This window comes from Nocardiopsis sp. JB363 (assembly GCF_900143625.1).
Classification (GTDB): Bacteria; Actinomycetota; Actinomycetes; order Streptosporangiales; family Streptosporangiaceae; genus Nocardiopsis.
Window position 1 is genome coordinate 1 of the sequence record NZ_FRFF01000150.1, and the last position, 57,671, is coordinate 57,671.

Sequence of the window (57,671 nt, forward strand, 5' to 3'; positions counted from 1 at the left end):
GGGGCGGGGGTGGCGGAGGTACTGCCGGGCGCGACCCAGCCGCCCGGACCGCTCTCCGGGGTCTCCGGCCGCGCGTGGGCTTCGTGGGGTTCGTGTCGTGGGTCCATCAGGTCGCGTCGTCCCGGAGAGACCCGGCGCGCACGGCCAGTTCCTCGCTGAGCCGGCGCGCTTCCTCGGCGTCCAGGCCCTCGATGGTCGAGGACCCGGCGTAGGAGGCGGTCCGTACCTGGAGCGTGGCCACGTCGAAGATCCGTTCCAGCCACCCCTGGGTGTGGTCGACCGTCTGTAGCCGGTTGACCGGAACCAACTGCCAGGCCCGGCTGATCCACCCGGACCGGGTGTAGATGACGTCCTCGTCGACCTCCCACCTGTGCACCCGGTACCGCCATGAGGGCACGATGGCGATCTTGAGCAGGGCGTACACAACGTAGGCGGAGGGGAAGGCCCAGGCATTCTCGTGGGCCCACGTCGGCACCCAACCCCAGGCGAAGTTCCCCAGGGCCCAGGCCGCCGCGCTGAGCAGGGCCAGGTTGAACAGCGCGCCGAAGGCCATCCGCAACGTCCACACCCCGATCGAACGGCTGCTCACCCTCCGCATCGGCGGGCGTAGCCGAGCCACACCCGTCCCTGGGTCCGCGGAATGGGGCGTTTCCCTCGGCTGGGGCACGGCGTCGTGGGGCGGGATGTTCGTCACCCGCCCGAGTCTAGGCCCTTCATACGTTCCTCGATCGTGGGCGGGGGCGATGAATCCGGGGCCGGGGGAAGGGCTCACTCCGGCTGGGTGTTCCTTCCACAGCGGTACGCGGACTTCCCTGACACCCGGAGTCGACATTTCAGGGCGAGAGCACCGAGAACACGTATCAGCGTTCTGTCAGTACCGGTCGGCACACTGGGGACAGACATCGAATCGGAGGAAACTGATGACCGACGCCATCCGCGCGGAAGGTCTGGTCAAGGAGTTCAAAGGCGAACGCGCCTTGGACGGAGTCGACCTGACCGCCAGGACGGGGGCCGTGCTGGGCGTCCTGGGGCCCAACGGGTCCGGGAAGACCACGACCGTGCGCATCCTGTCGACGCTGCTGCGCCCCGACGGCGGGCACGCCACCGTCGGTGGGTTCGACGTGGTGCGCCAGCCCCACGAGGTACGCCGCCAGATCGGCCTGACCGGCCAATACGCCGCCGTGGACGCCGAGCTGACCGGTACCCAGAACCTGGTGCTGATCGCCCGTCTGTTGGGCTTCGATCGTGCGCAGGCCCGAGCCCGGGCCACCGAACTCCTGGAACGCTTCGAACTCTCCGACGCCGGCGGTCGCCCGGCCAAGACCTACTCCGGGGGCATGCGCCGCCGGCTGGACCTGGCCGCGAGCCTGGTCGGTCGGCCCGCGCTGCTGTACCTGGACGAACCGACCACGGGGCTGGACCCGCACAGCCGCAACGGCATGTGGGCGGTGGTCCGCGACCTGGTGAGCGACGGGGTGACCGTGCTGCTCACCACCCAGTACCTGGAGGAGGCCGACCAGTTGGCCGACGACATCATGGTGCTGGACCACGGCAGGGTGATCAGCCAGGGCACCCCCGAGGAGCTCAAGAACCAGGCCGGCGACCAGGTACTGGAGCTGCGCACGGTGGACAGCGGCCAGCTGCCACTGGCCACCAAGATCATCGAGGCGGTCACGAGCGCACCCGTGCACAGCGACGGTCTGGTGGCCAACGTTCCGGTCAACGACGTCGCCGTCCTGCCCGAGGTGGTCCGCCGACTGGACGAACAGGGTGTGGCCGTGGGCGAGCTGTCCCTGCGCAAACCCAGCCTGGACGAGGTGTTCCTGGCCCTGACCGGGCACTCCGCCGAGGCCCCGGACACCGACGACGCCCCCGAAGGAGCTCGCCCGTGAGTACCGTGACCACCCGGCCGTCGGCCGCCTCCTCCGGACCCGTACCGCAGATCCCGCAGCGGATCAGTCCGCTGCTGACGGTGCAGAACGGGCTCCAGCTCACCTGGCGCAGCGTGCTGAAGATCAAGGCCAACCCCGAAGAGGTCTTCGGGCTGATGCTGCAACCGGTCATGTTCGTGACCCTGTTCGTCTTCGTCTTCGGTCAGGCGATGATGGGTGACTGGCAGACCTACCGGGACTTCCTGATGCCCGGCATCATCGCGCAGTCGGTCATCTTCGCGACCATGGGCACCGGTTTCAGCTTGAGCCAGGACGTGGAGAAGGGCATCTTCGACCGCTTCCGCTCGCTGCCCATCGCCCGTTCGGCCCCACTGATCGGCGCGATCCTGGGCGACCTGGTCCGTTACGCCATCACGGTCGTGATGGTGCTGGTGGTCGGACTGGCCATCGGCTTCCGACCAGAGGGCGGGGTGGTCGGAGTGCTGGTCGCCGCGGCCCTGATCCTGCTGTTCGCCTTCGCGCTGTGCTGGATGTCGGCCTTCGTGGGGATGCTCGCCCGCACCCCCATGGCCGTGCAGTCCTTCGCGATGATCCTGCTGTTCCCGTTGACCTTCGGCAGTTCCGCGTTCGTCTCACCCGACGACATGCCGGGCTGGCTCGCGCCCATCGCCGCGAACAACCCGGTCACCCACGTGGTGGACGCCATGCGCGCGCTGATGCTCGGTGGCGACGTCGCCGGACCGGTGATCTGGACCCTGGTGTGGTCGGTCATCATCACGGCGGTCTTCTCCCCGCTGGCGGTGTGGGCCTACCGGCGCCGCACCTGAGGATCCACGGTGCACCCTGAACGTCCCGGGCGGTTCCGCGCCACCGGGACGTTCGCAGGGGTCAGGATCAGCAGGGGCCGAGATCAAGGGCGGGTTCGGGTCGGTGTCACCATTCTCCGACGTCGACGTCGTCGGGCACGATCGGTCCCAGCCACCGCTCCACGTTCTCCAGGATCCGTGTTCTGGGCGTCTGGCGGCCCCGGATGATCAGCCGTTCCGCCTCGGTCCCGCCCAGCGCGCGGTCCAGGCGCGAGCGCAGGGCACCGATCTTGGCGGATGCGCTGTTGAGGACCCCGCGCAGCCCGGCGCTGTACCCCAACAGCTCCGCGGCCCATCCGGGGTCGCTCTCCGCCGCCAACCGGGAGAGGGTCTCCAGTGCGGCCGGCCCGGCCATGTCGGGCCCGCTGCGGGAGAGCCACCACGCCCGTCCCGCCTCGTTCCAGGCCCGTTCGACGTCCCCCTCGGCCCACGCGAGTTCGGCGGCGAGGGTGCGCCAGGTGGGTTCGATGTAGACCGGCGCGAACCCGCCCAGCCCGCGCACCAGGGGTTCGGTACGGTCCAGCAACCGACGGGCCCCCTCCAGGTCCCCGGTGGCCTGTAACCAATGGATCCTGGTCATGCGGTGGGTCACCAGATGTTCGTCCTCGACCGTTTCCTCCCTGACCCGTTCGAATACGAGGGCGGCACCCTCCACGTCACCGAGTTCGACCAGGACCTGGGCCATCAGGGTGCGAAAGAGACCGCCGAGCCGCTCCAACCCGGAGCCTTCGGCCAGGTCGATGCCCTCCTGCAGCAGCTCCCGAGAACGTTGCAGGTCGGTGGCCGCGGTCGTGTCCACGAGCTGGGCCAGTGCGTTGCACTGCCCCCATACGTCGCCGCACTCGCGCATCGTCGACAAGGCGATCTCCGCCCGTTCTCGGGAGCGGGGAGCGTCACCGAAGACCGCGTCGAGTATCGACACCGACAGATACATCATCGCCCGGACCCAGGGATCCTCGTGCCGCCGAAGAGCGGCCTCCACCCGTACCCGCGCGGGGCCGTCGGGGTCGCCCTCGGCCATCGCCCGGTAGACCAGGCAGGAAATGAGCACCGGGTGATCCTCGACCCTCGTCCCACCGGCCTCGCACACCTCCTCCACCCGGGCCAACCGTTCCAGTAGGACCGCGCGCCCCGCGGCCATCTCCCCCGCCTTGTGGAACAGGCAACCCGCGTAGGCGGTCTCCCTGCCCGGTGGCACCTTCTCCCCCACCAGGTCCAGTACCTGTGCGGACCAACGGTGGACCTGCCGCCAGGCACCGTCCAGCGTCCAGTACCACTGGGTGCGCTCCACCAGGTCCAGGGCCAGGTCGGCGTCGTGGCTCTCCAGAGCCCAGTGGAAGGCGGTCGTGCAATTGTCGACCTCGGTCCTGAGCCGGTTCAGCCAGAGGATCTGCCCGGGTCCGCGCAGCCCGGGGTCGGCCCGCCGCCACAGCTCCAACACGTAGAGGGCGTGGGCATCACGGACACGGCCCTCCTCCCCCGACTCGACCAGGCGTTCCCACCCGTAGGCCCGCACCGTCTCCAACTGCCGGTAGGCGGGCGGCGCGTCCTCGTGTGCGGGCCTCTCGGCGATCACGAGGGACTTGTCCACCAGGGCGAACAGGACCGTCCACACGTCCCGGCCGGCGACCCGGCCCGGTTCACTCGCGGGGTCGGCCGCCACCCGCTCGATCGCCTCCAGCGTGGCACCGCCGGGGAAGACGGCGAGCCTGCGCAACAGCCGACGTTCGGCCTCGTCCAGCAGTTCCCAACTCCAGTCGACCACCGCCCGCAGGGTGCGGTGGCGGGGCAACCCCGCCCTGCTGCCGTTGGTGAGCAGACGGAACCGGTCGGTGAGACGTTCGGCGAGCTGGCCGGCGCTCATCACCCGAAGGCGGGCGGCGGCCAGTTCCAAGGCCAGTGGCATGCCGTCCAGCTCACGGGTGATGCGCACGACGTGGTCGACGTTGTCCGGGGTGAGACGGAACCCCGGGCGAGCCGACTCCGCGCGGGCCGCGAACAACTCCACGGCCGAGCAGGCCAGGGCCAGGTCGACATCGGCACCCTCCGGCGGCAGGTCGAGCGAGGGAACCGGCAGGAGCGCCTCGCCCGACAAACCGAGCGGCTCCCGGGACGTGGCCAGCACCCTCAGACCGGGACAGCGGGCCAGAAGGGTCTGGACGAACCGGGCGGCGTCCTCGATCAAGTGCTCGCAGTTGTCCAGCACCACCAGACAGGGTCGCGCGCCCAGATGGGCGGCGATCCGGTCCGTCGGCGACGCCTGAGCGGCCCCGGTGCGGGCCTTGATGACGTTGAGCTCGCGCAGTTCGAGGGCGGCGGCGACGGCCTCGGGCAGGTCCTCCCCCTGCCGTACCGGTGCGAGTTCGACCCACCACACGCCACCGCTCACCAAGGAGCGGTCCCGTTCGACCAAGGTGGCGGCGGACTCCGTGGCCAAGCGGGTCTTGCCCGCGCCCCCGGGGCCGGTGAGGGTGACCATGCGGGTGACGCCGAGCCGATCGACGGTCGCCTCGACCTGGGCCTCGCGTGCCACGAACTCGGTCAGGTGGTGTGGCAGCCGGAGCGGGGGCGCCGGAGCGGCGCCCCGGTCGTCGCTTCCGGGGCCGGAATCGCTCGCCCGCGTCCTCGGGGTCGAGCGTGGCGGGGTGAGTTCACCGCGCAACAGGTCGAGGTGGACCTGCCGCAGACGGGGTGAGGGATCCAGCCCCAGTTCCTCGGCCAGGCGACCACGAAAGGTCTCGTAGCCCGCGAGGGCGTCGGCGGTACGTCCACTCCCGGCCAGGGCGCGCATGAGCAGTTCGACGGGGCGTTCACGGTGCGGATCCCCCGACGCCAAGGCCTCCGCCCGGGGCAGGGCGTCGGTCGCCCGACCGAGGGCGACCTGGGCCTCCAGATGATCCTCGGTGGCCGTGCGGCGGGCCTCCGCCAGGCGCAGGGCGACCTCCTCCGCCCACCCGCGGGAGGTGAGGTCGGGCAGAGCGGGACCACGCCACAGCGCCAGCGCCGCGCCCAAGGAGTGTTCGGCCCGCTCGAATCGGCCGGCCGTCAGATCGGCCCGTCCACGCTCGGCCAGATCCTCGAAGACGTGCAGGTCCACCTGTTCGGGGGCGACTTCCAACCGGTATCCGCCGCCGTCACCGAGCAGGACGGCCTCCTCGCCCAGCGCGCGGCGCAGACGTGATGCCAGCGCCTGTAGGGCGTTGCCCGCGGCGTTGGGGACGGACTCTCCCCAGATGGCGTCGGTGAGCTCCTCCACGGCCGACGGACGCCCTGGCCGGAGCAAGAGCAGCACCAGCAGGGCGCGCAGACGGGCACCGCCCACGGCGACGGGTTCACCCGAGGAATCGAGTACTTGGAGGGGACCGAGAATGGAGAACCACACGATTTCATGATGACCGATTCCCGGCGCCGACGCCTTCGGTTGTCCACAGCCCCCATCGGGTGTGGGACTCCCGAGAGTCACAGGGGCTCGTCGGACCACAGTAGGGTTCGCTCAGGACCGTGTGACGGCGCCGGAGACGGCCCCGCGCGTACGGTTCCACCGCGACGGGCACCGGAGCTTGCCTCCCGTGTGCCGGGTCCGGTGCACAGCGAGTCTCGCCTTATGGCCCGAAAGTCCAGCAGGAGCCCCATTTTGTTCCCGGTCTTGCCTTTCACCCGGACCGTCGCCGACACCGGCACGGTCCGCACCCGTCCCGGTGTCCGAGCGGGTGCCGTCGTGGCGGGGGCCGCCCTGCTCGCGTCGACCGGCTGTGGTGTGCTCGATTCGGAGTTGAGCGGCGAGATGCCGACCGACATCAACGTGATCAGCACGATGATGCAGGAAGGGCAGCCGCTGCCCGCCACCTACACCTGCGACGCCGAGGGGGAGCCGGTCTCCCCACCGTTGACCTGGTCGGGGTTGCCCGACGACGTGGGCTCGATCGCGCTCGTGGTGGACGATCCGCAGGCCGCTCTCGTGTTCTGGGTCGTCCATGACCTGGACCCCCAGCTGGTGGAACTGCGACAGAACACCGTCCCGGCCGACGCCAAGCTCGGCCAGAACAGTTCGGGCGACGCCGCTTACGGGGCCCCCTGCCCCGAGGAGGACGACACGCACTCCTACCGATTCACGGTGTACGCGCTCAACGAACCCCTCGATCTGCCCGAGGGCGCGTCACTGGACCTGACCCTCGAAAGCATCGCCGCCCAAGCCGTGGCCAGGGGCTCCCTCGTCACCAGCAGCGAGTGAAATAGATCACCATGGGCGTTTTCTGACCGGCTCCACCCTTCCCACCAGGGACCCGGGAATGAACCGAGACAGCTCCCGTTGCCCTCTGCACACAGCGCACGACAGCACATACAGTAGGGCTGTGTCCCTCGCCCCTTTTCAGATGACCGATTCCCGTCCACCCGCCGCGCGACGCCCCGGCCCGAGACCGCATCGGGGCTTCGGCGCCCACTTCGCCAAGGCCGAGTGGGTCAGGCACCCCGCGGTCACCCGGAACCAGTGCGCCGCCCTCCCCCGGCCGGTCCTCACAGGACCGGTTCCCGGTGCGTCCCGGGCGCGGCAGACCTCCCCAAGGTAGTGCGTACACCATGAGCGTCACCCTCATCATCATCATCGCCGTCATCGTCGTGCTCGCCGTGCTGGTACTCCTCCTACTGGGGATGCGGGCGCTCAGTCTCGGCTCGAACGACGACTACGACGACGATTACGACGACGACGTCGAGGACGATCGCGATGATCGGCCTGTCCGGGGTCGGGGGCGATCGTCCGACCTCGACGGCGATGACGAGGGGGCACGGGAGCGTGGCCGCCGGCCGAGCCGGACGGAGCGACGACCCAAGGGGCGGCGACAGCGCGAAGTCGACTGGGACGACGATTCCGGCGGCCTCTCCGACAACGACTTCTGGTCGAGTCTGAACGACGAGGGTCCCGCGCAGACGAGCCCTCGGGACCGGGACGACGCCTATGGCGCGGGGGACGTCGGCGGCTATCAGTATGACGAGGACTTCGACGACGAGCCCGTGCGCGGTGGCCATCGGGACCAGGGGCCTCCCACCATCGTCGACACCCCGGAGGAGAATCGGGTCCCGCGCGGAACCACCTCGGACCTGGCGATGCTGGCCGGCCTGGGGCACAGTGACACCCCGAACGAGGCACCGCCGCAGCGCCCGGAACCACGGCATCAGGAGCCACAGCGCCGGCCGGAGCCGCCTCGACGTCCCGCCGCTTTGGACTCGGGTCCCTCACTGTCGGCGCTCCCGCCCACGCAGGGGCTACCGCCCACGCAAGGGCTGCCCCCCGCGCAGCCGCCCATGCCGGCCGCCCCCGGGATCCGCGACGAAGATCCGTTGGGCACGGGTTGGACCCCACCACCGCCTTCCACCGGTGACCCCTTCGAGGGACGCGAGCCCCTCAGCCCGTCCGAGCGACTCGGGGCGGAGGACGACACCCCCGGCTCCTATGGTTCGGACCGCACGCCCTTGGGATCGGGCCCCGGTTCCTCCGACCCGCTCGACCCGGGTTTCCGCCCCAGCTCGAACAACGACTTCACTTCACCGATCTGGTCCAGCCTGGACACCGGCGCCCATCAGCGCCCCGACCTGAGCGGCTACGGCATGCCCGGTACGCCGGGCGCACCGGGTGGTTCCGGACCCGGCGGCCACTCGGGGGCGATGCCCGCGCCCGGGCAGCCCATGGGCGGCCCGAACGTGCCCGGGCACCCGGCCCCCGGCCCGGGTTCGGATCCGTTGACCGGTGGTTATCCCTCAGGCTCGTTCCAAGGCGGGCCGTTCCAGGGCGGGCCCGCCTACGACCCCAACGTCACCTCCACCGATTCCTTCAATCGGCCGGAGTTCGACACCGGAACCCACCAGCGCAACCCCTACGACAGCGGCACCCACACCCGGCCCGGCCACCCAGGCGGACTCACACCACCCCGCCCCGAATACGACACCGGCCAACACAACCGCCCCGCCTACGACACCGGATCCTTCACCCGACCCGAGTACGACACCGGAACCCACCAGCGCAACCCCTACGACAGCGGCACCCACACCCGGCCCGGCCACCCAGGCGGACCGATCGGCCAGGGCGATCCCGGCCGTTTCGACGCTCCGAGCGCCCCAGGCACGCCGGGCGCCCTGGGCATGCCGGGTGCTTCCGGCGTTCCCGGTGGTCCGATGGCTCCGGGCGGACCCGCGATGCCCGGGGCACCCGGTGCGGGCCACGGCGGCAACGCCCCCTTGTGGGAATCCCCGGAGGAGGCCGGCTACGGAGGGCCGAGTCAGCCCACGCGGATGCCGGGCGGACTCGGCGCGCCGGGCGGCCCCGGTCAGCCCGCCCCACATCCGACCGGCGGTTACCCCACCGACCCGGGGTACGGGACCGGCGCCTACCAGAGCGGTCAGTTCAGCGGTATGCCCTACGGGGAGCAGCGACCCCAGCAGACCGACCAGTTCGGGCGGCCGTTGGGTCAGGGCGGCCCTCCCCAGGGGCCCGGTGGTCAGAGCGGTCAGAGCGGTCAGGGCGGTTACTCGGACATGCTGGGCGGGAACTTCCCGTCCCCCGACTACGGGTACCCGCCGGTGGAGGATTGGCGCCCCGAAGGCGACCGGCCCGGCCAAGGCCCGCGGTACGGCGGCCCCGCCCCGCACCCGGGACAGGGACCCTACGACGAGGAGCCCCGCCCCGGTTACCGCCCGGACTACTACGAGGGCGGTTACGAGGACGGGCGCTTCCGGTGACCGCGCACCTCTGACCGGCATCGTCCACAGCCTTGGCTTCACACCACCGAGGTGGCGGGAAACCCCGCCACCTCGGTTTTCGTTGTGCCCCGTGCGTTTCCCCCACCGATCAAAGTCGGGAAACGGTTACCAGAACCACAACGGTTCGTCACTCGGTGTCATGAATATTGACTACAATGAGTGACTAGACATGCACCCGTCGAGGTGCGGTCGTTGTCGCGCGCACCCCCGCTCACGTGCGTTCCACGCGTACCCGCCCGGTCCGACCCACGGAGCAACCATGCGTAACCCCGCTCAGGAGACACCACCCGGGCGGCGGGGAGACACCTCCCCGCCGCCGACCCACACGGCTCGCCAGCGCCTCGCCGCCGACGTCGGCGCCTCCCTCGTGGTCTTCCTGGTCGCCGTCCCCCTATCCCTGGGGATCGCGGTCGCCTCCGGCGCACCCCTCGTCGCCGGCATCATCGCCGCCGTCGTGGGCGGTATCGTCGCCGGACTGGCCGGCGGTTCGGTGGTCCAGGTCAGCGGCCCCGCCGCAGGCCTCACCATCATCGTCGCCGATCTGATCCTGACCTACGGCTGGCGCGTGACCTGCCTGATCACGCTGCTGGCAGGCCTCGTCCAACTGGCCCTGGGCGCCTTCCGCGTCGCCCGGGCCGCCCTGGCCGTCTCCCCCGCCGTCGTCCACGGCATGCTCGCCGGGGTGGGCGCGACCATCGCCCTGGCCCAGCTCCACGTGGTCCTGGGCGGCGCACCCCAGAGCTCGGCACTGGCCAACATCACCGATCTGCCCCAACAGATCGCGCACAACCACACCGCGGCGGTCGCCGTCGGGGTCATCACCATCGCCATCATGTTCGGTTGGGACCGTCTCCCCACCATCGCCGGGTTGCGGCCGGGGATGATCCCGGCGGCGCTGGTCGCGGTCGGCACCGCCACGGTCATCGCCGCCCTGGGCCGCTGGGATGTGGAGACCGTCACGCTGCCCGCCTCCCTGGCCGAGGCGTGGAACGGGCCGGCCCTGCCCGATTCCGGCCAGTGGCACGGGATCGCCCTCGCGGTGGCCACCGTGGCCATGGTCGCCAGTGTCGAGTCGCTCCTGGCCGCGATCGCCGTGGACCGCCTGCACGGCGGCCGGCGCGTGCGACTCGACCGAGAACTGTGCGGCCAGGGCGCCGCCAACACCGTCAGCGGCGCTCTCGGTGGGCTGCCCATCGCCGGGGTGATCGTGCGCAGCACCGCCAACGTGCGCGCCGGGGCCCGAAGCCCGCTCTCCACGATCCTGCACGGCGTGTGGATCCTGCTGTTCGTGGCGTTCTTCGCGCACGTGGTCGAACTGATCCCGATGCCGGCGCTGGCCGCGCTGCTGGTGTTCATCGGCGCGCGGATGGTCTCCCTGGCCCATCTGCGCGACCTGCACCGCCACCACGAGGCCGGTGTCTACCTGGTCACCCTGTCCGGTGTGGTGTTCCTGGGACTGTTGGAAGGGGTGTGCATCGGGTTCGCGCTCGCCATGGTCATGGCCCTGCGCCGACTGACCCGGATCACCGTGACCACCGAGGAGCGCCACGGTCGCGTACACGTCATCGTGGACGGCTCGCTCACGTTCCTGGGCGTGCCCCGACTCGCGCACGTGCTGCGCACCATCCCGGCGGGCGCCCACGTGGACCTGGACCTGCACGTGGACTTCATGGACCACGCCGCCTTCGAGACCATCCACGCCTGGCGGGTGGACCACGAACGCACCGGCGGCGGCGTCGACATCGACGAGGTGCACGAGCAGTGGTACGCGCGCAGCTCCGACCGTTCGGCACCGGCCGCCAAGACCATCCCCAGGGGCCGCTGGTGGGCGCCCTGGGACATGCGCGACCGGTCCTGCACCGAGGAGGAGGCACACCCGATCGGGCTGCTCACCGCCGGTGCCCGGGAGTACCACGCGGGCTCCGCCGACCGGATGCGTTCGGTGATGGGCTGGCTGGAACACGGCCACCGGCCGACCGCGCTGTTCATCACCTGCGCCGACTCCCGGGTGGTCCCCGACCTGATCACCGCCGGCGGCCCCGGCGACCTGTACACGGTGCGCAACGTGGGCAACCTGGTGCCCGCCTTCGAGGACCCGGACGGTTCCGTGGGCGCAGCGATCGAATACGCGATCAACGTCCTGCGAGTGCCCTCCATCGTGGTGTGCGGCCACTCGCACTGCGGGGCCATGCGGGCCCTACTGGACAGGACCCATCAGGGGCCCGAAGAGGTGGAGAGCACGCACATCCGCCGCTGGTTGGCCAAGGGCGACGCGAGCCTGCGCCGGGCACGCGACGACCACGAAGAACTGACCGGGCTGCCCACCACCGAGGCGCTACGCCGCCTGGCACAGGCCAACGTGGTCGAGCAGCTCGACAACCTCAGGAGCCACCCCGCGGTCCGCGCGAGGGTGGAGTCGGGTGAACTGACCCTGTCGGGCATGTACTACGACCTGGGGACGACAAGGGTGCACCTGTGGGACCCCGAGACCGGAGACTTCGGCCCGATCCGGAGTGTCCAGGAGATGACCGAACCGGCGCCGCCGTCGCGTCAGCCGGAGTTCGAGTCGTCGTCCGGGGCGTCGTCGCGCCCGTCCTGCTGAACACCTGATGCCTGGTACATGGCGAGCAGGATGATCGCTACGATCGCCAGGATCGGTAGGCCGAAGAGGACCACCCAGACGGCGGTGGAGTCCAACGAGAGTCACCCATTCCCTTGAACGCGGATGCCCGTCGGTTCGACCCGATCGATCCCACGGGCGTTCGCGCCCCGGGGACCGGAGCGCATGGGCCAATGTACCGGTGACACCGGGGTTGGGACCATCACCACCGAGCGGTATCCCCGTATCCCCGGCATATCCGGCCCCACCCCGAAGATCGAAGAGTCGAAAGAGGAAGGAGTCGGCCGATAAGCCGGATTCTGTCGGGTCCTTACGGACCGGACGGTCATCCATCTGGGGCCGTCGTTGCCGACGACCTCGGTGCGGTCTACCCGCGGACTCGGGCGGGCCACCCTCGAACATCCGCGCGAGAACCCGAGGGTTCTCTTTTTGACCTTGCTCCGGGTGGGGTTTACCTAGCCGTCCGGATCGCTCCGGCCGCTGGTGGTCTCTTACACCACCGTTTCACCCTTACCACCGCAAGCGATGGCGGTCTGCTTTCTGTGGCACTGTCCCGCGGGTCGCCCCGGGTCGGTGTTACCGACCACCCTGCCCTGTGGAGTCCGGACTTTCCTCGAACCCGCGCCGGGCGCGGGTCCGCGACCGTCTGGCCGACTCCCCCTCTACGGTTCAGTCTAGCCCCAACAGATGAGCGGTGTCGTTGAGGGAACGCACCACCTGGGGACCGTCCGCGTAGTAGTCCACCTCGGTCAGGCACGCGGTGTCCAAGTGCATGCGGTACAGCGCCTCGATGGGGGCGAGCAACGCCTGCTGAACGGTGACCTTGATCGGGGTGACGTGGCTGACCAGCAGTACCCGACGGCCCCGGTGGCGTTCCAGGAGCGCGTCGCGCGCCCTCGCCACGCGCCGGGCCACCTGGGCGAAGCTCTCCCCCTCGGGCGGCCCCGTTTCGGGGTCGGACAGCCACCGGTCGACGTGCTCGGCGTCGCGTTCGCGCGCCTCGGCGAACGTCAAACCCTCCCAGATCCCGAAGTCGGTCTCCACGAACCCCTCGTCCACCTCCACCGGCAGGCCCAGCAGGTCGGCCGCGTACCCGGCGGTCTGCCGGGTACGCGCAAGCGGCGAGGACACGATCACGTCGACACCCAACTCGGCCACCCGGCGCGCGGCGGCCTCGGCCTGGGCGTGGCCGGCCTCCGTGAGGAGGATGTCACCGCGTCCGGCGAAACGCCGTTCGACGGACAGCGGTGTCCGACCGTGCCGAAGCAGGAGCAACCGGGTCGGTTCGGTGTCGGGCGCACCCCAGGCACGGCTCATTCGGCGACGGGAGCGTTCAGACCCGACTCCTCGGTGCGCACCAGGATGCGTCGGCAGTCCTCACAGCGAACGATCTCGTCAGCGGCCGCGGCCCGGATCTCGTTGAGCTCCATGGTGCTCAGCGCCAGCTTGCAGCCGTTGCAGCGGCCGTAGCGCAGCGGGGCGGCGGCCACACCGTCGTACTGGTCGCGCAACTTGTCGTAGAGCTTCATCAGCTCGTCGGGGATGTCGCCGGACACCCGCTCACGGTCCTGCTTGACGCGGGTGCGGTCCCACTGGATCTCCGCGGCGGCGGTGTCGCGGCGGGCGGTGACCTCGGTGACCTTGGCCACCGCGGCCTCACGTTCCTCGCCCAGGCGGACGACGTCGGCGTTGACCGTCTCGGCCTCCTCCATGACCTCCAGGACGACTTCCTCCAGCTCGGTCTGGCGACGTCCCAACGACTCGATCTCCGACTGCAGGTTCTGCAGGTCCTTGGCGTTGGTGATCGCACCCGAATCCAGGCGCTTGGCGTTACGGTCGGCGCGGGTGCGCACCTGGTCGACGTCGCTCTCGGCCTTGCGCTGGTGGCGCTGGATGTCGGAGGCCTTGGTCTGGGAGGTCATCAGATCGGCTTCCAGGGCGTCGGCCCGCTGCTTGAGCTCGGCCACCTCGGCGATCTCGGGCAGGTTGTGGAGTCGGTGGTCCAGACGCTCTAGTTCGGAGTCCAGTTCCTGGAGATCGAGGAGTCTGGCCTGCGCGACGGGTTCGGCTTTCACTTGGGGTCTCCTGAGAATCGCGGTTGGGAGGCCGGGGAGGGCCGCCCGCGCCCTGTGCAGTTGTGGTCTCGGGTAATGCGAGTTCTACACGTGTTGGAAGGTCTGTGACCAGGCGTCCGTCACGGTGGTCGACACGTGGATCTCCACGTTAGCCCCATTCGGACCGACGGAGCGCCCGAGTGCGTCACCCAGGTGGATCGCGCCGTCGGCCAGCCACGGCCACTCACTGGCGAAGTGCGCGGTGTCGATCAGGGCGGGGCCGCCGGACTGTTCGACGAACTCCGAGGCCGGGTGGTGGCGCAGGTCGGAGGTGACGTAGACGTCCACCTCGGCGGCGCGAGCCGCGCCCAACAGGGAGTCCCCGGCGCCACCGGAGACGGCCACGGTGCTGATCAGGCGGTCCAGGTCTCCGGCGACCCGGATGCCCGCGGCGGTGGCCGGCAGGCCTTGGGCGACCTGTTCGGCGAAGTCACGCAGGATGAGCGGGGCCGACAGTTCACCGATGCGCCCGATGCCGCGCCGCCCCTCGGGGTCGGTGGTGTCGGGATCCAGCGGGCGCAGCGTCCCGGTGAGTCCGACGGCGCGCGCCAAGGCGTCGGAGACCCCCGGCGAGGCGGTGTCGGCGTTGGTGTGGGCGGTGTACAGGGCCGTACCCGAACGGATGAGCCGGTGCACGATCCGGCCCTTGGGGGTGTTCGCGGCCACGCTGGTGACCCCCCGCAGCATCAACGGGTGGTGCGTGATGATCAGGTCGGCGCCCCAGGTGAGGGCCTCGTCGACGACGGCGTCCACCGGATCGACCGCGAACAGGATCTTCTCCACCGACTGGGCCGGGTCGCCGCAGACCAGGCCGACCGCGTCCCAAGAGGCGGCCCACGAGGGCGGATAGACCTCCTCGAAGGAGGTGACGACGTCGGACAGGGTGATCGGCTGCATGGTCGAGGTGCTCACGGGCACGAGACTAACGCTCCGTGGCGCCGCGCACGTACTCGAACACCTCATCGGTCGAGCCGGGAGCCCAGAGCGTGGAGACGGTCGGTGACCTCCGGTGGGGCCGCCAGCGTGAACTCGGCGCCCAGGGCCAGCAGCACCGCGGCGTACTGGCAGACCAGATCGACGGTGTCGGCGCTGAGCCGTGCCCGACAACGCCCGTCGTCCAGCGGGGTGAGGGAACCGGGCAGGGGCCCGTACACGCGACGGCGCACCTCCTCGGCGGACAGTTCCAGGGTGAGCGTGGCGGTGTACCGGTACTCGCCGCGCGCGAAGTGGCGGGTGAGGAAGGTCGCCGGGTCGGGTGCGGGCAGCTCTCGGGGTTCGAATCGCCCGTGGGTGGGCCTCGGGTCGCTCATCCGGTCCACCCGGAAGGTCCGCCAGGCCGCGCGGTCGATGTCGTGGGCGATGAGGTACCAGTGCCCCCCGTGCAGGACCAGGTGGTGGGGTTCGACGCGGCGTTCGGTGTGGCTACCGGAACGGGAACGGTGGACCAGGTCGGTGACCACCCGGTCGCGGCTGTTGGCGGCCAGCGCGCCCAGGACCGTGGGGTCCACGCCCGGGGTGTCGGGGTGGGGCACGGTCGAGGTCGCCCCGCCCACCGCGGCCAAGCGGGGTCGCAGACGGGCCGGGAGCACCCGTTCGAGCTTGGCCAGGGCACGCAGCGCACTGTCGCCCACGCCCTGCACGGTGGCCAACCCCATGGCGATGGCCACGGCCTCGTCGTCGTCCAACAACAGCGGTGGCAGGTCGCGTCCGGAGACCAACCGATAACCACCGGCGGCACCGGGGGTCCCCTCGACCCGGTAGTCGAGGTCGCGCAGGCGTTCCACGTCGCGGCGCAGTGTCCGAGCGCTGACGCCGAGTCGTTCGGTGAGTTCGGCACCACTCCACTCCCGGCGCACCTGAAGCAGGGACAACAGGCGCAGCAGCCGCTGCGGCACCCCCGCGCGGACCGACTCGGTCTCGACCATGTCCACCATGGTGCCGGCCATCGCGGCCGTGATGTGACCGCATTGGTCTCTACCGTGACCACATGAGCGATCAGAAGTACACGAACGACGTGACGAAGACGCTGCGGGCGCACCTGGGCCGGGCACGCGCGGACCTGGTCCGCGAACCCGGTGAGGAGGGCTTCGAGCGGGCCCGCACCGGCACTCAACTGCTGTCCCCGCACACACCCGACGCCGTACTGCGCGCGGCCGGCGCCGAGGACGTGCGGACCGCCGTACGCACCGCCGCCGAACTGGGCGTACCCGTGGCCGCGCAACGCACCGGGCACGGCCGCGGCACCGGGATGTCCGGCGGAATCCTGGTGGACACCACCTCTTTGGACACCGTGGAGGTGGATCCCCGACGCCGCACCACTCGTGTCGGGGCCGGGGCCACCTGGCAGGACGTCATCGACGCCGCCGCCCCGCACGGTCTCGCACCCCTGTCGGGCAGCGCGCCCGGGGTGGGCGCGATCTCCTACACCCTGGGCGGCGGGATGTCGCTGATGGGCCGCCTGCACGGGTACGCCGCCGACCACGTGCACGCACTGGATCTGGTCACCCCCGACGGTGAGACCCATCGGGTGACGGCCGAGACCGAGCCGGATCTGTTCTGGGCACTGCGCGGCGGTGGCGGATCGTTCGGCCTGGTCACCGGGGTGGAGTTCGACCTGTTCCCGGTCGCCCGTCTGTACGGCGGCAGCCTGTACCTGGACGCCACCGACGCTCCCGAGACCCTGGCCGCGTGGCTGCGCTGGACCGCCACGGTGCCCGAGGAGATGACCTCCGGGGCCTCCGCCATGGTCTACCCCGACGTGGAGGGCGTGCCCGAGGCGATGCGCGGCCGGATGGTGGTCCAGCTGTCCGTGGCCTGGTGCGGCCCGCTGAAGGAGGGGCCGGCGTGGGTGGAGCCACTGCGGTCCATCGCGCCCGCCCTCAGGGACACCACGCGCGTCCTGCCCTACGCCGAGTCGGGGACGGTCTTCGACGACCACGACGACCCGGCGCCCTACCGGGGCCGCGCGATGATGCTCACCGACCCGGGCGAGGACGCGATGACCGCGCTGTCGAAGCTGTTGGCGGCCGACCGTCCCTTCATGAGCCTGGGGTCGCTGCGTCACCTGGGCGGGGCCATGTCACGACCACCGAAGGTTCCGGCCTCGGTGAGCCACCGTGCCGCCACCCACACCCTGGGCGCGCTCACCTTCGCCACCCCGCATGACACCGACGCCATGGCGGATCTGCGCGCGGAGGCCACCGGCCTGTTCACCGAACACACCCTGGGGCTCGCGGGCAACCTCAACTTCGGTCCGGTCCCCACCACGGACGTGGCACGCATGTACGAACCCGACACCCTGGCACGGCTCGTCGCGATCCGGGATCGGGTGGACCCGCACGGCCGCGTCCACACCAACCGGCCCCTGCCCCCGCGACGGTGAGAGACCACAAGGCGTGTCCCCTGCTTGCCGCCGGAGAGGGCGCCGCCTAGAGTGCGGGCACCACCGAGCGGGAGGCGCGAACTGCATGCGGGACACCACGGTCGAACTCCACGGGCGCGAGGTCGCCTACACCGACATCGGCGACCCCGACGGCACCCCCGTCCTGTTCTTCCACGGCGCCCCGATGAGCCGACGGAACCTGGGCGACCAGCACACCGAGTTCGCGGAAGCCGGTCTGCGGGTGCTCACCCCGGACCGGCCCGGGTACGGCGGTTCGGCCCCCGCCCCGGGGCGCACCCTCACCGACTGGGCCGACGACATGGCCGCCTTCGCCGACGCTCTGGGCCTGGACCGGTTCCTGGTGGCCGCGCACTCCTCCGGCGGCCCCTACGGTGTGGTCACCGCCGCCCTGCTGCCCGACCGGGTGCGCGGCACGGTCGTCCTGGGCGGGGTCACCGACTTCGCCTGGGCACCGGCCTGGGAGGGCTACTCACCGGACGAGTGCGCCATGATGCGGCTGCCCGACGAGAAGGCCGCCCTGGAATGGGGCGAGCGCAACCTCGGCGAAGGCCCCTCCGAGTGGCCCGAACCGGACCGGAAGCTGTTCGCCACCCGACACGTCCCGCACCTGGCCGCCTCGGCCAAGGAGGCGTTCGCCCAAGGGGTGGGCGGCTACACCCAGGACGCCTGGGTCCAGGGCCGCCCCTGGACCTTCGACCCCACGGCCGTCGCCGCCTCGTTCCTGGTGGCGCACGGTGACCAGGACACCGTGGTGCCCCTGGTGCACGCCACGCACACCGCCGGGCTCGTACCCGGGACCGAACTACGGATGCTGCCAGACCATGGCCACGTCACCGTGCTGTGGGAACTCCCCGGGATGCTCACCGAACTGCGCGAACGTCGCTGAGGACCGCCGCCCGTGTGAGCGGCCGCACGGCCTAAGGTGGTTCGACGATGAACAACACCGAACAAAGACCTCAGTCCCCGGTCGGAGCGCACGTTCCGGTCGCGGGCGGTATGGCCACCAAGGGCCTGGCCTACGCGGACAAGATCGGCGCCGAGACCGTCCAGGTGTTCGTGTCCAACCCTCGCGGGTGGGCCACGAACGACGGCGACCCCACGCAGGACGCGATGATGCGCGAGCGCACCGACCTGCCCGTGTTCGTGCACGCCCCCTACCTGATCAACCCGGGCACCCCCAACGAGGAGACCGCCGCCAAGTCGATCACCTCGATGGAGCACGCGCTGCGGCGCAGCGCTCGGATCGGCGCGCTGGGCGCGGTCATGCACACCGGTTCGGCGGTCTCGGGCACCCGTGAGGACGGGTTGGCCCGCGCCCGTGAACGGCTGCTGCCGATGCTGGAGCGCCTGGGCGAGGACGTGCCCCCGCTGCTGCTGGAGCCGATGGCCGGGCAGGGCCAGGTGCTGTGCGCCACCGTCGACGACCTGGTCCCCTACTTCGAGGCCCTGGACTGGCATCCCAACGTGGGTGTGTGCCTGGACACCGCGCACCTGTTCGCGGCCGGGCACGACATCTCCACCGTCGAGGGCATGCGCGAGGCACTGGACCGCTTCGGCGAGGTGGTGGGCGCCGACCGGCTCAAGCTCATCCACTGCAACGACTCCAAGGCGCCGTGCGGCAGCAACAAGGACCGGCACGAGAACATCGGTAAGGGCCACATCGGCGCCGAGCCGTTCGCCGAGCTGTTCCGCCACCCGGTGACCGCCGGGGTCCCCATCACCCTGGAGACCCCCGGCCCGGAGGGCCCCCACTCCGAGGACGTGACCACCCTCAAGAAACTGCGCGAGCAGGCCTGAGACGGCACCGACCGCCGGGCCCGCCGGATCTTCCTGATTCGGCGGGCCCGTCTCGTTCAGCCCTCCCGGGCCTCCTCGGACAGTGCCAGGTCGGCCCGGCGGGCCGTCTCCACGATGACCTTCCGGGCGAGGAGCGCGGTGACGGCCATGATCAGCCCACCGACCAGGAACGGCAGCGCGAGGTCGACGCGTCCGATCAGCCCGCCCAACAGCGCCCCGATCGGGGTGACGCCCCAACCGATCATCCTGCTGACCCCGGCGACCCGCCCGCGCACATGGTCGGGGACCACGGTCTGGTGGTAGGGACTCGCCGCGATGTTGGAGGCCACGACGCAAAAACCGAGCCCCGACAGGGCGACGAAGGCCATGTAGGGGTCGGGGGCCAGGGCCACACCGACCGAACAGGCCGCCACCGCCAGGTAGCCGCCGAGAACGACCATCCGCCGCCCCCATCGAAGGATCAGCCGGTCGGTCACCACGGTGGCGAGGACACCGCCGATCGCGGACGACAAGGTGAAGACCCCGAAGAGCACGGCGGGGACGCCGAGCCCCTCCCGCGCGTAGAGCACCAGCACGGCGCCGCCCATGTTCACGCCGATCATCATCCCCGCGTTGCAGAACATGTTGCCGCGCAGGATCCGATCACCGAAGACCTGCCGGAATCCCTCCCCGGTCGAACGCAGGAACCCCTCGGGTTCGGCGGACACGTCCTCCTCTACCGCGGGGACGGAGCGGCGCCACACCATCGGGACGGCGCACAGCAACACCACGCACAGGGCGTAGGAACCGGCGATCCCCAGTAGTGGCGCCGCCGCCCCGGCGGCGAACAGGAACCCGGACACCGGCCGTCCCAGGCAGTCCTGGGCGACCAACCGGCCCCCTTCGACCCGACTGTTGGCCCGGTCCAGCAGACGTTTGGGCACCAGTCGGACCACCGCGATCCGGCCGGCCGGATCGGTGACGGTCTCACAGGCGATGACCGCGAAGATCGCCGCGTACAGCACCTGGATCGACAGGTTCCCGGTCACCAGGGACAGCAACAAGGCGACCATGACCAGGGTGGCGAGCGTGTTGGACACGACCATGGCGCGCATCCGGTGCACACGGTCGATGAGCACCCCCGACAGCGGGGCCAGCAGCAGCCAGGGCAGGAACCGCACCGCGGTCAACCCGGAGATGAGCAGCGGGTCCTGGGTGAGGGAGACGGCGATCAGCGGCAGCGCCACGACGAGCATGCCGTCGGCCAGGTTGGTGAAGACGCCGGCGCCCCAGAAGCGGTGGAAGTCGGCGCCCAGACGTTCGGGGCGGGCGGTGTTCGAGGTGGTGGGTCCGGTGGTCATGGTGGGGCTCCTGATGGGGGGTGGTTTCTCAGGTGGCGCTACCGTTCGTCGGGTTCGACGTCCCCCTCGACGAGGTCGGGGAACAGGTCGGTCTGCAACTCGACCGATTCGGTGTCGGGATGGCTCTGGGCGGTACGGCCCTCGAAACGGTGGGTCCAGGCGCGAATGAAGTCCTGGAGCTCACCGGCGAACTCCTCGGTCTCCTCCGGGGTCATCCGCGCGTGGGAGACCGAGTCCTGCATGGCCTGTCGCCAGCGGCGCACCCTCGGGGCGTCGGGCCGCTTCTCGACCAGGGCGTGCCAGCGGTCGAGACGTTCCCGGCGCCCCGCGTAGTAGCGGTCCAGGACGATCTCCGCGGCTTCCCTGGTGGCCGGGTCGCGCAGGTGGTCGATTCCGTTGAAACGCCAGCCGCCCGAGCGGATCCGCCACCAACGGTCCCGTTTGCCCGTGTGTCCGGGGTCGGCCTCCACGAACCCGAAGCGGGCCAGTTGGCGCAGGTGGTAGCTGGTGGAGCCGCTGCTCTCCCCCAGGCGTTCGCCCAGGATGGTGGCGGTGGCCGGGCCCCGGGACTGGAGATCGTCCAGGATGCGGGCACGCAGCGGGTGGGCCAGGCCGCGCAGGGCCTCGGCACCCACGTCCATGGGCCGGGGTGCGGTGGGTTCGGGTTCCTCGCTCATACCGGAACATTACTCCAAAGACATCTTTGCAAAAAGATCTTTGCAGAATTTCCTTTGGAAAACTTTCGGAAACCGCCACCGCCGAAGCGGGAACCTTCTCCTCGTCACTCGCCGTCGTATGGGTGACAATGGGAATGAGCGCCCACCGAGGCGCAGGGGTTTCGAGGCGAAGGAGAGTGTCACCGCATGGATCCGGTTTCCATGGTCATCGGGGTGGCCATCGCGGTCGGGGGCTACCTCGCGGGCCGGCACACCACCAGACGCCGGATCACCCGACAACTCCAGCCCCACCAGCACGACCCTCGCGCTCTCCAAGGGGACCAGGGCCGCCCCGGAAACCCCCAGCCCATCTGCGGCTGCGGCCACAACCTCGTCTTCCACGACCAGGAGACCAAGCGCTGCCTGACCCAGGTCGTCATCCCCGGGCGCTGGACGGGACAGTCCGACTCCACCTACCGACAGTGCATGTGCCAGGGTTACCGCGGCCCCACGCCCGTCGACGAGTTCTACGCCCCCGACTACCTCGACGGCAGCGGCCCCTGAACCCCGCCGGGACCGACCACCTCCACGGATGGGGGAACCTGGGTGTGACGGACCGACGACGTGCCGGGGTGACAACACCCTCGTGCGCCGCGAGAATGTCCGCGCACCGAACAGCCGAAGAGTGGACGTTGAGCAAGTGACGACCCCTGTGACACCCACGATCGACCAGCGCATCGCCGACGAGCTCGGCGTGGGCGCACACCAGGTCCGCGCCACCGTCGAGCTCCTCGACGGCGGATCGACCGTGCCCTTCATCGCCCGGTACCGCAAGGAGGTGACCGGCACGCTGGACGACGCCCAGCTACGCGCACTGGAGGAACGCCTGCGCTACCTGCGCGAACTGGGCGAACGCCGCGCCGCGATCCTGGAGTCGATCCGTTCCCAGGACAAGTTGGACGACGAGCTGGAGGCCCGCATCAACGCGGCGGACTCCAAGGCCCGTCTGGAGGACATCTACCTCCCCTACAAGCCCAAGCGCCGCACCAAGGCCCAGATCGCCCGTGAGGCCGGCCTCGAACCCCTGGCCGACGGCCTGTTCGACGACCCGACCCAGGACCCCCAGGAGGTCGCGGCCTCCTACGTGGACACCGACAAGGGCGTGGCCGACACCAAGGCCGCCCTGGACGGCGCACGCGCCATCCTGGTGGAGCGCTTCGCCGAGGACGCCGACCTCACCGGGCACCTGCGCGAACGCCTCTGGGCGAAAGGACGCCTGGGCTCGGCCGTCCGTGAGGGCAAGGAGGAGGCCGGCGCCAAGTTCGCCGACTACTTCGACTTCTCCGAACCCCTCACGGCGCTGCCCTCCCACCGTGTCCTGGCCATGTACCGGGGCGAGAAGGAGGAGGTCCTCACCCTCAGCCTGGATCCCGAGGAGACCCCCGAGGCGGGCCCCGACGGCATCGTGCCGCGCAGCGGCTTCGAGAACGCCATCGCCTCCCACTTCGACGTCGTCGACCGGGGCCGCCCCGCCGACAAGTGGTTGCAGGACACCGTGCGCTGGGCCTGGCGGACCCGCATCCTGGTCCGCCTGGACATCGACGTGCGTATGCGCCTGTGGCAGCAGGCCGAGGACGACGGCGTCAACGTCTTCGCCGCCAACCTGCGCGACCTGCTGCTGGCCGCCCCCGCGGGCAGCCGCACCACCCTTGGCCTGGACCCGGGTCTGCGTACCGGTGTGAAGGTCGCCCTCACCGACCCCACCGGCAAGGTCGTGGCCACCGACACGGTCTTCCCGCACGTCCCACGCCGTGACTGGGACGGCTCCATCGACCGGCTGGCCAAGCTGTGCGCCGCGTTCGAGGTTGACCTGGTGGCGATCGGCAACGGCACCGCCTCCAGGGAGACCGACAAGCTCGCCGGTGACCTCATCAAGCGCCACCCCGAGTTGGGGCTCACCAAGGTGATGGTGTCCGAGGCCGGCGCCTCGGTGTACTCCGCCTCCGAATACGCCTCCGAGGAACTACCGGACCTGGACGTGTCCCTGCGCGGCGCCGCCTCCATCGCCCGCCGCCTTCAGGACCCCCTGGCCGAACTGGTCAAGATCGACCCCAGGTCCATCGGGGTGGGCCAGTACCAGCACGACCTGGCCGAGGCCAAGCTGTCGCGTTCACTGGACGCGGTGGTGGAGGACTGCGTGAACGGTGTGGGCGTGGACGTCAACACCGCCTCGGCGCCACTGCTGACCCGGGTGTCGGGGGTGACCTCCACCCTGGCCCGCAACATCGTCGCCCACCGCGACGCCAACGGCCCCTTCCGCACCCGTGAGGACCTGCGTTCGGTGCCGCGTTTGGGCCCCAAGGCGTTCGAGCAGTGCGCGGGCTTCCTCCGGGTCCCTGCCGGCGACGACCCGCTGGACGCTTCGGCGGTGCACCCCGAGGCCTACCCCGTGGTCCGACGCATGCTGAACACGGCCGGCGCCGACCTGCCCACGCTGATCGGGAACAAGAAGGCCCTGGGCGCCATCCGCCCCGAGGACTTCGTCGACGACAAGTTCGGACTGCCGACCGTCACCGACATCCTCAGCGAGCTGGACAAGCCCGGCCGCGACCCTCGCCCGGCCTTCACCACCGCCACCTTCAAGGAGGGTGTGGAGAAGCTGGACGACCTGGAACAGGGCATGATCCTGGAGGGCGTGGTCACCAACGTGGCCGCCTTCGGTGCGTTCGTGGACGTGGGCGTGCACCAGGACGGCCTGGTGCACGTGTCGGCCCTGTCGCGCAAGTTCGTGGAGGACCCGCGCGACATCGTCAAGCCCGGTGACATCGTCAAGGTCAAGGTGCAGGAGGTGGACATCCCGCGCAAGCGCATCTCGCTGACCATGCGCCTGGACGACGAGGCCCCGCAGAGCGGCGGCCGTGGCGACCGTGGTGAACGCGCCGAGCGCGGCGGCGACCGTCGTCGCGGCAGCGGTGGTGGCGGCAACGGCGGTGGCGACAAACGTGGCGGCAACGGCGGCGGCGACAAACGTGGCGGCAACGGCGGCGGCCGTGGCGACCGTCGGGGCGGGCGCGACAACGCCCCGGGCGCCTCCGGCGCCATGGCCGACGCCCTGCGCCGCGCCGGTCTGGGCAAGTAGTACCGCGACACCGATGACGGGGCCGGGGAGGAACACCCCCGGCCCCGTCTATCGTTCGGCCTCCGGATCAGCCGAAGTCCACATCGCTGCAGAAGTAGTAGCTCTGATCCATGTGCGAGGCCTGCCAGATCGTGTAGACGATGTGCTCTCCGGTGCGGCCCGAGACGCTCACGTCGATTTCGATGTCCATCACGGGCGGGTAGGATCCGGTCTCCTCGACCAGTTCCAGGTCGCCCCAGCCCAGTTCCTGTGTGGTCGGGTCGAAGCCCTCCTCGGTGACGTAGACCTGGAAGTAGTCCGCGCCGTGCTGGGCGCCGTCGTGCAGGTGGAGGGTGAAGTCCTCACCCACCGGGGTGGTCCGCCACTCCCCCACGGTGTCCATGGCGTCGTACCTGCCGCTCCAGGTCTGTCCGCCACTGCACAGCGTGCCGTCGGGGATGGCGCCCTGGTGGTCACCGGCCACACCTTCGCGGTACAGGCCGTTCCAGTTCCACATGGCGTTGGGGTCGGCCTGCCACGCCTCCCAGCACAGGGGGTCTTCCTGCTCCATGTCCGGGTTCAGGTGGTCGTCGCCCCAACGCTCGAAGCAGCCGTAGGCCCGGGCGGCGGGGTCGACGATGGAGCCGTGCGCCGAGGCCGGGACGGCACCGAGGCCGAGACCGAGCAGGGTCACCGCGCCCAGGACGGCGGTCCTGGTCAGGGTGCGACGCAGATCGGGGGTGGTCGCGGGGGTAGCGGGGTCGGTGTTCATCTTTTCTCGCGTCCTCCGGTGTACAGACCGGGAGCGCTCCCACAGGCAGTGTTACCCTGCGCCACCGACCCCAAACGCCGAGTCCCGACCCGGTCCAGGCCGACCCGGGCCGACCCGGACCGGGTCGGCCCGGGTCGGCCACGGCTTCAGGACAGGAACCGGTCCGGGGTCAAAGGCAGCTCACGCACCCGCCGACCCGTCGCGTGGAAGGCCGCGTTGACCACCGCCGCGGCACTGCCGACGATCCCGATCTCACCGACCCCCGCCGCACCCAAGGCGTTCACGTGCGGGTCCGACTCCTCCAACCACTCCGCCTCCACCAGACCCACGTCCGCGTTCGCGGCCACGTGGTACTCGGCCAGGTCCCCGTTGACCACATGACCGAACCGAGGATCCACCACGCCCTCCTCGTGCAAGGCCATCGACAACCCCATCACCATCCCGCCCACGAACTGCGAGCGCGCCGTCCTCGGGTTGATGATCCGCCCCACGGAGAAGACCCCCAGCATCCGCGGCACACGCACCTCGCCGGTGTCGGCGTTGACCCGCACCTCGGCGAAGTGGGCACCGAACGAGTGCAACGCGTACCTCTCCTGGTCCGGGTTCTCCGGTGTGCCGGCCCGCGACCGCGCCCCGACGGCCGGCTCGTTCCCGTGCTCCTCCCGGAAGGCACGGGCCGCCGCGACCACGGCCGAACCCCACGAGGAGGTCCCCGAGGAACCACCCGCCACACTGGCCGAGGGCAGGTCCGTGTCCCCGATCCGCAGGCGCACGCTCGCGGTGTCGCACCCCAGGGCGTCGGCGGCGATCTGAGTGAGCGCCGTCCAGGTACCGGTGCCCAGGTCGGCCGCCCCGATGGAGACCGTGTACGACCCGTCCTGTTCATGGGCGATCTCGGCGACCGACCCCGGCATGGTCAGCCTCGGGTACGTGGCCGAGGCCACCCCGGTGCCCACCCACCAGTCACCGTCCCGATGCGCTCGAAGCTCGGGATCCCGATCCCGCCAACCGAACCGCTCGGCGCCCCGACGCAGACACTCCACCAGATTCCGCCCGGACCACGGCAGCCCGGTCTCGGGGTCCCGCTCCGGTTCGTTGCGCACCCGCAGCTCGATGGGGTCCACACCGCAGGCGTAGGAGAGTTCGTCCATCGCCGTCTCCAGTGCGAACATCCCCGGCGCTTCGCCGGGCGCGCGCATCCAGAACGGGATCGGCACGTCCAAGGGCGTCAACCGGTGCGTCGTGCGGCGAGCGGGGGCCGCGTACATCATCCGCGTGCACGCACCGCTCATCTCCGCGTACTCCTTGGCCCGGGAGGTCGCCTCCATCACGTCGTGGACGAGCACACCGAGCCGGCCGTCCTCCGCGGCGCCCATCCGGATCCGCTGCCTCGTGTCCGGCCGATACCCGACCAGCGAGAACATGTGTCGCCGCGTCAGCGCGAACTTCACCGGTCGTCCCGGCAGCGCACGCGCGGCCAAGGCGGCCAGGACGTTGTGGGCGTGCGCCGACCCCTTGGAACCGAACCCACCGCCCACGTGCGGGGAGACCACCCGCACCAGCTCGGGGTCGAGCCCCAGGACCTCGGCGATGGTCCCACGGACCACGTGCACCCCCTGGGTGGAGTCGTACAGCGTGAGCCGATCGGGGTCCCCCTCCCACAGCGCGACCGTGGTGTGCGGTTCCATCGGGTTGTTGTACTCGCGCGGTGTCCGGTAGGTCTGGTCGACGCGGACCATGGCCGCGGCCAGCTCGCCCTCCACGTCGCCCTGTTCGGTGTCGGGTTCCACCCCGGTGTCGTCCGCGCTCGGCCGATACGTCTCCCGATCGGGCGAGGACGGGTCCACCTCGTGATCATGGGCCTCGTAGTCCACGACCACCAGGTCGGCGGCCTGCCGCGCGATCTCGGGGCCGTCCGCGACCACGGCGGCGACGAACTGACCGCGGAAGAACACCTCGTCGTCCTGCAGGATGGTGAACTCGCGGTCGTCGGTCCGGGCCAGGCGCGGGGCGTTCCACGGGGTCAGGACCACCCGTACCCCCTCGACCGCCTCGGCCCGCGCCGGGTCCACCGAACGCACCCGTCCCCGGGCCACGGTCGAGAGCACCGGATGCAGGTACAAGGCACCCTCGAAGGAATGCTCGTAGGCATAGGGGGCCGTGCCGGTCACCTTGGCCCGCCCCTCCAGCCGCTCCATCGGCGCACCGATGGCCCCGGTCCTCGTTCCGCTGCCCACCGTGCCCACCGTGCCCGTCACTTCGCCGTTCACTCGTTCACCCCCGTCAAAGAGCGCAGCACCGCCGCGCACGTGTTGACCGCCAAGGGCACCTTGAAGGCGTTGTCCCGGCCGGTGCGCGCCTCGGCGAACTCGGCCTCCGCCGCCACTCGAAAGGCCGTTTCGGTCACCGGTCGGCCCCGCAACACCTCCTCGGCCCGCCGGGCCCGCCAAGGGGCGTGGGCCACGCCGCCGAAGGCGATCCGCGCGTCCACGACCCGTTCACCCCGCACTCGCACGAGCGCGGCCACCGACACCAGGGCGAACGCGTAGGAGGCCCGTTCGCGCACCTTGCGGTAGGCCGACCGGGCCTCCGTCAACGGTGCGGGCAGCTCCACCGCGGTGATGAGCTCACCGTGTTCGAGGACGGTGTCACGCTCGGGTTCGGCCCCCGGCAGACGGTGGAAGTCCGCCAGCGGCACCCGGCGCTCCCCCGCCGGGCCCAGCACATGGACCTCCGCGTCCAGGGCCAGCAACGCCACCGCCATGTCGGAGGGGTGGGTGGCCACGCACTGGTCCGAGGCGCCCAGGACGGCGTTGTCCCGCCCGTGCCCTTCCAGGGCCGAGCAACCGCTCCCGGGTTCACGCTTGTTACAGGGGGTGGTGACGTCCTGGAAGTAGACACAGCGGGTGCGCTGGAGCAGGTTCCCGCCGGTCGTGGCCATGTTGCGCAGCTGCCCCGAGGCCCCGGCCAGCAGAGCCGAGGAGAGCAGCGGGTAGCGGCGGCGGATCACCGGGTGGGCCGCCAGTTCACTGTTGGTCATCCCGGCGCCGATCCGGACCCCGCCCCCGGGCAGCTCCTCGATGCCGGCACCGACCACCGCGCGCACGTCCACCAGGGTGGTGGGCGAGGCGACCCCCAGTTTCATGTGGTCGACCAGGTTGGTGCCACCCGCCAGGAAGACCGCTCCCGGGTCGTCGGTGACGGCTTCGACCGCCTCCGTGGCTCCCCCGGGGCGAGAATAGGCGAAGGGGATCATCGGGATACCTCCCTGATCGCGTCGACGATGCCCGGGTAGGCGCCGCAACGGCAGATGTTGCCGCTCATACGCTCACGGATCTCGGCGTCGTCGATCTCCACGGGAGCGTCCAGGTCCTCGGTGACGTGGCTGGGCCACTCCTGGTCGGCTTCGGCCAACATGCCCACCGCCGAACAGATCTGCCCCGGCGTGCAATAGCCGCACTGAAAACCGTCGTGGTCCAGGAACGCCCGCGCGACCGGGTGGAGGTCGTCCCCCTTCCCGAGACCGGACGCGGTGGTCACCTCCGCACCGTCGTGGGCGACGGCCAGCGCCAGGCAGGCCAACACGCGCCGACCCGCCAAGAGCACGGTGCAGGCGCCGCACTGGCCGTGATCGCACCCCTTCTTCGGCGAGTACACCCCCAGGCCATCGCGTAGCGCGTCCAGCAGTGTGGTGCGGGTGTCGACCGTGAGCTCATGCCGCTCACCGTCCACCGTCAAAGTGATCGTGGTGTCCAAGACCGGTTCCTCCCCCGAGAGCGGACGGATCCCCTCTCCCACGAGTTACCGGTCGGAGCACCCGCCAAACGGTCGGGGCACACCGAAAGTGCGGCCTGCCGAGGTCAGTCGGTACGCCGCGCGTTGACCCGTTTCGCCAGAGCCCCCAAGAGTTCATCGGCGATCGGGAGCCTGCGCAGCTCCTCCGGCCCCGGCAACGGCTCCTGGGTACGGTCCCCCAGCTCGCGCACCTCGTCGTGCAACCGCTCCATCGTCTCGTCCAACCGATTCGCGGTCTCGGCCGCCGCCCGCAGCTCGTCCAACAGGTCCTGGGGCACCGACTTGGCGTACTTGTAGTAGATCTTGTGCTCCAGGCTCGCCCAGAAGTCCATCGCGATGGTGCGGATCTGGATCTCCACCGGAACCTCCACGGTCCGATCGGACATCCGCACCGGGGTGCGCACCAACAGGTGCAGACTCCGGTAACCGTTGGGCTTGGGCGAGCGGACGTAGTCCCGCTCCTCCACTACCTCGATGTCCTCGTGCCCGGACAACATGTCCCGGATCGTGTAGGTGTCCGAGACGAAACTGCACGTCACCCGGATCCCGGCGATGTCCAGGATCTCCTTGGAGATGCTCTCCAGGTCCAACGGCACCCCGCGCCGGCGCGCCTTCTCCAGGATGCTGGTGGGCGACTTGAGCCGGGAGTTCACGTGTTCGATCGGGTTGTGGTCGTTCGTGTAGCGGAACTCCTCGTTGAGGATGTTCACCTTCGCCATCAGGGTGTCGATGGCGAACTTGTACGACAGCAGGAACCGCGCGACGTCCTCGCGCGCCTCCGACAACGCATCCGACACGTCTTCCACCACCACAGTCCCCTCGGACACCACGAACCCCCTACTCGCATGTTATTCCGGAGCCGGTGTCCTCGGGCGCCTACCGGGGCGCGAAGTCCACCTTCGACCACAGCCCGCGGAGCGGGGAGTCGTCGCCCTCCCGCACGGAGTCGGTCACGTCCCACACCCGCACCACGGTGGCTTCCGGTCGCACCGCGGGCCATCCCGGGTCACCGGTGGCGGCGAAGTCACGCCAGGCCGCGACCATCCGCGCCGACAGCGCACGCAGCCCCTCGTCGGGCTCACCGTCGCACAGGAAGACGGCCAGGTCACTATCGAGGTTACCGAAGGCGAAGGGCAGATCGAAAGCGTGGCAGGCGCCCAGTCGGCCCTCCATCGTGCGGCTCTGGGCCGCGAAGCGGAAGAAGTGCGCGCGTCCCCCGGCGGTGGCCTGCGCCTCGGCCAAACGCACCGAGTACTCACAGAACATCGCGTCGCCGCGGATCTCGTTGAACAGACCGCGCAGCGAGGCGTCGGGGTGGACCGACCGGTAGACCCCGACTGCGTCCTCGCCCAACCCCAGACGGGTCGCGGTGATCGCCAAGGCGTCCTCGCCGTCGATCTCCACCGCCTGGCCGAGCTCGGTGAACAGGCGGTACTCCTCGGTGTTGTGGCCGACGAGCAGGTCCACGTCGGCGACCTCGCCTCGGGCGATGACCTCCAGTGGTGACTCGGGCAGCTCGGGGCCCCCGACCACCGGGGCGTAACAGGTGAACGCCTTGGTGCGCACTCCCCCGCTCGACGTGCCGCTCCCCTCCAGGACGGCGTCGGTGGCCGCCAGGACCTTCTCCGGGGTCAGCGCGGCCAACGCCTCGGCCGCCAACGGCACCCCGGCGGCCCGGGCCACCGACTCCGATACCCGTCGGGCGGTATCGATGGTGATCATGTCGCCCGGCACACTGTGCGCGATGACCCGGTGGAACAGGCCACGGGCATCGGGCATGGCCATGAGGCCGACCACGGAACCGGCGCCCGCGGACTCACCCGCGATGGTCACGTTGCGGGGGTCGCCACCGAACGCGGCGATGTTGTCGCGCACCCAGCGCAGAGCCGCGACCTGGTCGAGCAGCCCCCGGTTGTCGGGGCGCCCGGGCACGTGTCCGAAGCCCTCGAAGCCCAGCCGGTAGTTGACGCTGACCACCACCGTGCCCTCTGCGGCCAGGTGGGAGCCCTCGTAGGTGCCCTCGGCGCCGGATCCGACGATGTAGGCGCCGCCGTGGATCCACACCAGGACCGGAGCCTCGGCGTCGGGCGACGCGGAGGTCCACACGTTCAGGACCAGGCAGCCCAGGGAGGTGTCGGTGTCCCAGTGCGCGGCGCCGATGAGCTGGGTGCCCTGAGGCGGGGGCGGGCCGAACACCGAGCAGTCACGGGCCTCACTCCAGGAGGGCGCCGGTGCCGGGCCGGCGAAGCGGTGCTCACCGAAGGGCGCGGCGGCGTAGGGGATGCCACGGTAGACCGTGACCTCTTCCGCCCGGGTCGAGGGGGTGCCGCGAACGGGTCCGTTCACGGTCGTCACGATCTGCGCTGCGTCCATGGGGCCTCCTCGGGGGTCGTGATGTCGACTCCACCTAACAACGTTAGGTTTTCCCGCGCAAGCCCCGATCCACCCGAACCGACCTCACCAGGTGGGACGCAGCGGCGGAGGGTCCCCCTCGGACAACTCCCGGATCAACACGGCGAGCTGTTCCCGCAGGAGATCGACCCCGCCCTCGCCCAGTTCCGCACCGACCCGCCGCTCCAACGCGTGCAGCGTGCGCCCGGCCACCGCGAGGTGCTCGCGCCCCTGATCGGTCAGCACCACGAGCCTGCGACGCCCTCCCGCGGCGTGCTCGTCCCTGCGCACGTAACCGCGCCCTTCGAGGTAGGTGACGATCTGACCCGCGGCCTGCTTGGTGACCCCCAGCCGCGTGGCGAGTTCGGTACTCGTGATCCCGCCGGCACCGATCGCCTGGAAGGCCAGCCCGTGCACCGGACGCAGATCGTCGTAGCCCTCGGCGTCGAGTCGTCGTACGAACTCGGCCAGGGCCAGCTGGAAGGCCATGCCCAACAGGAAGGTCAGCTCCGTGTCCTTCAGGGGATCGTTCGCGCTCATGTTCGACATCCTCACACAGGAACCGGGGCTCCTCCCTCACGTGCGCTCAAGGTGACGCGCACGGGCGACCTCACTTGACACGCACGAGTAAAGCACCTTTACTTTTGAGCGAGTCAACCTACTTTACTCACAGGGAGTCCACCATGGCCGTCAACGTCGTCGACCCGAAGAAGGAACGCACCACCACGACCCCGGCAGGCACGATGACCGCCCTGGCCACCCCCACGAGCGGAAGCCATCAGCTCAGCACCTGGAGAGTACGGATGGAGCCCGGCTCCACCTCACCCGAACACAGGATCGACCGCGACCAGGTATGGATGCCCGTCACCGGTGGCTTCGAAGTCACCGTCGACGGCCGCACCGCCGAGGTGACCACGGGACAGGCCGTCACCATCCCCGCCGACTCCCTTCGGCGCGTCCGCACCGGCACCGCCCCCGGAGAAGCGCTGGTGTGCATGGTCCCCGGGGGCCACGCCTCCGTGCCCGGCAAGGACGGGACCATGCCGCTGCCCTGGGCCGAGTGAGGGCGGGCGACGGATCCGGAACCCGGCGGCGAATGTGGGCGTCGAAGCCCGACGACGGGTTCCACCGGGTTCTCCCGAGCCCCGCCCCGACCGAACACCCTTCGTCGCCCGGTGCGGCGACGTCGCCGGAAAGGCCCCCGACATGCACGCACCCCTGTTCACCGCCCCGGTACTCCTCATCGAACAGCCCCGACACCTGTACTCCAGCGAAGGCCACTACGAGGTCCTCGGCGAGTCCGGACACTCCCTGGCCTACGTGAACGAGCATATGACCGCCTGGTCCCACCGGGGCGGTTCCCACCGTCCACACCGGTTCAGCGTCTACGGGACCGACGGGCGCCCGCTGCTCACCCTCGACAAACCCTGGGACCGCGGCCGGCCCTACATCCACGTGACCGGACCGCACGGCGAGCCCTACGGCATCATCGTGCAGGACCGTTCCTTCCTGGGGTCGCGCTTTCGCCTCAACGACCCGCGCGGTCGCACCATCGCCGAGATCCGCGGCGACTGGAACGGCTGGGACTTCAACGTCCTCGACCACGCCGGCACCGAGATCGCCCGTATCGGCAAGGAACACCCCGGCCTGACCGGGCGGTTCTTCACCACCGAGGACCGCTACGCGCTGGAGTTCGCCTACGACCTGCCCTGGCCGCTGCGCCGACTCGTGCTCGGCGCCGCCATCACCATCGACGTGCTCCTGCACGAACGCGAACCGGAGTTCTACCACTCCCACTACGCCGACTTCCGCAGCTATCCCGAGTACGGTTACCGGCCCAGACATCACTGGCACCACCCCCGGCGCGGCTACATCGCGACCCGACGGGTACGCCCGCCGCTGGTGGCGCGGGAGACCTTCCGTCCGGTCCGGCGACGCGGCGACGTTCCCGTGCGCGAACGGCGCGAACGGGTGGCCGAGCCACGCTCCGGGCAGCGCGCCCACTCGTCACGGTCGGGGGCGAGCCGTTCGGCCTCCCGCCCCGCCCGCCGTACCGGTGGTGGCTTCGCCTCGCGTTCGGAGGTTCCCTCCAGTGGCACGGCGGCGCGACGTGAACGCCGGTCGCGCGGGGCAGGGGGCGGTCGTAGCGGCGGTGGCTCGACGGCACGGTCGAGCGGCCTGTTCGGTGACGCCCCCTCCCGCGACCGATCGTCCTCCCGGAACAGCGGCGCGTCACGCGGCGGCGGCACGGCGAGGCCCAAGGGAATGAAGGCCGGCGGTGGCACCCGACGCACCTCCGCCAAGCGTTCCGGAGGCGCCTCCCGGTCCTCCCGGTCCTCCCGCGGCTTCCGTGGCACGGGCGGGAGCCGCTCCACCGGACGTTCCGCTCGCCGTTCGGGCGGCGGGCGTTCGGGCGGCAGACGTTCGGGCGGGCGTTCCCGGCGTCGTTGACGGTGTCCGTGGGCGCCCGGCGGGGCGTCCACGGCACCGACCCGCCCATGTCATACCATCTGGTCGGTATGCCTCCCCTACGGAAGGACCCGTTCATGCGCGCCATCCAGATCACCGAGTTCGGCGGACCCGAGGTCCTCACCCCCACCGAACTGCCCGACCCCGAAGCCGGACCGGGGCAACTCCTGGTCGACGTCGCCCGCAGCGGCGTCAACTTCGCGGACACCCACCAAGCCGAGAACAGCTACTTGGCGCCTTCCACCCTGCCCATGGTCCCCGGCGCCGAGATCGCCGGACGCACCGCCGACGGCCGCCGCGTCGTGGGCCTGCTCAACGGAGGCGGCGGCTACGCCGAGAAGGCCGTGGCCGACCCGAACATGACCTTCGAGATCCCCGAGGGCGTCTCCGACGAAGCGGCCCTCGCCCTCGTCGTCCAAGGCGCCACCGCCTGGATCCTGCTGCGCAAGAGCGTGCGCATGGAACCCGGAGAGTCCGTCGTGGTGCACGCCGCCGCCGGAGGCGTGGGCACCCTCGCCGTGCAGCTGGCCGCGCACTTCGGCGCCGGCCGGGTGATCGCCGTGGCCAGTAGCGAGGACAAGCGCAAGCTCGCCTTGGAACTGGGCGCCGACGCCGTGGTGGACTCCGCCGCACCCGACATGACCGCCGCCCTCATCGAGGCCAACGAGGGCCGCCGCGTGGACATCGTGCTCGACATGGTGGGCGGGCGCGTCACCGACGAGAGCGTGCGAGCGCTGGCGCCGTTCGGGCGCCTGGCGTTCTACGGAATGGCCTCGCGGGAAGCGCCCAAGCCGGTGCAGCTGCCCAACCTCATGCGCTTCTCCACCTCGGTCAGCGGCATGTGGCTGCCGCACGCCTGGATGCTCCCCGGTGACGTGGTCGGCACCGCCATGCGGGAAATGTTCACCCTGGTCACCGAGGGACGGTTGCGCCCCATCCAGGGCCGGAGCTACCCGCTGTCGGAGGCCCGCCGCGCCCACGAGGACCTGCGCGGGCGAGGCACCATCGGGAAGCTGACCCTGGACACCACCGCCTGAGTTCGGGTTCTCACCCCCGTGTCCACGTCGGGGCCGACGCACGGCCCCGACGTGGACACGCTTGCTCTGGGATGTCTGGGACAGCTGGGGCTTATAGGACAAGGGTGCTCGTGAACCATGTCGATCACGCGCTACCTTGACGATGTAGATCATGCACAGGGTCTCGGCCGATGATCACGTCGAGTTCGGTCTTCCGACGCTCTGGCGCGGGGATGGCGATATCTCCAGCGCTCGCTCAGCCTCGGGCCCGCCGCACGGCCTCTCGGACCGCCGGGGCGACCTCTGCGGCGAACAGCTCCACCTGCTCGGCGGACTCCCCCGCCGGACCCAGGACGAAGGTGTCCATCCCGTACTCCACGGCGAACTCGGTGATGCGTTCCACCCACTGGTCGACCGGGCCGTCCAGGGCGTTGCCCGACGAGCCAGAGGAACCCGCCGCACCGCTCCCCTTCTCGATGGCGCCCCACAGGTTGTACACGCGGCGGATGGTGGCGGGGTCGCGGCCGGCCTCGGCGGCGCCCTCGTCGATGCGTTCGTGCATGCCGGGGAGCTTGTCGGGGCCGGCGAAGGCGTGGGAGGGCACCCAACCGTCGGCAACCCTGCCGACCGCCTTGAGCAGACGGGGCCCCAGAACGCCCAACCAGATCCCGATGTCGTGGGCGGGCGGCGGGCCCGGTTTGACCCCGGCCAGGCGGTAGTGCTCGCCTTCGAAGCGCACCGAGCGCTGGTCGGACCACAGCAGGCGGATCACCTCGATGGCCTCCAGCAAGGCGTCGGCGGCCTCGCGCGGACTGCGCCGGGGGCCGCCCATGGCCTCGATGGCCTCCCAGAACCCTCCGGCGCCCAGCCCCAGTTCGAAGCGGCCTCCGGAGAGCACGTCCAGGCTCGCGGCGTTCTTGGCGATGATCGCGGGCGGCCGCAGCGGCAGGTTGGCCACGTCCGGGAAGACCCGAAGGCGTTCGGTGCGGGCCAGGACCGTGGCCATCAACGCCCAGGTGTCCAGGTGGCGGCGTTGGTAGGGGTGGTCCTGGATGCCGACGAAGTCGAGCCCGCCGCGTTCGGCGGCGTCGATCACCGCCCAGGTGCTGTCCAGCGCCGCCGCCTCCGGCGAGGGGAAGATTCCGAATTCGATGTCACGCCCGTAATCGATGCCCAACGTCCTGCCTCCTGGCTCTCGGCTGCCCCGCGGTCCTGCCCGGTCGGTCGGTGGTCACACGCTCAGCGGTAGACGAGGTCGGCGTACTCGGGGTGGCGTTCGATCCAGACCTTGACGAACGGGCACATGGGCAGCACGGACAGGCCGCGGGTGCGCACGTCGTCGAGTGCCTCGCGAACGAGCGTGCCACCGATGCCCTTGCCCTCGAAGGCGGGGGCGACCTCGGTGTGGGTGAAGGTGATCATGGTGTCGGTGAGGATGTACTCGGCGAACCCGGCCTCCTCACCGTCGGAGGTGATGACGTAGCGGCGGTTCTCCGGGACGTCCTTGACCTCGGTAGCCATGGAATGCCTTTCGTTGTCGGGAAGGGATGTCGGAAACGGGCGTGGGGACGCGTCTCGGTCCCACACGAGTCCCCTATGTTCCCGTGCGACCCCATGATCACTCTCGCCGGGGTCCTTCACCCCTTGCGGCGCGCGCCCCGCGGACATAGGGTCGCCTTGACATACCGACCAGTCGGTCTAAGGAGTACGCATGACTTCGCGGTTCGGCGGCCGCACCGCCATCATCACCGGTGCCAGTCGCGGTATCGGCCTGGCCATCGCCCAGAGGCTCGTCTCCGAGGGCGCGCGCGTCTGCGTCACCGCGCGCAAGCCCGACCCCCTCAAAGAGGCGGTCGAGGCCTTGGGCGGCCCCGAACACGCCATCGGGGTCCCCGGGCGCGGCGACGACCCCGAACACCAGGACGCCGCCATCGCCGCCACCAAGGAGGCGTTCGGTGCCGTCGACCTGTTCGTGAACAACACCGGCATCAACCCGGTCTACGGTCGCATGGTCGACCTGGACCTGGACGCCGCCCGCAAGATCTTCGAGGTGAACGCCCTCTCGGCGATCTCCTGGGTGCAGAAGGTGTACCGGGCCGGGATGTCCGAGCACGGCGGGTCGATCGTCAACGTGTCCTCCGTGGCCGGTCTCAAGCCCGCCCCCGGGATCGGTTTCTACGGCGCGTCCAAGGCGATGCTCCGACACATCACCGAGGAGTTCGCGGTCGAACTCGGCCCGGACATCCGGGTGAACGGGGTCGCCCCCGCCGTGGTCAAGACCCGCTTCGCCGAGGCGCTGTACGACGGCCGTGAGGAGAAGGTCGCCGCCCAGTACCCGCTGAACCGGCTCGGTGTGCCCGACGACGTCGCCGGCGCGGTCACGTTCCTGCTCTCCGACGACGCCTCCTGGATCACCGGCCGCACGCTGGTCCTCGACGGCGGCGTGACCCTCACCGGAGGTATGTGATGTCCTTGGACCCCAAGAACGCCGGCGTGGTCGTCACCGGTGCCGGTAACGGCATCGGCGCGGCCGTGGCCCGCCGGCTGGCCTCCGCCGGGGCCCGCGTGGTCGTCAACGACCTGGACGCCGCCGCCGCAGAGGCCGTGGCCGGTGAGATCGGCGGGATCGCCGTGCCCGGGGACGCGGCCTCCGAGGCGGGGGTGACCGCGCTCATCGCCGAGGCCGACGCCCACCTGGGCGGTATCGACCTGTACATGGCCAACGCCGGGGTCGCTCGCAGCGGCGGCCCGGAGGCGTCCGAAGCCGACTGGGAGATCTCCTGGCAGGTCAACGTGATGTCGCACGTGCGCGCCGCGCGTGAGCTGCTGCCCGGCTGGTTGGCGCGCGGCCGAGGTCACTTCGTCACCACCGCGTCCGGGGCGGGGCTGCTCACCATGCTCGGCAGCGCGCCGTACTCGGTGACCAAGCACGCCGCCCTGTCCTTCAGCGAATGGCTGTCGGCCACCTATGGCGACCGCGGGATCACCGTGCAGTGCCTGTGCCCGCTGGGTGTGCGCACCGGCATGCTCGACGACGCCGGTGACCGGGGCCAGGCCATCCTCTCCCCCGGGGCCATCACGCCCGAGGAGGTCGCCGACACCGTACTGGTGGCCCTGCGGGACGGCCGGTTCCTGATCCTGCCGCACCCGGAGGCCGCCGACTACTACGCGGCCAGGGCCACCGACACCGATGCCTGGCTGACCGGGATGCGCCGCATCCAGGCCAAGGTGTTCGCCGAGGAGGAGAGCGAATGAGCGACGAGAACACCGGCACCGGTGAGGGGCTTCCCGGACTGGACCTGGATCGGCTGCGCTCCTATCTGGATCGGGAGGTTCCCGGCCTGGTCTCGGGTCCGCTCACCGGTCACGTGATCACCGGCGGCAAGTCGAACCTGACGTACGTGGTCACCGACGGCACCGGCTCCTGGGTGGTGCGCCGCCCGCCGCTGGGGCACGTGCTGGCCACCGCGCACGACATGGCGCGCGAGTACCGGGTGATGACGGCGCTGCGCGACACCGACGTGCCGGTCCCGCGCACCCACCACCTGTGCGAGGACACCGAGGTGCTGGGCGCCCCGTTCTACGTCATGGAGCACGTGGGCGGAACCGCCTTCCGCACCCAGGAGGAGATCGGACCGCTGGGCGCCGACGGGATCCACGCCGTTGCCGAGCGGCTGGTCACCACCCTGGGGCGGCTGCACGCGGTCGACCCCGCCACGGTGGGGCTCGCCGACTTCGGTCGCCCGGACGGGTACCTGGAGCGTCAGGTGCGCCGGTGGAGCAAACAGCTGGAGGCCTCGCGCAGCCGGGACATCCCCGGCATCGACGAGTTGCGCGACCGTCTGGCCCGGACCATCCCCGAGCCGTCCGCGCCCGCGATCGTGCACGGCGACTACCGGCTCGACAACGTTCTGGTCACCGACGACGGCGAGCTCACCGCGGTACTCGACTGGGAGATGGCCACCCTGGGCGACCCGCTGGTGGACCTGGGTCTGATGCTCGTGTACCGGGAACGTCCGGTCACCGGTGGGGACCATCCCGCCACCTCCGCCGAGGGTTTCCCCTCCTCCGCCGAACTCGTGGAGATGTACGCCGCCGCCACCGGCCGCGACGTGTCCCGGCTCGGGTGGTACGTGGCCTTCGGCTGCTTCAAGCTCGCGGTGATCGCCGAGGGCATTCACTTCCGGCACGGCCAAGGCCTGACCGTCGGGGCGGGTTTCGACGGTATCGGCGACGTGGTCGCACCGTTGGTGGAACGCGCACACACCATGCTCAAGGAGGACTAGATGGACTTCGCCTACGACGCCGAGACCGAGGAGCTGCGACAGCGGCTCCTGGCCTTCATGGAAGAGCACGTCTACCCGGCCGAACCGGTGATGGACACCCAACTCGCCGAACGCGACGACCCCTGGGCCATTCCCCCCATCGTGGGCGAACTCCAGGCCGAGGCCAAGAAGCAGGGTCTGTGGAACCTGTTCCTGGCCGGGCACCCCGAGCACGGCGGGCTGCCCAACCTCCGGTACGCACCGCTGGCCGAGATCACCGGGCGCAGCCCCCGTCTGGCCCCGATCGCCCTCAACTGCGCCGCCCCCGACACCGGCAACATGGAGGTGCTGACGATGTTCGGCACCCTCGACCAGAAGAAGCGCTGGTTGGAGCCGTTGTTGGACGCGCGGATCCGGTCCGCGTTCGCGATGACCGAGCCGGCGGTGGCCTCCTCCGACGCCACCAACATCACCACCGGCATCGTCCGTGAGGGCGACGAGTACGTGATCAACGGCCGCAAGTGGTTCATCACCGGGGCGCTCAACCCTGCGTGCGAGGTCCTCATCGTGATGGGCAAGACCGACCCCGACGCCGACCGGCACAAGCAGCAGAGCATGGTGCTGGTGCCGCGCGACACCCCCGGGGTGACCGTCGAGCGCGGCATGACGGTGTTCGGGTACGACGACAGCGACCACGGCGGCCACGCCGAGGTGCTGTTCGAGAACGTGCGCGTGCCCGCGGAGAACCTCGTCGGCGCCGAGGGCGAGGGCTTCGCCATCGCCCAGGCCCGGCTGGGTCCGGGCCGGATCCACCACTGCATGCGCGCCCTGGGCATGGCCGAGCGAGCCTTGGAGATCACCTGCCGGCGCGTGCTGGATCGGGTGGCGTTCGGTCGCCCGCTGGCCGAGCAGGGCGTGGTCCGCGAGTGGATCGCCGAGGCGCGGGTGCAGATCGAGCAGCTGCGTCTGCTGGTGCTCAAGACCGCCTACCTGATGGACACCGTGGGCAACAAGGGCGCCCACACCGAGATCCAGGCGATCAAGATCGCCACCCCGCGCACCGTGGAGTGGATCCTCGACAAGTGCGTGCAGGCGCACGGCGCCGCCGGGGTCAGCCAGGACGTGCCGATCGCCGCGTGGCAGGCGGGCGTGCGTTCACTGCGTCTGGCCGACGGACCCGACGAGGTGCACCTGCGTTCGCTGGGCCGCGCGGAGCTGCGCAAGTACGCGTGAGGTCACGCACGAGGTGAAGGGCCGGGAATCCGCCCTCGGGTTCCCGGCCCTTGTCGCTTGTGCGGGGGTCAGCCCTGGGGGCGCAGACCGGCCAGGAGCAGATCGGCGAAGTGCTCGCCGACGTCGCTGCCGGTCAGGGCGCCGTCGTGCCGGTACCACGTGCTCAGGTGGTGCACGGAACCGAAGTAGTAGTCGATGACCAGGTCGGCGGGGACGTCGGCGCGGAAGACGCCCTCGCTCTGGCCCTGTTCGATCATGGACCGGAACAGCTCGTGGTACTTACGGCGTTCGGCGCGTACGCTGCGCTGCTTCTCCGGGGCGAGCTGGTGCATGGAGCGGAAGAAGATGGTGCTGTCGTCGAGGTTGGCGACGGTGGTGACGATGACGTCGGCCGCGGCGGCGTGCACCCGTTCGGCGACCGGCGCGTCCCGGGAGGAGATCGCCATCAGGTGTTCGGTCTGCATGCGCAGCACCCGGGCGTAGACCTCGAAGAGCAGGTCGTCCTTGGAACCGAAGTAGTGGTACATGGCGCCCTTGGTGACACCCGCGGCGGCCACGACCTCCTGCACCGAGGTGCCTTCGAAGCCGCGTTCGGCGAAGAGCCGGGTGGCGGCGCTCAGCAGGCGCTCGGGCACCGTTCCTCGCGGGGTGTCCCCATCGACCGTCCGCTGTGCACCGCGCATGTCCCGTACCACCTCATGCCCCCGTCCCCGGTGGCGAGTCGACTGTTGATCCGAGACAGCATACCGACCGGATGGTACCCCTCGCGCACACCCGGAGGTCGTCGGAACCTTCGGCACCCGAACGGATGACCCCCGTGGTCGACGAGACGGCGACTAACCCACTCGGGCGGGGTCGGATCCCTCGGGTTCGCGCGGCCCGTCCGGCACCGCCCGCTCGTGCGGGATGACCAACGGGGTCCGGGTGCGCGGGTCGGGCATCACGTCACAGTCCAACCCGAACACGGCGCGCACACGGTCGGCGGTGACCACGTCCGCGGGCGGTCCGTCGGCCACGATCTCCCCGTCGCGCATCATCACCAGGCGGGTGGCGAACCGTGCCGCCTGCGCCAGGTCGTGCAGGACCGCCACGATGGTGCGGCCCTGCCGGTGCAGTTCGGCGAACAGCTCCAACAGGTCGTACTGGTGGGCGATGTCCAGGAACGTGGTGGGTTCGTCCAACAACAGCGTAGGGCTGTCCTGGGCCAGCACCATCGACACCCAGGCGCGTTGACGCTGTCCGCCCGACAGCGATCCCACCTGGGTGTCGGCCAGGTCGGACAGGCCGGTGAGTTCCAGGGCGTCGGCGATGGCGACCTCGTCCTCCGGACTCCACTGGCGCAGCAGCGTGTGGTGGGGAAAGCGCCCACGGGCGGCCAGCGCCCGCACCGTGATGCCCTCGGGCGCCAGCGGGCTCTGTGGCAGCAGCGCCAGTCTGCGGGCGACCGCCTTGGCGCGTTGGGAGCGCACGTCGTCCCCGTGCAACATGACCTTGCCCCGGACCGGCTTGTTCACCCGGCCCAGCGCCTTGAGCAGGGTGGACTTCCCGCACCCGTTGGGGCCCACGATCACCACGAACTCGCCCTCCTCGACCCGGAGGTCCAGGTCGGACACGACGGGGTCGCCCCCGTAGCCGAGGGTGAGGCTCCGAGCGGACAGCACCGGGGTGGTTTCGCCGTTCACAGGGTTCCCTTTCGCCATTCGCGGATGAGCAGGTAGCCCAGGTACACGCCGCCCAGGGCCATGGTGAACACGCCGACCGGCAATCCGTCGCCGACCGGTGACCGCTGCACGACCAGGTCGGCGCAGACCAGGAGCAGGGCACCCACCACCGCGGACAGCAGCAGGTTGGGGCCGGGCGCGGCGCTGAGCCGGCGGGCGATCTGGGGCGCGGTCAGGGAGATGAAGGCGATGGGTCCGGCGACGCTCACCGCGGCCGCCGACAGCACCACCGACAGCACGACCGCTCCGGTGCGCGTGGTGGTGGCGCTCGCGCCCAGCGAGTCGGCGAGTTCGTCGCCCATCTCGTTGACGGTGATGGGGCCGGCCAACGCCAGCACGAACGGAACCGCCAGGGCCACCGCCACCCAGATGGTGGCGGCGTGGTCCCAGGATCGGGCGGTCAGGCTTCCGTTGACGTAGGAGGCCAGCACCCCGGCCTCGTCCCGGGCCATCACCGACACCACGAAGTGGGTGAAGGCGGTGGCCATGGCGGCCACGCCGATCCCGGCGATGATGAGTCGGCCGGGGTCACGCAGCCCCGTTCCGGTCACCAGGTACACGATCACGATGGACAGGGAGGCTCCGGCGAGCGCGCCCAAGGGGACGGGGACAATACCGGGCAGCATGAGGGCGGCCACGGACGCGCCGGCTCCCGCCCCGGCCGCGAGCCCGATCACGTCGGGGCTGCCCAGGGGGTTTCGGGTGACCGACTGGAACAGCGCGCCGGCCAGTCCCAGGGCCACACCGGTACCGGCGGCCACGACCAAGCGGGGGCCGCGCAGACGTTCGAGGGCGAACAGGTGGGTGGCCTCGCCCTCCCCACCGAGCGCGGCGGGGATCCGGGCGAGGGGGATGCCCAGGCGTCCCAGGCTGACGGTGGCGGCGGCCGCCGCGAGCAGCACCACCAGCAGCACCAGGCCGATGACGATGGAACGAGGGTGGAGGGGGATGGCGACCAGGCGCCCGATCCGCAGCACCCTTCGGGTGGGTTTGGGAGGTTCCGCCGGAGCGGTCTCGTGCGGGGCGGGCTCGGAGAGCGTGCGGCTCATGAGGCCCCCTTCGTCCTGCGCAGTACGTACAACAACACCGGGGCGCCCACGAACGCGGTGACGACACCGACCATCAGTTCCATGGGCCGCACCACCGTGCGACCCACCACGTCGGCCACCAACAGCAGGACGGGACCGACCAGCACCGCGAAGGGCACCTGGAGGCGGAAGTCCACACCCACCAGGGAACGCACCATGTGCGGCACGGCCAGGCCGACGAAGGCGATGGGGCCTGCCGCGGCGGTCGCTCCGGCGGCCAGCAGGACCCCGGCGACCAGCCCGCCGGCCCGGGTCGCGGTGACGTTGGCCCCGGTGGCCACGGCCGCCTCGTCGCCCAGGGCCAGGGCGTTGAGCCCGCCCATGACGAACAGGGCGATGACCAGACCCAGGCCCACGACCGGCAGAACCGCGAGGACCACGTCCATGCCGCGCCCGGCCAGGGAGCCCACCACCCAGTAGCGGTAGCTGTCGAAGACGTCGGGCATGCTGAGCGACACCGCCTGCACGTAGGCGGTGAGGACGGCCGAGACGACCGCGCCGGCCAACAGCAGACGCACCATGCCCCCGTCGCCGCCGCGGGTGCCCACGGCGTAGGCGGCCAGCCCGGCCAGCAGGGCGCCGGGCAGCGCCCACCAGACCGTTCCGGTCACCGAGGTGGGTCCGAGCAGGGCGGTGGCGGTGACCACGGCCGCCGCGGCCCCCGCGTTCACGCCCAGCAGGCCCGGGTCGGCCAGCGGGTTGCGGGTGACGCCCTGCATGAGCGTGCCGGCCAACGCCAGGGAGGCCCCGGCCAGCACACCGACGATCGTTCGGGGGATCCGGCTCTCCACCACGGTGACGGTGTAGGGGTCGGCGCCGCCGGTGAACACCCGCAGCACCTCCGGTGGAGGTGTGGGCTTGCTGCCCGCGACGAGGCTGAGCAGCATCGCCCCTGCCAGGGCCGCCACGCCCGCGCCCAACAGGAGCGCGGTGCGGACGGGCCGGGCCGTGGGCGGTGCCGTCGTGCGTGTCTTCACGTTCACCCGATGGTTCAGTCGTCGAGCCCGGCGGTGGCCTCTTCGATGAGGGGCACGTACCGGTCGATGGTCCACGGGACGGTGAGCGGGTTGATCAGGGAGGAGGCGGTGACGAAGGAGTTGTCCTCGCTGGCGACCACCGCGTCGTTCTCGATGGCGGGGATGGCCGCGTACAGCTCCTGCTCCTCGATCTCGGCGCGCGACTCGGCGTCACTGTAGAAGGTGAAGATCAGGTCGCTGTCGGAGAGCTGGTCGGCGTTCTCCAGGCCGATGAGGGCGGAGTCGGTGCCCTCGGTCTCGGGGAAGGTCTCGACGATGGGGTCGACCTCCAGGCCCAAGCCGCGGACCATGGCCACGCGCTGTTCGTCGGGCAGGAAGACGCCGAGGGTGCCGGGGCCGTCGGTGTAGACGTAGGAGAAGGACAGGTCGGCGAACTCGGGGTGGTCCGCGGCGGCCTGCTCGAAGGTGTCCTCGATCTCGGTGACCAGACCGGCGGCCTCCTCCGGCTTTCCGAGCGCCTCGCCGATGATCTCGATCTGCTGGTCCCAGTCGGTGCTCCACGGCAGGTCGGGGTAGGCGACCGTGGGGGCGATGTCGTTGAGGAGGTCGAAGTCCTCCTGGGTGATGCCGGACCAGGGGGCGAGGATGACGTCGGGGGCGAGTTCGATGATCGCCTCGAAGTCGATGTCGGCGGCGCCCGTGAACTGTTCGGGGAGTTCCTCGCCGGACTCGGTGACGGCCTCGTGGATCCAGGGCAGGTAGCCGGTGTCGTCGGCGCCCCACTCGTAGCTCTCGATACCCACCGGGACCACGCCCAGGGCGATGGAGGTCTCGGCGGAGCCCTGGCCGAGGGTGACGACGCGCTCGGGCTGCTCGGGGATCTCGGCGGTCCCGAGCGCGCTCTCCATCTCGACCGGGAAGGTGCCGTCGGCGGAGGCCGCGTCGCCGTCACCTCCGCTATCGTCGGTACCGCAGGCGACCAGGCCCAAGGCCAGGGCCGTGGTGAGTCCGAGACCGCCGAAACGGCGCAGAGTGGGGTTCATGCTCACTGCTTTCTTCGTCACGGGATGCGGCCTCGTCGTACTCGGCGGGCCGTTTTCGTACAGGGGAACACCCGAGTCCGGGCAGCACGAAAGCCGGGCGGATCAGGACAAACCCGACCACAACCAAGGTTAGTCTAACCTCACTTGGCCCGATTCCAAAAAATCCGAACCCTTGCCCGGACCCGCTTCGAAGCTCAGGGGACCTCCGGTTCCCCGGTGAGGTAGGGCTCACCCGGAGGGCTCCCGGCCTCCTCCACGACCCCACCATGGCTATGGCCCAACAGGACGACCGGTACCGGCTTGCCCACGGGGTTGCCCTCCCTGCCGGCCACGTACTCCAGGTCCCCTCCCGCCCCGGAGACCGCCATCGCACCGTGCAGGTAGTAGAGCTGGTTCCGGACCTCCTCCGGAGTGGGCAACCCTTCGCCCCCGACCTCCTCCAACGCCAGACGCACCGCGTGCACGGTCACCGCCACGGCGTCATGGTGCATGATCGCGTACCCATCGTCGAGCCTCGCGGGGTCGGCGTCGATCCGTTCGACGAACACCTCGTGGAATCCGTCGAACCCGGCAGGGGGTGCCACGTCGCCCCTGCCCCATCCCGGGTGTGTGGAGGAGGCCATGGCCAGGTCGAGGTTGCCGTCGTCGAGGTCCCGGTGGAGCTCGGCGTCACCGGTGATTCCGGTCGCGGCGTACACGATGGTCAGCGGGTTCTGCGGAATGCACCTCTCCCCCGCCAGGGCATTGACGAACACGTCCAGATCGTCCTCGCGCCCGGCGAAGAACACCAGGTCCAGGCCTTGGTGTTGGGAGCAGATGTGGTTGACCGCGCTGGCGAAGGCCGTGGGAGCGGTCTGTCCCATGGCCCTCCCGGTGAACTCCAGCTCGTTGCGGGGCAGGTGGTCCGCGAACTGCTCGGCGTAGGCCTCGCGCAACGTCGCGGTGTAGGTGTCGTCCTCGGTGTTGTCGTAGAGCAGGATCCCCGCGGCGGTGGGGTGCTCGGACTCGACGTAGTCCACCAGTGAGGCGACGTACTCGGAGTTGGTCGGCGAAGCGCGCATCAGACCCGGGGCGGTGGAGGCGTCCAGACCGTCGGCGGTGACGATGCCACTGACCATGGGGATCCGGTGACCGGACAGCTCCAGGGCGGCCCGCTCGGCGCTGTTGCTGCTCAGACCGGGACCCGCCACCGCCAGCAGCGGGACGTCGTCCTCGGACACCGACACCAGCCGGTCGACGGCGTATCGCCAGTGCTGCTGACGGCTACCCTCGTTGGCCAGGTACAGCTGGATCAAAGGGCGGTCGCCGTGGAAGGTCTGGTCCTGGTTGGCCCGGACCTGGGCCACGTGCGCCCCTTCCATGGCGGCCCGGACCCGATCGGTGTCCAAGGGGCTGCGGCCGTCGGGGGTGAGCGTCGTCATCAGGGCGATCCGGGCCACGGGGGTACCGTCCTCCTCCGAGACTCCGGCCACCCGGGTGTTCTCCCGCTCGATCAGCCCTTGAACCTCGGTGAAGGCCGGGTCGAACACGTGTGATCCATCGTTGACCCCGACGCACTCGCCCTCCACGAGGACCAGGCCGGAGAGCGGACCCCCGCAGGCCAGGTGCGGTCCGAAGGCCACCGCGCCTCCCGCGCCCAAAGACACCACCAGGGAGACGACCACTGAGCCGACCAGGAGTCCGCGGCTTCGCGGTCTCGGCGGCACGAGGGGGTCGTCCTGCGCGGACCTGCGGTAGGTGATGTCCCGTCGACGAAGTTCTTCGGCGATCCCACGGTGTCGGGCCTCCCGTTTGGAGAGCACACCCGTGTTCGTGACCCGGCCGCGCAGCCCGATCAGGGCATAGGCGGCCTGGTCCTGGGCGTCCACCCGCTCGGGTCCGCCGAAGGGGTCGGCCAGGGACCACAGCGCGGCGACCAGACGCCGGGCCTCACCACGGTGGGGTTCCATTCCGGCCCCGACGGACTCCCGTTCCAGCCGAACGAAGCGTTCGTCGGGGGCCTCACCCCAGTGCTCGACGTGCGGACACGGAGCACGGGTGACCTCGTCGAGCATGACCTCCCACGAATCCGTGGCCCCCTTGTCGGTCAGGGCGCTGAGGAGTTCGTCCGCGACCGTTCCCAGGCCTCCCAACGCCAACCGGTGGTAGAGGGCCCCGGTGGGGTCACCGGAGCGCTCACAGTACCCGGCCAGGGCCTCGTGGTAGCGCACCCAGCGTTCCCCACCGGTGTCGTCACGGGCGAAGCGCCGCACCAGGAGGTGACGTAAGGGGGTCGTCCAGTCGGGGGCGTCGTCGCCGAAGAACAGGGGGGCGACCCGGTTCAGGCGACGCCCCTCCTCCCTGGCGAGCCGTTCCGCGCACTCCAGGTCACGGGACAGGGCACAGACCTCCAACGCGGCACGGTCGCTCTCGGGCGCCCCGGACCAGTCGAGCAACCGGTCCAGCAGGGTCGATTCGAGGTCGTTCCGTCCCAGCACCCGGTCCAGGACACCCCCGTCCTCCGGGTGCTCGGCGCTCACGCGCACCACCTCGGCGGCCACCGAGGGGTTGCCCCCGGAGAACTCGTGGACCAGGCGGGCGGTCTCGGAGTCGACCACCTCCGGCCTGTGGTCACGCCACGACATGAGCTTGCCGCAGTCGTCCACGCTGAAGGACGGCAGCCTCGACTGCTCCAGAAGGAAGTGGTCCGGACGGGACCTTCGGGCGGTGGCGACCACCGCCACGGGAAGGACGAATCCACCGGTGTCGTCGTCCTCGGACCGGATGGGGCGGGAGTCCCTCAACAGCCGCAGGAAGGACCTGCCCGCCGTGCGCGGGGAAGTTCCCGCCTCGGCCGGTTCGTCCGGGTCGACGGCGTCGGCGTTGTCCAGTAGTACCACCGGGGCCGGATGGCGTTCCCGGCCACGGCGGGAGTGGTGCAGGTCGGCCAGGAACGCCTCGCACAGCGCGACGTCCATGTCCCGCCCGGAGGAGTCCCGATCGTCGCGGACCAGTTCGGCGAGGACCCCGGTCCCGTTGCCCTTCTCCGAGCCCGCGGACTCGGCGTACCACTCCACGAAGGGACGCAGGGCCGCACGCTTGACCATGCCACCGATCGACACGATGGGCAGTTTGACGCCCTCCATGGCCACCACGCCCAGGTCCACTCGTAGCTCGACGCCACCGATGGTCTCCGCCACCACCCGCCCGGAGCCGGACACCCGACGCATCCTGGCCAACGCCTTCTCTATCTGCTCACCACCGAGGATCCCGGATTCGGAACGCGCGTCCTCTCCCGCTCGGAGCGCGGCGAGCCCCACCAGCAGTCGGGGAAAGGACAACCTCTTGCGACCTTTGGCGCGGCCGGCGAGTTGTTCGGCCAGAACCGTCAACTTGGCGGCAACTCCACGGTACTGCGGATCCGCTGCGTCGAGCCAGGCCACGGCCGTTTCACCATCGAGTTCGGCGCGCAGTGAATTGAGGACCGAGCTTCGACCGGAGCCCCGTTCACCATGCAGGAGAACGATTTTCCTGGCGTCGCGCGGAGAGTTCTTCGAGAGCGGACGAAGCTGTGCTCGCAGGGCCTCCCGAACACTTGGACGTGTGATCATCGGGCCGGGCAGAAAAATATGAGCCATGCCATGTCCGCTCTCGAATTCGCAGGGGGGATTTCCGTCCACGCAGCACGGAAAGAACACCACGAACAGCCAGAACCAGGACTACTCCAGGCCGCCTCACACCGACATTCACTTCTTCATGCCACCCACAAAACCCTAATGGACTCGGCCCACTCATAAAAGGGTGCCCGTTCGGATTCGCGGGCACCCCGGGCTGGAACGCGGGTCAGGGGGTGCGGTCGGTCAGCACGTTGCTCACCCCGCCCAGGTAGGCGATGAACTGGCGGGTGGCCATGGCGCCGAGCCGTTCGCGGCCCAGGAAACGCGGTGGGGAGAAGCGCATGACGGCCTCCGCGCCGGAGGCCAACGAGGCCAGGGAGACCGGGCCACGACGGACCCGTTCGTACCGGCGCAGCGCCTGGGCGGGGTCGCGTTCGGCCCCCTCCTCCCCCAGTACCCGGGTGAGCGCCCAGGCGTCCTCCAGTGCCTGGTTGGCACCCTGCGCGGTGGAGGGAGGGAAGGTGTGCGCCGCGTCGCCCAACAGGGTCGCCCCACCCTCGCCCCAGACCTTCGGCACACGGTGTCGGACGTGCTCGAACAGCTCGGGGGCGTCGTCGGCGGCGTGGTCCAAGACCGCGCGCACCCAGGGGTCCTTCCACTCACCGAAGAGCTTGCGCAGCACGCTCGTCGGAGATTCCGGGCTCGGGATGTCGGAACGCCAGCGCACGTCGAACCACCACTGCACCAGCCCGTCCCCGGCCGGCATGATCCCGCACATGCCTTGGCGGCCCTGGACCACCGCGGCGACCGTGCCGGCGGCGGCCTCCACGGGCACCTCGGTCAGCGCCTGCCAACTGGCCCATCCGGTGGGGCGGGCCGGGTCGCCGTCCCACAGGTCACGTCGCGCGGCCGACCGCACCCCGTCGGCGCCCACCACCACGTCGCCGGTGGCGTCGGTGCCGTCCCCGAAGAGCGCGCTCACCGAACCGTCCGGGTTGACCCGCACCCGGGTGCAGATCCGCCCGTAGCGAATGGTGCCCTCGGGCAGGTCGGCGGCGAGCAGCGCCAGCAGGTCCCGCCTGGGCACGGTGCGCGCCTCGAAGCCGTAGCGTTCGCGGGCCGCGTCGACGTCGAGGGTGTAGCGCACCCGGCCCGAGGGGTCACGGTTCTCCAGACCGTCCAGGCGACGGCCGATCCCGGACACGTCCACCCCGAGCGCGGCCAGGGCGGCCACACCGTTGGCGTACAGGCCCAGCCCGGCTCCTCCGGTGCGCGGCCCGGTTCCGCGTTCGTGCACCTGGACCTCGTGCCCCTGGTCGAACAGACCCCGGGCCAGGGCGAGCCCACCCACACCGGCTCCGACGATGACAACCCTCATGAAAGCTCCCAACCCGCTCGCTTGGTCTACGACACCGTACTGACGGACGGGCCGTGGGCGACGAACGGGCCGATCACGATCCGGTGATCGGCCCGAGGGTCCGCTATCAGTCCAGGAGGTGGACCCGCGCCTCCCAGGGACGCAGCGGGGCGAGCACCCGTTCGGGTTCGGGGTAGTTGCCGATGAGCATCCGCGTGCCGGTGCCCGCCCTCTCCTGCGGCAGCTCCACCGGCGCTTCCTCCCCGCTCCAGTTGGCCAGGACCAACAGGGTCCGACCGTCGAGGGTGCGGGTGTAGGCGAACACCCGGGGGTCGTCCTCCAACAGCGGCGTGTAGCGGCCGTGCACGATGATCGGGTGTTCCTTGCGCAGCTCGATCAGGCGCCGATAGTGGTGGAAGACCGAGTCCGGGTCGGCGACGGCCGCCTCGGCGTTGATCTCGGTGTGGTTGTCGTTGACCCCGATCCAGGGGGTGCCGGTGGTGAAACCGGCCCCGGCCGAGGCGTCCCACTGCATGGGGGTGCGCGCGTTGTCCCTGCTCATCCGGGCGATACCGGCCATCGCCGCCTCGGGGTCGACCCGCCCGGTCGCCACCATGGTGCGGTGGTGGTTGAGGGTCTCCACGTCCCGGTGGTCGGTGATGTCGGCGAAGTGGGCGTTGGTCATGCCCAGTTCCTCGCCCTGGTAGACGTACGGGGTGCCCTGCATCATGTGCAGGGTGGTGGCCAGGGCCTTGGCCGATTCCACCCGGTAGCGCCCGTCGTCGCCGTAGCGCGAGACCGCCCGCGGCTGGTCGTGGTTGTTGAAGTACAGGCTGTTCCAACCCACGTCGCCCAAGCCGGTCTGCCAGCGGCTCAACGAGGCCTTGAACGCGACCAGGTCCAACGGGAGCGGATCGAACTTGCCGCCGGGACCGTGGTCGAGGTCCACGTGTTCGAACTGGAACACCATGCTCAGTTCGCGGTTGACGGGGTTGGTGTGGACCCGGGCCCGGTCCACGCTCACCCCGGGCATCTCGCCGACGGTGAGTACATCGCGGCCGTCGAAGACCTCTCGGTGCATCTCGTGCAGGAACTCGTGCAGACGGGGGCCGTTGATGGCGTGGTCGGCGAAGATCCCGTGGTCGCCGATCACCGGCCCGTCGGGCAACTTCGGGTTCTTGGACACGAAGTTGATGACGTCCATGCGGAAACCGTCGGCGCCCCGGTCCAACCACCACCGGGCGACCTCGTGCACGGCCGACCGCACCTTCGGGTTCTCCCAGTTCAGGTCGGGCTGGGAGGGACTGAACAGGTGCAGGTAGTACTCGTCGCGTTCGTCGTCACGCGTCCAGGCCGGTCCGGAGAACACCGAACCCCAGTTGTTGGGCGGTCCGCCCTCACGTCCGGAACGCCAGAAGTAGAAGTCGTCCTTGCCGGGATCGCCCGCACGGGACGCGGTGAACCAGGGGTGCCGGTCGCTGGTGTGGTTGATCACCAGGTCCATCACCAGGCGCATGCCGCGTTCGTGCAACCCCTCGCGGAGCCGGTCCCAGTCCTGGAGGGTGCCGAACCGGGGGTCGATGTCGGTGTAGTCGCTGATGTCGTACCCGTTGTCGTCCCACGGAGAGGGATAGACCGGCGACAGCCACACCACGTCCACCCCCAATTGCTGGAGGTAGTCGAGTCTGTCGATGATCCCGGGCAGGTCCCCGATCCCGTCACCGTTGCTGTCGTTGAAGCTGCTCGGGTAGATCTGGTAGACGACGCTGGACTTCCACCACTCGGAACCGGCCTCGGGCATGGACTTCCTCCCCCACTGGACGTTGCGACCATTCAATCGGTCCGACCGCCCGAACGGGAGGGGAACGGCCGCCCGGAATGAGAATCCGGTTGAAGCGGGTGGCGTTCCGGGGATACTTCGAGGGTCACAGAACCAGGACTGGGGGACCCATGTGTTTGCACGGAACCGGTGAGACCGTTCGTTCGCGTACGGAAGGGGCCGCGCCCGGCGCCGCCTCCGCGCCACCTTCGGGCGCGCGTTCGTGGCCCGACGGTTTCGGACGGGTGGTGGACCTCAGCCACACCATCTCCCCCGGCATGCCGTCCTGGGACGAGGAGAAGCCGGTCCGTGAGTCACTGGGCCCGCCCACGCCGGAGGGGGAGTTCGGGTTCTACATGCAGCGGTGGACCTTGACCGAGCACACGGGAACCCATCTGGACGCGCCCGGACACGTGATCGGCGGCGGTCGGCTGGTCCCCGACATCACACCGGAGGAGCTGGTCGTTCCGGCGGTGGTGCTGGACATCCGGGAGCGCGCGGCGGAGGACCCCGACACCACGGTGGATGTGGACGACGTACTCGGGTTCGAACGCGAGCACGGTCGGATCCCCGAGGGCACGGCGGTGTTGATGTGCTCGGGGTGGAGCACCAAGTGGGCCGAGGGCGACGCGGCGGTGCGGGGCCTGGCGTCGGATGGCACGTGGCACTTCCCCGGGTTCTCACCGCAGGCCTGCGAGTTCCTGGTGGAGCGCCGCTCGGTGGCCGGTTTCGGGGTGGACACGTTGAGCAGCGACCCGGGGAACTCCACCGACTTCGCCGCCCACGAGGTGATCGGCCGCGCCGACCGGTGGGGGCTGGAGGCCTTGACCGGGTTGGATCGGCTGCCGCCCGTGGGCGCGCTGCTCACGGTGGGCGTGCTGCCGGGCCTGGACGCCTCGGGCGGGCCCAGCCGGGTCCTCGCCCTGTGGTGACCCGGTAGGAACGTTTCGTCACCCGGCGTTCCCACTCGCGTGCCCTTGAGCGGTTCGAAGCCGTGCACCCCGCCTTCGAGTCAACCTCGATTGGCTTCTTCGTGTTGTCAACCTAAATTGACTCATGAGGGGCGGGCACCGGCCCCGAACGCTGGGAGAGAACACGACGAACGTCGCCTTCGACGACCACGATCCGCACGAGAACCCGGGTTCTTGGACCGGCCTCGGGTTCACGGTGGGCGAGGCCCGACGGTGGATCGACGCGGGCCGGCGAGGAGCGCGGGCGGCGCCCTGGGCCCGCGCCGGGGTGGAGGCCTCCCAGGCGGTGCTGTACCGCTGTCTGGGCCTGTTCCCGGAGGAGGCCGCGCGGCTCGCCGAGGCGGGGACCGACGCCGAGCAACTGCTGTGCGCGTGGTGGGACGCCGGGATTCCGCGAGCGGAGGCGTCCTCCTGGCTCATCGCGAGGACGTCCCCGGAGGACGCGGTCCGGGCGGAGGCCGCACGGAACGGCGACCGCCCGGAATGAGCGTTCGTTCAGCCTTCGGCCGCGCCGCCCGTCCGCACGGTGTCGACGGCGAAGGCGGCCACCGCGTGGCCCGCGCCCCGGTCCTCGGCCCGGGCGACGATCCGGCCGGCCTCGACCAATAGCGCGGACTCGGTGTCTTCGACGGGGTCGACCACACCGGCCGCGGCGGCGACCGTCGGTTCGAGCACGATCCGCGTCCGGGTCCAGGCGTGGAGGGGGAAGGACCGGGACAGGTGACCTCGTAGTTCGGCGACGACCAGCCGGACCAGCGGCAGGAGTTCACCCGGGTCGTCGGTGACCGGGACCAGGGTGATCGGCACGCCCTCGGGGGCGACGCGCAGGGCTTCCTCCACCGCTTCCAACCGGTGCGGGCCGAGCACCACCACGACCCCGGTGTCCACCGTCACCGGCTCGCGGGTCAGCAGGTCGAACCCCGTGGGGGCCCGCCAGGGTTCGTCGGTGGCCCGGGCGGGCGGGACGTGGGCGATGTGCGGTAGCGGCCAGGTGTCCTCCAGGTCGAGCCCGGCCAGGTGTTCGCAGGCGCGGATGACCGTGAAGGGGTCGGTGAAGCCGGGGGCCGCGGCGGCCAGTTGCCCGGCACCATGCAGGGTGGTGAGCACGCTCCGCGCCACCTGGACGCGTCGGCCGCCCGGGTCCAGGTGCTCCAGGGCGGCGCCGAGCAGGACCGACTCCAGCATGGTGAGTCGGGCGAAGACCGCGCTCACCCGGGCGTCGGCGGTGATCTCGGCCATGAGGTCGGCGCCCACACGTTCGTCGCCGCCGATGGGCAGGTGGGACACCCAGGAGCGCGCGAAGTCGCCCAGGGCTCGTTCGGCGGTGGTGGCGTCGACCTTCCCCGGCGGGGCCTGTTCGGCGGACTGGGCCAGCGCCGCGAAGTACAGGGCGCGTTTGCCCGGGAAGTTGGAGTAGACGGCCCCTCGGGTGAGTTCGGCGCGCGCGGCGATGCGGTCGATGCCGGTGCCACGGAAGCCGTGTTCGGAGAACTCCTCTCGTGCCGCGGCGAGCACCCTCGCCCGGTTGCGTTCCTGCTGTTGGGCCCTGTTGAGCCGAACCATCGTCCTCCTCGCCCCGGCGTTCCTCCCATCCTACGTTGAGATACCGCGACCACTCAGATACTGTCATCATTCAGATGACATAATCATTTGAAATCGAGCGCTACTGCGAAAGCGGGTGAACCACCATGACCGAGTACGCCTTCGCGGCCCGGGGTCTGGTGAAACGGTTCGGGAAGACGACCGCGCTGGCCGGGGTGGACCTGTCCGCCCGACCCGGCTCCGTCCTCGGTGTCCTCGGCCCCAACGGGGCCGGTAAGACCACCGCCATCCGAATCCTGGCCACCCTTGCCCGCCCCGACGAGGGCACCGCCACCGTCGGCGGACACGACGTCGTCCGTGAGGCGGCCCGGGTGCGCCGCCTCATCGGGCTCACCGGACAGGGCTCCATGCTCGACGAGGAACTGACCGGCCCGGCCAACCTGGTCCTCATCGGCCGACTCTTGGACCTGGGCAAGGCCGGGGCCACCGACCGCGCCCACGAACTCCTCGAACGGTTCGAACTCACCGAGGCCGCCCGACGCCCGGTCTCCACCTACTCCGGAGGGATGAAGCGCAGGCTGGACCTGGCCGCCTCACTCGTGGGCCGCCCCCACGTGGTCTTCCTCGACGAACCCTCCGTCGGTCTGGACCCGGGCAAGCGCGAGGAGCTGTGGCGCATGGTCCGCGAACTCACCGCCGAGGGCACCACCGTCCTGCTCACCACCCAGTACCTGGAGGAGGCCGACGCGCTCGCCGACGCCATCACCGTGATCGACCACGGTCGGGTGATCGCGGACGGCACCCCCGCCGAACTCAAACGCGTGGTCGGAGGCCAGGCCGTCTCGCTGCGCCCCACCGACCCCGCACTGGTCCCGACGGCCGCCCTGGCCATGGAGAGGGTCACCGGCCGCGCGCCCGACCACCCGGGCGGCCACACCCTGACCGTCCCGGTCGACGGCGACGACACCGCCTGGGAACTGGCCCGCGCCCTGCGCGAGGCGGACGTGCGCGTCACCGAGTTCTCCCTGCACCTGCCGAGCCTGGACGAGGTGTTCTTCGCCCTGACCGGCGCTTCCAGGAAGACCCACGAGGAGACCGCGTGAGCGCCACCGTTTCGACCCACCGACCCGCCGCCCTGCCCCGGCACGGCCTCGTCCTGGCCCGGCGGAGTCTCGCCAAGACCCTGCGCAACCCGGGGAGCCTGGTCAACGGGGTGATCACCCCGGCGATCTTCCTGGTCCTGTTCGTGTACCTGTTCGGCGGTTCGGTGGCCGGGTCCACCGACGCCTACCTGCAATACCTGTTCCCCGGCGTGATGGTGATGGGCGCGGGCATCGCCGGGATGCTCTCCTCCGGGCTCACCATCAACATCGACATGAAGAAGGGCGTCTACGACCGCTTCCGCAGCCTGCCCATCGGCCGATCCGCCCCGCTGCTCGGGTCGGTCCTGGCCGACCTGGTCCGGTACGTGATCACCGTGCTGATCCTGTTCGCGATCGGTTTCCTCATGGGGTTCCGGGTGGAGACCGACGCGGGATCGGCGATCGCCGCCTCCGCCCTGGCCATCGGCTTCGGGTTCGCGCTGAGCTGGGTGATGGTGTTCCTCGGGGTGCTCATGCGCGACGAGAACGCCGTCATGGCGGTCACCTTCATCGCGATCCTGCCGCTGCTTCTGGGCACCAGCATGGCGGCGCCGGTGGAGACCCTGCCCGACTGGCTGCGGAGCTGGGCCGGGATCAACCCGGTCACCCACGTCATGGACGCCGCCCGCGCCCTGCTGACGGGCACGCCGGTCGGGGACGCCGTCACCTGGACCCTGGCCTGGTCGGCGGGGCTGGTCGCGGTGTTCGCCCCGCTGTCGGTGTGGGCGTTCAACCGGGAGCGTTGATCCGGTCCGCCCTCCCTCGGCATCGCCCCAACGCCTAGAGTGGCCGAACCCCACGAAAGGAACCGGCATGGACCTCAAGCACCACCACGTCGAGGTGAACGGGCTGCGGTTGCACGTGGCCGAGCAGGGTGAGGGCCCGCTGGTCCTGCTGCTGCACGGGTTCCCGGAGAGCTGGTACTCCTGGCGGCACCAGTTCGCCCCGCTGGCCGAGGCCGGCTACCGGGTGGTCGCGCCCGACCAGCGCGGCTACGCGCGCAGTGACCGGGCGGCGAGCGTGGACGAGTACTCCCTGCCGCACCTGGTCGGGGACATCACCGCGCTGATCACCGCGTTGGGCGCCGAGGGCGCCGTGGTCGTGGGGCACGACTGGGGCGCGCCGGTCGCGTGGACCACCGCCCTGCTCCGCCCCGACCTGGTGCGCGGCGTGGTCGGGTTGAGCGTCCCGCCGCTCCCGCCGGTGGGCATGCCCTCGATCGAGTCCTCCCGCGCGATTTACGGGGACCGTTACTACCAGGCCTACTTCCAGGAGCCCGGCCGTGCCGACGCCGAACTGGCCGCGGACCCGGCCGCCACGCTGCGCCGGTTGCTGGTCACCGCCTCCGGTGACGGCCCCTCCCCCGAGCCCGTGCCGTGGATCGTCCCCGAGGGGGCGACCATCGTGGAGTCGCTGCCCGAACCTCCCGAGCTGCCCGCCTGGTTGACCGCCGAGGACCTGGCGGTCTTCACCGAGGACTACTCGGCGCCGGACGCCTTCACGGGGCCGCTGAACTGGTACCGCAACATCGACCGCAACCAGGGGCTGATGGCGGCGTTCCAGGGGCTGCGGATCGAGGTGCCGGCGCTGTACATGGTGGGTGACAGGGACATGGTCACCGCCCTGAAGGGGGTTCCGGAGCTGCGGGAGATGCTGCCGCACATCGTGCCGAAGCTGCGCGAGGACATCACCCTGCCGGGTTGCGGCCACTGGACCCAGCAGGAGCGGCCCGAGGAGGTCAACACGGCCCTGTTGGACTTCCTCCGATCCATATAAGAGATAGCTTATATAAGCGATCATTGATACTGTGCGCGTATGCACGCCTTCGACGTACTCGGGGACCCGGTCAGGCGCCGTCTACTGGAGCTGCTCGCCGACGGGGAGCTCAGCTCGGGTGAGTTGACCGCGGTGGTCC

49 protein-coding genes and 1 other RNA gene (1 of these 50 running past the window's edge) are annotated in these 57,671 nt (G+C 70.5%); 23 read left to right on the forward strand and 27 right to left on the reverse strand.

Going from position 1 to position 57,671, the window contains the following annotated elements; all coding sequences use genetic code 11:
• Window positions 1–106: 106 nt before the first annotated feature.
• A complete protein-coding gene (locus BQ8420_RS23805) occupies window positions 107–694 on the reverse strand; it encodes a PH domain-containing protein (protein ID WP_235006449.1) in 588 nt (195 codons plus the stop codon).
• 226 nt (window positions 695–920) lie between these two features.
• Here BQ8420_RS23805 and BQ8420_RS23810 point away from each other — a divergent pair, with 226 nt between their 5' ends.
• Both BQ8420_RS23810 and BQ8420_RS23815 read left to right on the forward strand, forming a co-directional pair.
• Window positions 921–1,892, forward strand: coding sequence for an ATP-binding cassette domain-containing protein (locus BQ8420_RS23810; protein WP_087101398.1), 972 nt, complete (start codon window positions 921–923; stop codon window positions 1,890–1,892).
• Complete coding sequence (locus tag BQ8420_RS23815; RefSeq protein WP_087101399.1) at window positions 1,889–2,719, forward strand: ABC transporter permease; 831 nt, start codon at window positions 1,889–1,891, stop codon at window positions 2,717–2,719. Before BQ8420_RS23810 ends, BQ8420_RS23815 begins: the two co-directional genes overlap by 4 nt.
• A 106-nt stretch (window positions 2,720–2,825) precedes the next feature.
• Here the strand turns inward: BQ8420_RS23815 and BQ8420_RS23820 are convergent, their stop codons facing one another.
• Window positions 2,826–6,140 (reverse strand): BTAD domain-containing putative transcriptional regulator, encoded by a 3,315-nt coding sequence (locus BQ8420_RS23820; protein WP_087101400.1) that lies wholly within the window; start codon window positions 6,138–6,140, stop codon window positions 2,826–2,828.
• A 252-nt stretch (window positions 6,141–6,392) separates the two neighbouring features.
• Between BQ8420_RS23820 and BQ8420_RS23825 the strand changes: the two genes are divergently transcribed.
• From BQ8420_RS23825 to BQ8420_RS23835, 3 genes are all read left to right on the forward strand, one after another.
• Window positions 6,393–6,989, forward strand: a complete 597-nt coding sequence (locus tag BQ8420_RS23825) for a YbhB/YbcL family Raf kinase inhibitor-like protein (RefSeq protein ID WP_235006450.1) — start codon at window positions 6,393–6,395, stop codon at window positions 6,987–6,989.
• Between the two features lie 347 nt (window positions 6,990–7,336).
• A complete protein-coding gene (locus BQ8420_RS23830; RefSeq protein WP_087101401.1) occupies window positions 7,337–9,490 on the forward strand; it encodes a hypothetical protein in 2,154 nt (717 codons plus the stop codon).
• Between the two features lie 280 nt (window positions 9,491–9,770).
• Window positions 9,771–12,113: a bifunctional SulP family inorganic anion transporter/carbonic anhydrase gene (locus BQ8420_RS23835; RefSeq protein ID WP_087101402.1), complete on the forward strand. Its 2,343-nt coding sequence runs from the start codon at window positions 9,771–9,773 to the stop codon at window positions 12,111–12,113.
• Between the two features lie 290 nt (window positions 12,114–12,403).
• Here the strand turns inward: BQ8420_RS23835 and rnpB are convergent.
• From rnpB to BQ8420_RS23860, 5 genes are all read right to left on the reverse strand, one after another.
• Window positions 12,404–12,789, reverse strand: an RNA gene (gene rnpB, locus BQ8420_RS23840) — RNase P RNA component class A.
• Window positions 12,790–12,800: 11 nt separating this feature from the next.
• Complete coding sequence (locus BQ8420_RS23845; protein WP_087101403.1) at window positions 12,801–13,448, reverse strand: histidine phosphatase family protein; 648 nt, start codon at window positions 13,446–13,448, stop codon at window positions 12,801–12,803.
• Window positions 13,445–14,206 (reverse strand): zinc ribbon domain-containing protein, encoded by a 762-nt coding sequence (locus BQ8420_RS23850; protein ID WP_087101404.1) that lies wholly within the window; start codon window positions 14,204–14,206, stop codon window positions 13,445–13,447. The genes BQ8420_RS23845 and BQ8420_RS23850 overlap by 4 nt, the downstream gene beginning before the upstream one ends.
• A gap of 84 nt (window positions 14,207–14,290) precedes the next feature.
• On the reverse strand, window positions 14,291–15,163 hold the full coding sequence (locus tag BQ8420_RS23855) for a Nif3-like dinuclear metal center hexameric protein (RefSeq protein ID WP_087101405.1): 873 nt from the start codon (window positions 15,161–15,163) through the stop codon (window positions 14,291–14,293).
• A 41-nt stretch (window positions 15,164–15,204) separates the two neighbouring features.
• Window positions 15,205–16,191, reverse strand: coding sequence for a YafY family protein (locus BQ8420_RS23860; RefSeq protein ID WP_235006451.1), 987 nt, complete (start codon window positions 16,189–16,191; stop codon window positions 15,205–15,207).
• 41 nt (window positions 16,192–16,232) lie between these two features.
• On the opposite strand from BQ8420_RS23860, the gene BQ8420_RS23865 reads away from it, so the two are divergent.
• The 3 genes from BQ8420_RS23865 to BQ8420_RS23875 all read left to right on the forward strand — a co-directional run bounded on the left by BQ8420_RS23865 (window position 16,233) and on the right by BQ8420_RS23875 (window position 19,445).
• The gene (locus BQ8420_RS23865; RefSeq protein ID WP_087101406.1) at window positions 16,233–17,627 is read left to right on the forward strand and encodes an FAD-binding oxidoreductase; all 1,395 of its coding nucleotides are present in this window, start codon (window positions 16,233–16,235) and stop codon (window positions 17,625–17,627) included.
• Between the two features lie 85 nt (window positions 17,628–17,712).
• Window positions 17,713–18,534, forward strand: coding sequence for an alpha/beta fold hydrolase (locus BQ8420_RS23870; RefSeq protein ID WP_087101407.1), 822 nt, complete (start codon window positions 17,713–17,715; stop codon window positions 18,532–18,534).
• Window positions 18,535–18,581: 47 nt separating this feature from the next.
• Window positions 18,582–19,445 (forward strand): deoxyribonuclease IV, encoded by an 864-nt coding sequence (locus BQ8420_RS23875; RefSeq protein WP_087101408.1) that lies wholly within the window; start codon window positions 18,582–18,584, stop codon window positions 19,443–19,445.
• A gap of 56 nt (window positions 19,446–19,501) precedes the next feature.
• Here BQ8420_RS23875 and BQ8420_RS23880 read toward each other — a convergent pair whose 3' ends face one another.
• A complete protein-coding gene (locus tag BQ8420_RS23880; protein ID WP_087101409.1) occupies window positions 19,502–20,785 on the reverse strand; it encodes an MFS transporter in 1,284 nt (427 codons plus the stop codon).
• Window positions 20,786–20,823: 38 nt separating this feature from the next.
• Entirely contained in the window at window positions 20,824–21,462 is a 639-nt protein-coding gene (locus BQ8420_RS23885; protein ID WP_087101410.1) for a helix-turn-helix domain-containing protein, read from the reverse strand.
• A 186-nt stretch (window positions 21,463–21,648) separates the two neighbouring features.
• Between BQ8420_RS23885 and BQ8420_RS23890 the strand changes: the two genes are divergently transcribed.
• Window positions 21,649–22,005, forward strand: a complete 357-nt coding sequence (locus BQ8420_RS23890; RefSeq protein ID WP_087101411.1) for a hypothetical protein — start codon at window positions 21,649–21,651, stop codon at window positions 22,003–22,005.
• 136 nt (window positions 22,006–22,141) lie between these two features.
• On the forward strand, window positions 22,142–24,580 hold the full coding sequence (locus tag BQ8420_RS23895; RefSeq protein ID WP_087101412.1) for a Tex family protein: 2,439 nt from the start codon (window positions 22,142–22,144) through the stop codon (window positions 24,578–24,580).
• A gap of 67 nt (window positions 24,581–24,647) precedes the next feature.
• Here the strand turns inward: BQ8420_RS23895 and BQ8420_RS23900 are convergent, their stop codons facing one another.
• The 7 genes from BQ8420_RS23900 to BQ8420_RS23930 all read right to left on the reverse strand — a co-directional run bounded on the left by BQ8420_RS23900 (window position 24,648) and on the right by BQ8420_RS23930 (window position 32,057).
• Complete coding sequence (locus BQ8420_RS23900; protein WP_087101413.1) at window positions 24,648–25,331, reverse strand: lytic polysaccharide monooxygenase; 684 nt, start codon at window positions 25,329–25,331, stop codon at window positions 24,648–24,650.
• Between the two features lie 146 nt (window positions 25,332–25,477).
• Window positions 25,478–27,529, reverse strand: coding sequence for a xanthine dehydrogenase family protein molybdopterin-binding subunit (locus BQ8420_RS23905; protein ID WP_087101444.1), 2,052 nt, complete (start codon window positions 27,527–27,529; stop codon window positions 25,478–25,480).
• A 68-nt stretch (window positions 27,530–27,597) separates the two neighbouring features.
• Window positions 27,598–28,587 carry a xanthine dehydrogenase family protein subunit M gene (locus BQ8420_RS23910; RefSeq protein WP_087101414.1) on the reverse strand — a complete coding sequence of 330 codons (990 nt, stop codon included), beginning with the start codon at window positions 28,585–28,587 and terminating at the stop codon, window positions 27,598–27,600.
• Entirely contained in the window at window positions 28,584–29,087 is a 504-nt protein-coding gene (locus BQ8420_RS23915) for a 2Fe-2S iron-sulfur cluster-binding protein (protein WP_087101415.1), read from the reverse strand. The genes BQ8420_RS23910 and BQ8420_RS23915 overlap by 4 nt, the downstream gene beginning before the upstream one ends.
• Window positions 29,088–29,191: 104 nt before the next feature.
• Complete coding sequence (locus tag BQ8420_RS23920; protein ID WP_235006455.1) at window positions 29,192–29,932, reverse strand: GTP pyrophosphokinase family protein; 741 nt, start codon at window positions 29,930–29,932, stop codon at window positions 29,192–29,194.
• Window positions 29,933–30,002: 70 nt separating this feature from the next.
• Entirely contained in the window at window positions 30,003–31,499 is a 1,497-nt protein-coding gene (locus tag BQ8420_RS23925; protein ID WP_087101416.1) for a carboxylesterase/lipase family protein, read from the reverse strand.
• An 84-nt stretch (window positions 31,500–31,583) separates the two neighbouring features.
• Window positions 31,584–32,057 (reverse strand): MarR family winged helix-turn-helix transcriptional regulator, encoded by a 474-nt coding sequence (locus BQ8420_RS23930; protein ID WP_087101446.1) that lies wholly within the window; start codon window positions 32,055–32,057, stop codon window positions 31,584–31,586.
• A 143-nt stretch (window positions 32,058–32,200) separates the two neighbouring features.
• On the opposite strand from BQ8420_RS23930, the gene BQ8420_RS23935 reads away from it, so the two are divergent.
• The 3 genes from BQ8420_RS23935 to BQ8420_RS23945 all read left to right on the forward strand — a co-directional run bounded on the left by BQ8420_RS23935 (window position 32,201) and on the right by BQ8420_RS23945 (window position 35,023).
• Window positions 32,201–32,581, forward strand: a complete 381-nt coding sequence (locus BQ8420_RS23935; RefSeq protein ID WP_087101417.1) for a cupin domain-containing protein — start codon at window positions 32,201–32,203, stop codon at window positions 32,579–32,581.
• A gap of 142 nt (window positions 32,582–32,723) precedes the next feature.
• On the forward strand, window positions 32,724–33,968 hold the full coding sequence (locus BQ8420_RS23940) for an LURP-one-related/scramblase family protein (RefSeq protein WP_087101418.1): 1,245 nt from the start codon (window positions 32,724–32,726) through the stop codon (window positions 33,966–33,968).
• Window positions 33,969–34,063: 95 nt separating this feature from the next.
• Complete coding sequence (locus BQ8420_RS23945) at window positions 34,064–35,023, forward strand: NADPH:quinone oxidoreductase family protein (protein ID WP_087101447.1); 960 nt, start codon at window positions 34,064–34,066, stop codon at window positions 35,021–35,023.
• Window positions 35,024–35,258: 235 nt separating this feature from the next.
• Here BQ8420_RS23945 and BQ8420_RS23950 read toward each other — a convergent pair whose 3' ends face one another.
• Window positions 35,259–36,179, reverse strand: coding sequence for an LLM class flavin-dependent oxidoreductase (locus tag BQ8420_RS23950; RefSeq protein ID WP_087101419.1), 921 nt, complete (start codon window positions 36,177–36,179; stop codon window positions 35,259–35,261).
• A 62-nt stretch (window positions 36,180–36,241) separates the two neighbouring features.
• On the reverse strand, window positions 36,242–36,670 hold the full coding sequence (locus tag BQ8420_RS23955; protein WP_087101420.1) for a GNAT family N-acetyltransferase: 429 nt from the start codon (window positions 36,668–36,670) through the stop codon (window positions 36,242–36,244).
• A gap of 43 nt (window positions 36,671–36,713) precedes the next feature.
• On the opposite strand from BQ8420_RS23955, the gene BQ8420_RS23960 reads away from it, so the two are divergent.
• Genes BQ8420_RS23960 through BQ8420_RS23975 form a run of 4 tightly spaced genes read left to right on the forward strand, consistent with a single transcriptional unit; the run spans window position 36,714 to window position 40,500 of the window.
• Window positions 36,714–37,469 (forward strand): SDR family oxidoreductase, encoded by a 756-nt coding sequence (locus BQ8420_RS23960; RefSeq protein WP_087101421.1) that lies wholly within the window; start codon window positions 36,714–36,716, stop codon window positions 37,467–37,469.
• Window positions 37,469–38,257, forward strand: a complete 789-nt coding sequence (locus BQ8420_RS23965; RefSeq protein ID WP_200816073.1) for an SDR family oxidoreductase — start codon at window positions 37,469–37,471, stop codon at window positions 38,255–38,257. The genes BQ8420_RS23960 and BQ8420_RS23965 overlap by 1 nt, the downstream gene beginning before the upstream one ends.
• Window positions 38,254–39,288 carry a phosphotransferase family protein gene (locus tag BQ8420_RS23970; RefSeq protein WP_087101422.1) on the forward strand — a complete coding sequence of 345 codons (1,035 nt, stop codon included), beginning with the start codon at window positions 38,254–38,256 and terminating at the stop codon, window positions 39,286–39,288. Before BQ8420_RS23965 ends, BQ8420_RS23970 begins: the two co-directional genes overlap by 4 nt.
• A complete protein-coding gene (locus BQ8420_RS23975; RefSeq protein WP_087101423.1) occupies window positions 39,289–40,500 on the forward strand; it encodes an acyl-CoA dehydrogenase family protein in 1,212 nt (403 codons plus the stop codon).
• A 68-nt stretch (window positions 40,501–40,568) separates the two neighbouring features.
• Here BQ8420_RS23975 and BQ8420_RS23980 read toward each other — a convergent pair whose 3' ends face one another.
• The 8 genes from BQ8420_RS23980 to BQ8420_RS24015 all read right to left on the reverse strand — a co-directional run bounded on the left by BQ8420_RS23980 (window position 40,569) and on the right by BQ8420_RS24015 (window position 52,083).
• Window positions 40,569–41,183, reverse strand: coding sequence for a TetR/AcrR family transcriptional regulator (locus BQ8420_RS23980; protein WP_087101424.1), 615 nt, complete (start codon window positions 41,181–41,183; stop codon window positions 40,569–40,571).
• Window positions 41,184–41,336: 153 nt separating this feature from the next.
• Window positions 41,337–42,182: an ABC transporter ATP-binding protein gene (locus BQ8420_RS23985; protein ID WP_369825539.1), complete on the reverse strand. Its 846-nt coding sequence runs from the start codon at window positions 42,180–42,182 to the stop codon at window positions 41,337–41,339.
• Window positions 42,179–43,270 carry an iron chelate uptake ABC transporter family permease subunit gene (locus BQ8420_RS23990; protein ID WP_087101426.1) on the reverse strand — a complete coding sequence of 364 codons (1,092 nt, stop codon included), beginning with the start codon at window positions 43,268–43,270 and terminating at the stop codon, window positions 42,179–42,181. Before BQ8420_RS23990 ends, BQ8420_RS23985 begins: the two co-directional genes overlap by 4 nt.
• A complete protein-coding gene (locus BQ8420_RS23995; protein ID WP_200816074.1) occupies window positions 43,267–44,286 on the reverse strand; it encodes an iron ABC transporter permease in 1,020 nt (339 codons plus the stop codon). The genes BQ8420_RS23990 and BQ8420_RS23995 overlap by 4 nt, the downstream gene beginning before the upstream one ends.
• A gap of 14 nt (window positions 44,287–44,300) precedes the next feature.
• On the reverse strand, window positions 44,301–45,329 hold the full coding sequence (locus BQ8420_RS24000) for an iron-siderophore ABC transporter substrate-binding protein (RefSeq protein ID WP_087101428.1): 1,029 nt from the start codon (window positions 45,327–45,329) through the stop codon (window positions 44,301–44,303).
• A gap of 194 nt (window positions 45,330–45,523) precedes the next feature.
• The gene (locus BQ8420_RS24005) at window positions 45,524–48,751 is read right to left on the reverse strand and encodes an ABC transporter substrate-binding protein (RefSeq protein ID WP_143847526.1); all 3,228 of its coding nucleotides are present in this window, start codon (window positions 48,749–48,751) and stop codon (window positions 45,524–45,526) included.
• Window positions 48,752–49,151: 400 nt separating this feature from the next.
• Complete coding sequence (locus BQ8420_RS24010; RefSeq protein ID WP_087101430.1) at window positions 49,152–50,303, reverse strand: NAD(P)/FAD-dependent oxidoreductase; 1,152 nt, start codon at window positions 50,301–50,303, stop codon at window positions 49,152–49,154.
• A gap of 106 nt (window positions 50,304–50,409) precedes the next feature.
• Window positions 50,410–52,083: an alpha-glucosidase gene (locus BQ8420_RS24015; protein ID WP_087101431.1), complete on the reverse strand. Its 1,674-nt coding sequence runs from the start codon at window positions 52,081–52,083 to the stop codon at window positions 50,410–50,412.
• Window positions 52,084–52,232: 149 nt separating this feature from the next.
• Between BQ8420_RS24015 and BQ8420_RS24020 the strand changes: the two genes are divergently transcribed.
• Complete coding sequence (locus BQ8420_RS24020) at window positions 52,233–53,033, forward strand: cyclase family protein (RefSeq protein ID WP_087101432.1); 801 nt, start codon at window positions 52,233–52,235, stop codon at window positions 53,031–53,033.
• 124 nt (window positions 53,034–53,157) lie between these two features.
• Window positions 53,158–53,559 (forward strand): hypothetical protein, encoded by a 402-nt coding sequence (locus BQ8420_RS24025; protein ID WP_087101433.1) that lies wholly within the window; start codon window positions 53,158–53,160, stop codon window positions 53,557–53,559.
• A gap of 8 nt (window positions 53,560–53,567) precedes the next feature.
• Here the strand turns inward: BQ8420_RS24025 and BQ8420_RS24030 are convergent, their stop codons facing one another.
• The gene (locus BQ8420_RS24030; RefSeq protein WP_087101434.1) at window positions 53,568–54,635 is read right to left on the reverse strand and encodes a TetR/AcrR family transcriptional regulator; all 1,068 of its coding nucleotides are present in this window, start codon (window positions 54,633–54,635) and stop codon (window positions 53,568–53,570) included.
• Window positions 54,636–54,760: 125 nt separating this feature from the next.
• Here BQ8420_RS24030 and BQ8420_RS24035 point away from each other — a divergent pair, with 125 nt between their 5' ends.
• The 4 genes from BQ8420_RS24035 to BQ8420_RS24050 form a co-directional block, all read left to right on the forward strand.
• A complete protein-coding gene (locus tag BQ8420_RS24035) occupies window positions 54,761–55,717 on the forward strand; it encodes an ATP-binding cassette domain-containing protein (protein ID WP_087101435.1) in 957 nt (318 codons plus the stop codon).
• Complete coding sequence (locus BQ8420_RS24040) at window positions 55,714–56,502, forward strand: ABC transporter permease (protein WP_087101436.1); 789 nt, start codon at window positions 55,714–55,716, stop codon at window positions 56,500–56,502. Before BQ8420_RS24035 ends, BQ8420_RS24040 begins: the two co-directional genes overlap by 4 nt.
• Window positions 56,503–56,569: 67 nt before the next feature.
• On the forward strand, window positions 56,570–57,532 hold the full coding sequence (locus BQ8420_RS24045) for an alpha/beta fold hydrolase (protein WP_087101437.1): 963 nt from the start codon (window positions 56,570–56,572) through the stop codon (window positions 57,530–57,532).
• 39 nt (window positions 57,533–57,571) lie between these two features.
• On the forward strand, window positions 57,572–57,671 hold the beginning of the coding sequence (locus BQ8420_RS24050; RefSeq protein WP_087101438.1) for a helix-turn-helix transcriptional regulator. 248 nt of this gene lie beyond the right edge of the window; only the first 100 of its 348 coding nucleotides appear in the window; it begins with the start codon at window positions 57,572–57,574; its stop codon lies off the right edge, out of view.

Excerpts from the sequence above, each read along its gene's own strand:
- BQ8420_RS23810 (WP_087101398.1), top strand. The coding sequence starts at position 921 with ATGACCGACGCCATCCGCGCGGAAGGTCTGGTCAAGGAGTTCAAAGGC.
- BQ8420_RS24035 (WP_087101435.1), top strand. The coding sequence starts at position 54,761 with ATGACCGAGTACGCCTTCGCGGCCCGGGGTCTGGTGAAACGGTTCGGG.
- BQ8420_RS23910 (WP_087101414.1), bottom strand. The coding sequence starts at position 28,587 with ATGATCCCCTTCGCCTATTCTCGCCCCGGGGGAGCCACGGAGGCGGTC.
- BQ8420_RS23990 (WP_087101426.1), bottom strand. The coding sequence starts at position 43,270 with ATGAGCCGCACGCTCTCCGAGCCCGCCCCGCACGAGACCGCTCCGGCG.
- BQ8420_RS24000 (WP_087101428.1), bottom strand. The coding sequence starts at position 45,329 with ATGAACCCCACTCTGCGCCGTTTCGGCGGTCTCGGACTCACCACGGCC.
- BQ8420_RS23955 (WP_087101420.1), bottom strand. The coding sequence starts at position 36,670 with ATGTCCGCGGGGCGCGCGCCGCAAGGGGTGAAGGACCCCGGCGAGAGT.
- BQ8420_RS24015 (WP_087101431.1), bottom strand. The coding sequence starts at position 52,083 with ATGCCCGAGGCCGGTTCCGAGTGGTGGAAGTCCAGCGTCGTCTACCAG.
- BQ8420_RS23830 (WP_087101401.1), top strand. The coding sequence starts at position 7,337 with ATGAGCGTCACCCTCATCATCATCATCGCCGTCATCGTCGTGCTCGCC.
- BQ8420_RS23880 (WP_087101409.1), bottom strand. The coding sequence starts at position 20,785 with ATGACCACCGGACCCACCACCTCGAACACCGCCCGCCCCGAACGTCTG.
- BQ8420_RS23965 (WP_200816073.1), top strand. The coding sequence starts at position 37,469 with ATGTCCTTGGACCCCAAGAACGCCGGCGTGGTCGTCACCGGTGCCGGT.
- BQ8420_RS23905 (WP_087101444.1), bottom strand. The coding sequence starts at position 27,529 with ATGGAGCGGCTGGAGGGGCGGGCCAAGGTGACCGGCACGGCCCCCTAT.
- BQ8420_RS23940 (WP_087101418.1), top strand. The coding sequence starts at position 32,724 with ATGCACGCACCCCTGTTCACCGCCCCGGTACTCCTCATCGAACAGCCC.
- BQ8420_RS23970 (WP_087101422.1), top strand. The coding sequence starts at position 38,254 with ATGAGCGACGAGAACACCGGCACCGGTGAGGGGCTTCCCGGACTGGAC.
- BQ8420_RS23860 (WP_235006451.1), bottom strand. The coding sequence starts at position 16,191 with ATGGCCGGCACCATGGTGGACATGGTCGAGACCGAGTCGGTCCGCGCG.
- BQ8420_RS23875 (WP_087101408.1), top strand. The coding sequence starts at position 18,582 with ATGAACAACACCGAACAAAGACCTCAGTCCCCGGTCGGAGCGCACGTT.
- BQ8420_RS23870 (WP_087101407.1), top strand. The coding sequence starts at position 17,713 with ATGCGGGACACCACGGTCGAACTCCACGGGCGCGAGGTCGCCTACACC.
- BQ8420_RS23890 (WP_087101411.1), top strand. The coding sequence starts at position 21,649 with ATGGATCCGGTTTCCATGGTCATCGGGGTGGCCATCGCGGTCGGGGGC.
- BQ8420_RS23925 (WP_087101416.1), bottom strand. The coding sequence starts at position 31,499 with ATGGACGCAGCGCAGATCGTGACGACCGTGAACGGACCCGTTCGCGGC.
- BQ8420_RS23935 (WP_087101417.1), top strand. The coding sequence starts at position 32,201 with ATGGCCGTCAACGTCGTCGACCCGAAGAAGGAACGCACCACCACGACC.
- BQ8420_RS23885 (WP_087101410.1), bottom strand. The coding sequence starts at position 21,462 with ATGAGCGAGGAACCCGAACCCACCGCACCCCGGCCCATGGACGTGGGT.
- BQ8420_RS23845 (WP_087101403.1), bottom strand. The coding sequence starts at position 13,448 with ATGAGCCGTGCCTGGGGTGCGCCCGACACCGAACCGACCCGGTTGCTC.
- BQ8420_RS23900 (WP_087101413.1), bottom strand. The coding sequence starts at position 25,331 with ATGAACACCGACCCCGCTACCCCCGCGACCACCCCCGATCTGCGTCGC.
- BQ8420_RS24010 (WP_087101430.1), bottom strand. The coding sequence starts at position 50,303 with ATGAGGGTTGTCATCGTCGGAGCCGGTGTGGGTGGGCTCGCCCTGGCC.
- BQ8420_RS23945 (WP_087101447.1), top strand. The coding sequence starts at position 34,064 with ATGCGCGCCATCCAGATCACCGAGTTCGGCGGACCCGAGGTCCTCACC.
- BQ8420_RS23865 (WP_087101406.1), top strand. The coding sequence starts at position 16,233 with ATGAGCGATCAGAAGTACACGAACGACGTGACGAAGACGCTGCGGGCG.
- BQ8420_RS24025 (WP_087101433.1), top strand. The coding sequence starts at position 53,158 with ATGAGGGGCGGGCACCGGCCCCGAACGCTGGGAGAGAACACGACGAAC.
- BQ8420_RS23980 (WP_087101424.1), bottom strand. The coding sequence starts at position 41,183 with ATGCGCGGTGCACAGCGGACGGTCGATGGGGACACCCCGCGAGGAACG.
- BQ8420_RS24045 (WP_087101437.1), top strand. The coding sequence starts at position 56,570 with ATGGACCTCAAGCACCACCACGTCGAGGTGAACGGGCTGCGGTTGCAC.
- BQ8420_RS23930 (WP_087101446.1), bottom strand. The coding sequence starts at position 32,057 with ATGAGCGCGAACGATCCCCTGAAGGACACGGAGCTGACCTTCCTGTTG.
- BQ8420_RS24030 (WP_087101434.1), bottom strand. The coding sequence starts at position 54,635 with ATGGTTCGGCTCAACAGGGCCCAACAGCAGGAACGCAACCGGGCGAGG.
- BQ8420_RS24020 (WP_087101432.1), top strand. The coding sequence starts at position 52,233 with ATGTGTTTGCACGGAACCGGTGAGACCGTTCGTTCGCGTACGGAAGGG.
- BQ8420_RS23960 (WP_087101421.1), top strand. The coding sequence starts at position 36,714 with ATGACTTCGCGGTTCGGCGGCCGCACCGCCATCATCACCGGTGCCAGT.
- BQ8420_RS23835 (WP_087101402.1), top strand. The coding sequence starts at position 9,771 with ATGCGTAACCCCGCTCAGGAGACACCACCCGGGCGGCGGGGAGACACC.
- BQ8420_RS23975 (WP_087101423.1), top strand. The coding sequence starts at position 39,289 with ATGGACTTCGCCTACGACGCCGAGACCGAGGAGCTGCGACAGCGGCTC.